We start from the raw sequence: 57671 nt of genomic DNA on the forward strand, positions 1-57671 counted from the left end.
TTGCCGCGGCCCTCGGCCATGAGGATTCGGCCGATGACCTCGTCCTTGTCCATGTTGTGGGCACGGTAGACGAGGTGCTCGATGTTGGCCTGCATGAGGCCTTCGTCGGGGTCGGTGGCACGAATGTGAATCGGGCGGTTCATGAAGCGGCGGGCCAGGGCCACGATCGGTCCGGGCATCGTCGCCGAGAACAGCATGGTGTGGCGGTTCGCCGGGGTCTGCGCGAACAGCTTCTCTATGTCGGAGAGAAAGCCGAGGTCGAGCATCTTGTCGGCTTCATCGAGCACCATTTCGCGCACGTTGGCGAGGGTGAGCAGGCGCTGGCTGGCCAGGTCGAGCAGGCGACCGGGGGTTCCGACCACGATCTGCGCGCCGGCCTTCAGCTGTTCGATCTGACCTTCGTACGCCTTGCCACCGTAGATGGAGACGATCTTGGTATTACGTCCGGCTGCGGCGAGCTCGAGGTCTTCCGAGACCTGCACGCACAGTTCACGGGTCGGAACGACGATAAGCGCCTGCACGCCGGGCTCGGGGTCGAGACCGAGGCGCTGAATGACCGGAAGGCCGAAGCCAAAGGTCTTGCCGGTGCCGGTCTTGGCTTGGCCGATGATGTCCTGGCCGGCGAGCGCGAGTGGAATGGTCTGGGTCTGGATGGGGAACGGTTCGAGGATGCCCTTGGCGGCAAGGGAGTCGACCATGTCCTGGTCAATATTAAGTTCGGAGAAAGTCACGAATGTATGCCTGTCATTAACTGGAAGCGAAGTGCGCCCGTTTTTGCGTCTCGGGCAGCGGTCGCCGATCCTTGCCGGCGACGTAATTCCACCTTACTGCCCCGTCTGTACCGCGGCCACAGGCGCGCTGTCCTAAGCTGAGCCCGTGGTCACGTGGTTCGGTCGGCGCCCGCAGCGCAATGAAGCCCCGCGGCTTTCCTCCCGCGGGGCTCCCCAGCCAACCGAAAAAGTGGACATCAGTTCGCTCGCCCCGGGCGTTCAGCATTTTCTCGGCCAAGCCGCCTACTGCGAACTCGGCGAGTTCGAAAGTCTGGCCCGCGCCGTAGCCACCGCGCCGAACCTTGCCGTGAAGGAAGGCCTCAGCGCCGCTGCCGGTCGAGCCTTGAGTAAGCATCACGGCCTGGTCACCGAGATTCGACGCCGCGGGCACGAGCCAGCCACCGAGATGGGCCCGTTTGTCGTGAGTCTCGACGAGTTTCGCCGCAAGACCAGCGGCGCCGACTGGCATGAGCTGCTCCTGAGCTGCTATCTCGCCGGCGGCCTCCTCGAGGACTTTTTCATCCGGCTCTCGGACGGCCTGCCGCGCGACATCGGACCGAGGGTGGCGCAGCTCCTCGGCGAAAATTCCGGCACCGACGTGCTCGTGCACGAACTGCAGACCGCCATCGAAAACGACGTTGAGCTCGGCTCCCGGCTGGCCATGTGGGGACGTCGCCTCGTCGGCGATACCCTGCTTGTGGCTCGCTCGGCGATGCCGGCCGCCGACCCTGCCGAGGGTGCCGAGGCGCGCATCGAACCGGTCTTCACCGAGCTCATCGCGGCGCACACCCGCCGCATGGACGGCCTCGGCCTCACCGCCTAGCCGTTTACCCAGCGAACCGGCCGAATACCTACGCGGTGTTGGCGAGGCGTTGAAGCATCCGGTGGTCGGCATGAATGCGTCGCCGGCTGATCACCAGATTGAGCACGACGGATGACGCGGCGGCGCCGACGAGAGACACCCACCAGATCCACCCACCGGCCCAGTTCCAGCCGAGCCAGGTCAGTGCGACCCAGAGAGCAGCTGCAACAACCGTTCCGATCGCCGGAACCAGCACCGAACCCTGCGTCGATCGACCGGGCAGGAAATACCGCGCGCCGAGACCGATGAGAGCGCCGAACAGTGCGACGAACAGGAGTTCCATGGCGTTTTAGGCGACGAAGCCGACGCGACGCGATTCTTCGCTGCCGAGTTCGACGTAGGCCAGGCCAACCGTCGGAACGATATAGACGCGACCCTTGCTGTCGCTGAGTTTCAGATAGCCGGTCGGATCGGAGAGAGCCGCCGCAACGGTCTGCTCAATCTCGGTCGCTGCCTGCGATGTCTCGAAACCGATCTCCCGGGGGGAGTTGAAAATACCAATGCGAATGTCCACAGAACTGCCTTTCGTAGCCTTGCGCCCAGAGTACGACAGAACGCGCCACCGCCCTGACAGAGTTCACTGTCGGCGCAACCCGTTACCGTTGAAATGTGACAAACCACACCCTTGATTCCGCCCAGACGGCCGTTCTCGACCTCCCCGACGGGGTCAGTGCCGCGGTGATCGGTGCGCCCGGCTCGGGCAAGACGACCACGCTCGTCGAACTTGTTGCAGACAGGGTGCTCAACCGGGGATATTCGCCGAGCGAGGTACTGGTACTGGTGCCGACCCGCGCCGGTGCCACGGAGCTGCGCGACCGGCTTGCGCTGCGCCTTGGCGTGCCGACGAACGGCCCGCTGGCTCGCAGCGCCAACTCGGTGGCATTCCAGATTGTGCGTTCGGCGGTCGCGCAGGCCGGCGGTCCGACTCCCACGCTGCTCACCGGTGGGGAGCAAGATCAGATCATTGCCGAGCTGTTGCAGGGCCACGTTGATGATGAGACCGGCCCGGCCTGGCCGGCGACCCTCGGTCCCGATGTGCGCCGCTTACGGGGCTTTCGCACCGAACTTCGCGATCTCATGATGCGCGCGGTCGAGTACGGTGTCTCGCCGGGCCAGCTCGAGCGTTTCGCCCTCGGTCGTCCGCAGTGGGTGGCTGCGGCCGAGTTCATTCGCGGTTACGAAGAGGCCAAAGACCAGGCCCGCCCTGGCCAATACGACTCGACCGAGCTGGCTCGCTATGCCGCGGCTATCGTGGCGGGCGCCCAGGCCGGACCGGCCGGCGTTGCAACACTCGGCTCCCTCGCCGACCTGCGCCTGATCGTTCTCGACGATGCCCAGGAAGTCACGCAGGCCACGATCACGCTGTTGGCCCAGTTTCAGACGCGGGGGGTGGCGATCGTCGCCGTCGGTGACCCCGACATCAGCACCGGTTCGTTTCACGGTGCGCATCCGGATGCCCTGGGTCGCCTCGGCTCGTATCTCAGCGAGGGCCGGGCCGTACCCGCCGGCCGCGTAGCCGTGCCGATCGTGCTGCAGACGGTGTATCGGCACGACGCGGACATCCGTCGAGTCGTTGCGCAGATCACCGGGCGGATCGGCGCCGCCGCCGCTGGAACCCAGCGTGCGGCGGCCGGTCGCGATTCGACAGGCGCGACTGGCCCTTCCGTGCAGACCGTGGTTGCGACCAGCCCGGCCGATCAGCTCGCCGTCATCGCCCGCCTGCTGCGCGAACGCCACGTAATCACTGGAATTCCCTGGTCGCGCATGGCCGTGATCGTGCGCACCGGAGCGCTCGTGCCGTCGATTTCCAAGGGGCTCGCCGCACTCGAAGTGCCGACGCAGATCTCTACCGCGAGTACAGCCCTGCGTGACGAATACGCGGTGAGAGCCTTCATTTTGGCACTCGAGGTAACCCTGGGCCGCAAACCGCTTGACCCCGAGGCGGCGATCGAGTTGCTGCGCGGCCCGCTCGGTGGGCTCGACCCGATCACCCTGCGCCGGCTACGTGCCGCGTTGCGCCAGCACGAGCTGGCCACTGACACCCCCACACCGCAAAGCGCCGATGAGTTGCTCGTCGTCGCACTGCAGAACCCCGATCTGCTTGCCACCATCGATAATCGCACCGCTCGGCGCGCAGCCAGCTGCGGGGCGAGCCTGCGCGAGGCGAAAATCGAATACGAAGCCGGTGCCACCATCGAGGAACTGCTCTGGGGCCTCTGGCAGCGCAGCGGCCTCGATCGCGAATGGAAAGAGCAGTCCACGGGAACCGGAATCGTCGCCGACGAAGCCAACCACAACCTTGACGCCGTCGTCGCCCTGTTCTCGGCGGCGCAGCGCTACGTCGAGCGCACCCCGTCGGCCCCGCCGGTATTGTTCCTGGAACACCTCGTCGACACGGATGTGCCCGAAGATACCCTCGCGCCGCGTGCCGTGGGCGCGGCCGTCATAGTGTCTACCCCAAGCGGTACCATCGGACGCGATTTCGACATTGTGGTGGTGGCCGGCGTGCAGGCCAATGTCTGGCCCGACCTGCGCATCCGTGGCTCCCTGCTTGGTGCTGGCGACCTTGCCTTGGTCGCCACGGGCCAGGACGGCACCGGGCACGACGTTACCGGCACCGACGCTCGCACCGCAGTACTCCACGACGAACTGCGCATGTTCGCCCAGGCAGTCAGCCGTGCCACGACTGAACTGCTTGTCACCGCAGTGAACAATGAAGAGAATGAGCCGTCGGTGTTCCTTCGTCTGCTGCCAGACCCCGAGCCTGAGCGGGGCGTTGACGACTTCGCCCGGTACCCTCTGTCGCTGCGCGGCCTGGCCGGGCGGATGCGCCGTGACCTGACCCGGGCTATCCGCTCACCGGCCCGCATCGACTCCGAGACGACCGCCCGGGCAGCGGATGCGGCGGCCACTCTGGCCCGCCTGGCCAGCGAAAACGTGCCCGGCGCAGCACCGGATCAGTGGTACGGCCTGACCGAACCGAGCACCGTGCGCCCGCTCAATGACTCCGCGGCCGGTGATGATCCGGTGCGTGTCTCGCCGTCGCGAATGGCCGCCTTCGAAACCTGTCCGCTGCACTGGCTGATCGGGCAGGTCGGCGGCGGCAACTCGAATACCGCCGCCAACCTCGGCACGATCATTCACAAGGTCATGGAAGACGCCACCGACCGTCGGCCAGAGGCGCTCTGGCAGGGCGTGGAGTCCCGCTGGAACGAACTCGACTTCGACGCCGACTGGCAGTCTCGCGTGCAGAAGGTCGCCGCCAGAGCGCTCACCGACCGGCTCGCCTCGTACCTGCTCGATTTCGAGAACGGAGGCGGTGAGTTGCTGAGTGCTGAGGGAACCTTCCAACTTGAAGTGAGCGGTGCCGTGCTGTCGGGCACCATCGACCGAGTGGAACGCCAAGCCGACGGGCGGGCCGTGATCGTCGACCTGAAAACCGGCAAGGGCGACGCGATAAGCGATGTCGGCGTTGCGGAGCATCCACAACTCGGTGCCTACCAGCTGGCGTTTCAGGAGGGCGTCATCGAGGGCGTCTCGGGTGACATGGCGCTGGCTGGTGCCCGCCTGGTCATCGTCTCCTCCGGCACGGTCAAACAGAACTACCGTAATCCCACCCAGCCCGCCTTCACTCCGGAGCAGCTCGACGCTTTTCGCACCCGCGTAAGCGACGACGCGGCAGGCATGGGCGGCAGTACCTTCATCGCCGAAATCACCGAGCACTGCCTCGACCCGCGAAGCCACGGGTCCTGCCGCATCCACGTCATTAAGCAGGTCAGCTCATGAGTCTCACGACAACAGCCACCACGGTCTCCGCCCTCGACATTGCCGCAGAACTCAGGCTTCCTCCGCCCACCGATGAGCAGCAGGAGGTCATAGAGGCGCCGCTTACGCCGACCCTGGTGGTCGCCGGCGCCGGAAGCGGCAAGACCGAGACGATGGCCAACCGGGTGCTCTGGCTACTCGCCAACGGCCACGCCCGCCCCGACCAGATTCTCGGACTCACCTTCACCCGCAAGGCCGCCGGCGAGCTGAGCGATCGCATCAATAGGCGCATCAGCGACCTCGATGCTGCCGGACTTATGCCAATCATCGCCGGTCAGGACGACGGCCCGACGGCTGAGTCTTCCGACCTCTTCAATACGCCGAGCGTCTCCACTTACAACTCTTTTGCCAGCCGGCTGTTCACCGACAATGCCCTGCTGCTCGGCCGGGAGCCGGAATCTGTACTGCTCAGTGAAACCAGCGCCTGGCTGCTCGCTCGGCGCGTGGTCATCGATCACGGCGACGGTCGCCTCGTGCCATACGGCAAGAGCGTCGACCAGGTCACCGACGCCGTGCTGCAGCTCAGTCGTGCCGTGGCTGAGAACCCGCCGGCCTGGCACGACGGCGCACCCGGAACCCCGCACGATCTCGCCGGCCTGGCCGAAAGCTTCGCTTACCTGAGTGATTTGCCCTACGGCAACCCGCGCAAGAAGAAGTCGTACGACTCGGTGGTAGATGCCCTGGCCGCAGTAGCGCCATTGCCGGTGCTCGCCGAACTCGCTGCACAGTACAGCAGTGAAAAGCGGCGCCTCGGCCTCATCGAATTCTCCGACCAGGTGGCCCTCGCGCTTCAGGTCTGCCAAAAAGTCGATGCGGTCGTGGACCGTTACCGCGACCAGTACCGTGTCGTGCTGCTCGACGAATACCAGGACACCTCCGTGCTGCAGACCGAACTGTTGCACACGCTCTTTCGGAACCACCCGGTGATGGCCGTCGGTGATCCGCACCAGTCGATCTATGGATGGCGCGGGGCCAGCTCGGCGAATTTGCTTGGCTTCGGGCGAGACTTCAACACCAGCCCCGCAGCCGTAGCACCGACCATGTCGCTGTCCTTCACCTGGCGGAACCCCGCCCTCGTGCTCGACGCCGCGAATGCCGTCGTCGATCCGCTGAGTCAGACGCTGCGCGCCCAGCCCGGCGGAATCCAGGTCGAAACCCTCAAGGTGCCGGCCGGCACCAGGGCCGGCAACGTTGACGCGCTCATGGCTGAGACCTTGGCCGATGAGGCCGACGCGGTGGCCGACTGGTTCGCCGCCCGGCTCGTCGGTGATCACACCGGGGCAATGCTCTTTCGGGCCCGCCGGGAGATGGACTACTTCGCCGAGGTGCTGCGCGCCCATGGCGTGCGCGCCCACGTGCTGGGCCTCGGCGGGTTACTTTCCACACCGGAGGTCGCCGACGTCGTGAGCGTTCTGCGGGTGGTGCACGATCCCGCTGCCGGCAGCGAGCTCGTGCGCCTCCTCAGCGGCGCCCGCTACCGCGTCGGCGCACGCGACCTGCAGGCTCTCGCCAACGTGGCACGCTGGCTGGCCCGGCACGACTGGGCCCAGAAGGCCATTTCGGCCGAACTGCGGGGCAAGCTGCGGGCATCCGTCGCCGGTGATGAGGGCAGCTCTCTGGTTGACGCGCTGGACTTTCTGGGCACAGCCCCTGAATCTCACAGCCAATTCGCCGAGTTCAGCGAGTTAGGGCGCGCCCGAGTGCAGTCGGCCGGCCGGCAACTGGCGTGGTTACGTTCCCGCGCCAGCCTGCCGCTGCTGGACTTCGTGCGGCTGATCGAACAGGAATTTCGGCTCGACATCGAACTGACCGCGAACGAGGCGAACGACCTCGGACTCGCCAACCTGTATTCCTTCCACGACACGGTGGCCGCATTTCTCGACAGCGACGAGCAGGGCACCCTGGCCAGTTTTCTGCGCTGGCTGAAGCGGGCGGAGCTGCAAGACGACCTCGGCCCGCGCGCTGAAATGTCGGAACAGGGCACCGTGCAGTTGCTGACGATTCATGGCGCCAAGGGCCTCGAATGGGATTTTGTCGCCATTCCGAACCTCACGGAGAAAAGCCTGCCCGCCTTAGCTCACGATTCGAGCGGGTGGCTGCGCTTTGGCGAGCTGCCCTACGGTTTTCGGGGCGATCGCTCCGAGCTGCCCGAACTCGAAGTCGACGGCCACGACACCCAGCTCGATTACGATCTGGCCTTCCAGACCTACAAGGCGCAATTGGCGACGCGGCACGACGATGAAGAACGCCGGCTCGTCTATGTCGCCATCACCCGTGCCAGGCAAGAACTCTTGCTGACCGGCTCCTTTTGGGGGCCAGGACTGACGGTTCGAAAGCCCAGCCGCTATCTCCTGGAACTTGCCGAAGCCGGGCTCATTCCGGCCATCCCAGACACGAGTGCCGAGGCCGACAAACCTGGCTCCGCCTCCAGCGGCACGGAACTGTGGCCGTTCGACCCGCTTGGCACTCGCCGCGCCCTCGTCGAAGCGGCCGCGACCCGCGTTTTGGGCAGTACTGCGGATGCTCCCACCCGCTGGTCCCACGCGGTCACCCTGCTGCTGGAAGAACGTGCCCTGCGGTTGGCCGGCGGCGCTGTCACCCCCGTACCCACCCGCATCCCCGCATCCCGGTTCAAAGATTACGTCGACGACCCGGCCGGAGTCGCCGCCGAACTGCGGCGCCCCATGCCGCAGCGCCCCTACCGGGCCACACGGCTCGGCACCCTGTTTCACTCCTGGGTGGAGCGCCGGGCCGGCGGCGCGACCGGCACCGATCGCGTCGATGCCGCGCTGAACGAACTGGACTTCGGCGATGACGATGCGGGCGACGACGGCGATACCGGCGCACTGAATGACCTCGCCGTACCCGAGCAGGAACAGTTTGCGGTTTTGCAGGCCACTTTTGAACGGTCCGAATGGGCCGATCGAGCGCCGGTCGACGTCGAGATCGAAATTCACCATGTGCTCGGCGGCCAGGTCTTCGTCTGCAAGCTCGACGCCGTCTATCGCACCGAAACGGGGTATCAGGTCGTCGACTGGAAAACCGGGCGGGCACCCAAGAACGCCGCTGACCTCGAACTAAAGCAAACCCAACTCGCGCTCTACCGGTTGGCCTACGCCCGATGGAAGGGAATCGATCCGAGCATTGTCGACGCCGTGTTCTATTTCGTCGCCGACGACACCGTCATCGCCCCCGAGCGCCTCTATTCGGAAGCGGACCTGCTTGCCGCCTGGTCGGGGGCGATGATGCCGGTGCGCGAGTCGTCGGATTCGGAGTCGTCATCGGACTCCTTAAGGGAGTCAGAGTCCGTGCTGAGCCCCGAAAAGTTGTAGCTGTCGGTGTGCATCGCCGCGTGCTGATCGTAGTCGCGGGCGGCGCGCGGCATATGGTCGAGCATGTTCTCCACGTCACCAACGGTCATGATCGGGCCGGTTTCGGGGGAGAGTGGCTGCTGGGTGTGGCTGTGCACCGTGTCGACGAGGCCGTCGAGCATGGCGACAGCGTCATCGACGATGGACTGGTCGTGACTGCTCACGCCGTGCAGCAACCAGCGGGCCAGCTCGAGCTCGGCATAGAGCATGGCACGCTGGGTGATGTGAGTGTCGCTGCCCTGACGAGCGGTCGAATACGCGGTGATGGCGAGTTCAGCGGCATCTCCGCGCGCGGCGAGCAACCAGTGAAGGTCGCGGGCCGGGTCTCCGACGGCCAGGCCAGACCAGCCGAGAATACCCGATACGGCGTCGTCGGTAATTAAAATGGAATCGGCCGACATCGACCCGTGCACCACCGCCGGCGCGAACTGCCAGAGGGCATCATCGTCGGTGGCCTGTTCCCAGCGGCGCAGCAGCGCTGCGGGCAGGTAGCCGGTATTGGCGGCCCGGTCGACCAGGTCGATGGCGTCTTTGCGGCACTGTTCGGCGCTCTGCTGGGAAAGCCCGGCCGTGCCGATAAAAGCGCTCGGTAGTGAGTGGATCGCGGCGATGGCGCGGCCGATCGACCCCGAGACGCCCTCGTGTCCGGTGAGGGCATCCGCATCGAAACTGTCGCCGGCCAGCAACTCGTAGACAACAGCGCGGGTTCCCTGAATCGGCGTTTGACCGACATATTCGGGCACATCGAACGGCAGCCGACTGCGATTGCCGGTGGTCAGCGCGCGCAACGCCACGAGGTCGGCGGACTGCTCGGTTTCAGCCGACTGGCTGGTCGGAACGCGAATGATCAGCGCCCGTCCGTCTGTGTCGATGACGAGCGCCGAGTCGAACAGTCCGTGCGCGCCGGCACTGTGCTTGCGGGCGTAGGCCACGTCGAGCCCCGGAACTGCGGAGGTGGCTAACGCGGCTAGAGTGAGTTGAGTTCTGGCCATGCCTACTAGGTTAGATCGACTTCCGGTTGCGTGGCTATTCGCCACGCCTCCACACCCACGTTCTCGCAGAGCTCGGAGATTACCATGTCGTTCACTTTCACGACGCGGTTGCCGCTGTCTCGCCACGCGGTCGACCGTGATCACCTGAGCCGCAGCATTCCCGGGCTGTTCGATCAGCTCTGGGCGGATTCCGCCACTCGTGTTCTGCCGGTCTGGCACGGCAAGATGCTGCTCGCGCCCAACGACTCGACCAGCGCCGTTCACCTGGCCCTGCTGCCTCCGGCGAGCGTGGCGATGAGTCGACAGAATCCCGGCTTGCGCGTCTACCTCGGCCGGTCCCTGCCAACCGACCTGCCGGAGCCGACCGGTACCCGCATTGTCGCCGCGCAACTCGATGACGACGCTGCGGCCCGGCTGGAGCCCGACGAGAGCCGTTGGGTGAACCTTCGAACGGTCGCGACTGTGCTCGGTGACCGGGACGCCGGCCTGTTCACCGAGGCCCTCGGGGTGCTCAACTGGCACGCCTCGCACGGGTATTGCCCGCGCTGCGGCGCCGCAACCGTGGTCGAGGACGGCGGTTGGGTGCGTCGCTGCCCGGTGGACAACAGCCAGGTCTTTCCCCGCACCGACCCCGCCGTGATCGTGCTCATCACCGACGCGGACGACCGCATCCTGCTCGGTTCCAATGCAATGTGGGAGAACAACCGCTACTCGCTGCTCGCCGGATTCGTCGAACCCGGCGAAGCCCTGGAAGCGGCCGTGATCCGCGAAATGTTTGAAGAATCCGGCCTGCGTGTGACCGATCCGGTCTACGTCGGCTCGCAGCCGTGGCCCTTCCCGGCTTCGATCATGTGCGGGTTCACCGCCCGCCTCGCCGACGACCAGCAGGCAAGTGGTCTGCTGCCCGACGGCGCCGAGATTTTGGCGCTGCGCTGGTTCAGCCGGCAAGAGCTGCTCGATGCGGGCGAGTGGATGCTGCTGCCCGGCCCCTCGTCAATTTCGCACGCCATGATCGAACGCTGGCTCGGAGCTGCGTTGCCGGCCGCGACGGAACTGATCCGCCCGTGACGGTGACCGCCGACTCGCTGCTGAACGGCCTCGATGAACAACAGCGCATTGCCGCCGAAGCGCTGATCGGCCCGGTCTGCATGCTCGCCGGCGCCGGTACCGGCAAGACCCGCGCCATCACGCACCGCATCGCGCTCGGCGTGCTAACCGGCGCGTACGCCCCGAATCGGGTCATGGCGCTCACCTTCACGAGCCGGTCGGCGGCCGAACTTCGCGGCCGCCTGCGCCAGCTCGGTGCCGGGGGAGTGGCCGCCCGCACCTTCCACGCCGCAGCGTTGTCTCAACTGAACTATTTCTGGCCACACGTCGTCGGTGGGCAGGCACCGCGCATCCTCGACGGTAAGGGCCGCATTCTCGGGCATGCCGCCGAGGCGCTGCACCTTAAAATCGACACGGCCACCCTGCGCGACCTCGCGGCCGAGGTGGAGTGGCGCAAGACCAGCGGCCTGAGTATCGAGCAGTATGCGGCTGGCATCGCCAGCCGCAGCCTGCCGGGACGGCTCGACATTGACCAGGTCGTTGCCCTGCAAAAGACCTACGAGAAGCTCAAAGACGAACGCAAGCAGATCGACTTTGAAGACGTGCTGCTCGCCATGGCCGGCATGATCGAGGCCGAACCGTCGGTGGCACTGCAGGTTCGTGAGCAGTACCGGTTCTTCGTCGTCGACGAATATCAGGACGTCTCCCCACTGCAGCACGACCTGCTCGCTCTGTGGCTCGGCGACCGCCGTGATCTCTGCGTCGTCGGCGACGCCAGCCAGACCATCTACTCCTTCGCCGGTGCCCGCAGCGACTACCTGCTCGACTTTCCCAAACACTACGAGGATGCCACCGTGGTGCGGCTCGAGCAGAACTACCGGTCGACCGCGCCCATCGTTGCCACCGCGAACCAGCTCATGCGCGGCCGTTCCGGCGCGCTGACCCTGCACGCCGCACAATCCGACACCGGCTCCGATCCGAGCGTGCGCGGCTACGCCTCGGATATGGCCGAGGCCCGCGGTGTCGCGGAGCAGATTTTGCAGCTCACTGGCACCGGTACCAAACCCGAAGACATAGCCGTATTGTTCCGGGTCAACGTGCAGGCGGCACTGCTTGAAACAGCGCTGACCGAGGTGGGAGTGAGCTACCAGATTCGCGGCGCCAAACGGTTCTTCGACCTGCCAGAGGTGAAGCAGGCGGTGATGAGCCTGCGCGCAGCATCCGTTTCCATCATCGGGGAACCGCTGTTCAAGTCCGTCAGCGATGTGCTGCGGTCCCTCGGCTGGAGCCAGACCGCCCCGGAGACGCGCGGCGCAGTGCAGGCTCGGTGGGAATCACTTAATGCCCTGATGGGCCTGGTTGACCAGGCCGCCGCCGGCACCACCTTTCGGCAGTTCACCGACGAGCTGATGGAACGCCAGGCCGGCCAGCACGAACCGACCGTCTCGGCGGTGACACTCGCCACCATGCACTCGGCTAAGGGCCTTGAGTGGGATGTCGTGTTTGTGGTCGGCCTAAGCGAAGGACTGGTGCCGATCAGTTACGCGAGTACCTTCGACCAGATCGACGAGGAGCGCCGACTGCTCTACGTCGGCATCACGCGGGCCCGCAGGCGGCTCGCGCTTAGCTGGTCGTCTTCCGGAGTGCAGGCTCGTGCGCCTCGGGAACGATCTCGCTTTCTGCAAGAGCTCGGCAGCCGCACCGCTCGTGGAGCCGGTGCACGCTCCGCGTAACGGCGCCCGAGACGGCGTCAAGGCGCAGTGACCGGGCGAACACCACTGACCGTCCCGTCTCCAGGCGATCCTGCACGAGCCCGGCTACCCGAACGGCGACTTCAAAGCTCAGCCTGGGCGTTTCGCTCGGAGCCTGCCGCGGGGCCAGCTGGCAGGCTATCGCCGGCCAGGCGGGATCGTCATCGACGTGCGCGAGTTCGAGACAGGTCAGGCACGGCCCAACGCCCGGTTCCACGAGCGGCCCGACCCGCACGGCGCTGTCGCTGAACACCACAGGCAGGTGGGGAATGTCCCGGCGTAGCCAGCGCCCGTGACGCTCCGGTGAGAAGACGTATTGTCCCACCAGCACTGCCAGTTCTGGTTCAGTGCCGGGTAGCGGCTCTTCGATTCCGAGGTTGGCCAACAGGGTGCGCACGCGAAAAGCGGTCGTTCCAACCCCATCAACGAGCACGGTGCGAGGCAGCGGCGTTGCCGGGGGTTCCGCATCGTCTGATACGTACAGCAGCGCCGGCTCCAGCAGTTCCAGCAGATGCGTCACCTCGGCAGCGGATGCTCCGGCCAGCGTTCCGAGCAGCATCGCACCTGATCGATGCACCCCAGCGGCGAGGGCTGACAGCACGGCCTCATGGGCGTGCGTGAGCCCTTCGATCGTCACAACGGCGTGGTCGATGCCAAGCTGTACGCAATCCGGTGTGCGCCACACCAGGGGGTATCGAGGATTCAGTCGAAGGGCCATGCCGACATGATGACGCACATGACCCCGGCTGAATGAGTTCTCCACAGGCAGTTGAGGCAGCCCGCAGCGTCGTTGGCACCGCGCCTGCGGGGTAGAGCGGAGTTCCTACTCCTCGTGGGGGCGCTCGGCGCCGTCATCGCGCAGCAGATCCTCGAGGGCCTGGTCGACGTCGTCGAGCACCTCGGGCTCACCGCGCGCGGCGCTGGTGAGGCGCATGATCAGCTGCTGAGGATCGTCGATGTCCTGCTCGGTGGGCAGCAGGTCGGGGTGCGACCAGAGGGCGTCGCGCGCTTCGCTGCCGACGGCATCCGTTACGGCCTGCCACATCGCTGCGGCCTCCCGCAATCGGCGCGGGCGAAGTTCGAGACCGACGAGGGTCGCGAAAGCGGATTCGGCGGGACCGCCGGAAGCCCGGCGGCGTTTGACCGTTTCGGCGATGGCATCGGCCTTGGGCAGCCTGATCGAGGCGCGGGCGGTGACGACGTCGACCCAGCCTTCGACCAGGGCGAGCATCGTTTCGAGGCGCGACAGCGCCGAGATCTGCGACTCGGACTTCTGTTGGATGAGCGAACCGTCCACCATGGCCTGACGCAGGTCTTCCGGGTTGGAGGGGTCGAAGTTTCCAGCGAGTTCTTCGAGCCGGCTGGAGTCGATGCTGATACCGCGCGCATACGCAGTTACCGCGCTGGTCAGGTGCAGGCGCAGCCAGCGGGCGTGCCGAAACAGGCGGGCGTGGGCAATCTCACGCACGGCCAGATAGATCTGCACCTGATCGGCGGGAACGTCGAGTCCGGCGCCGAAATCGGCGACGTTCTGGGGGAGGAGAGCGGCCTGCTGCTCGCCGAGCAGCGGAATGCCGACATCGCCGCCGCTGACGACCTCGCTGGCCAGCTGCCCGACGACCTGACCGAGCTGCATTGCAAAGAGGGTGCCGCCGATGCTGCGCACGAGCTGGCTCGCGTTGGCCACCATGCCCTGCATCTCTTCTGGCACTTGTTCCGCGAAGACCCTGGTGAGCGAATCGGAGATGCTCGTTGCTACCGGTTCGGCCAGCTGGGTCCACAGCGGCATGGTCGCGGTGACCCATTCCCGGCGGGTCATCAGCCGCGGTTCAACCGTCAGTTCGGCCACGGAGATCACGTCATCGAGCCAGAGGGCCGCGATGTGAAAAGCCTGGCGCAGTTGGGTCTGCTGCTCGTCGGTCGCCGTGAGCTGGCCGTTAGCCGCTCGCTGCTCACCCTGCGTGAGCGCAATCTGCCAGTCCACACCGGTGCCTTTGGAGTTCATAGCGCCTTGCAGCTGTTGCATGAGTGCGGCCACGCTAGCCGGGTCATTGGGCAGGCCAGCCGCATTAGCGAGCTGGCCAGGGTCGATGCCGCTCTTGCCGCTCAGAATGTCGCGCAGCATGTCACGGAACTCGTCACTAGGCTCGCCCGGGTTCTGGTCGTTCGGGGGTAGGGAGTCGTCGGCCACTTCAGGCCCCTCTCAGTCGCATGCTTCTACGCTAGTGCGAGTAGCCCGCTCGGGGCTGGGAAATATCCTAGGCTGAAGGGCTTGCTGTGCGCCCGCCGCGAACACGACCCGGAACCTGGCAAGACCCAACACGGAAGGAGCACGGTGGCTCTCTTCATCGATGACTCACCGGCGCCCCACGGTGCACGGCGTCGCCACCCCTCGATCGGCTGGACGGCGTTGCTGATCGCCCTCGTCGCCGGCGTGATTCTCGGCATCATGCCAGCCCCCTACGTCATCGAGAAGCCCGGACCGGTCTACAACACCCTCGGCTCGGCCACCGATGACAACGACGTCGAGACCGCTCTCATCACCATCCCGGATGAGACGGTCTACCCGACCAAGGGCACGCTCGACCTGCTCACGGTGTCGCTGCTCGGCAACCGGGAGAACCGCCCGAGCTGGCTCAGTGTCGCGGGAGCATGGCTCGATCCGAGTGAGGCCGTTCTCCCCATCGACCAGGTGTTTCCCGCCAATGTCAGCACCGAACAGCGGGATGCGCGTTCCAGCGCCGACATGATCAATTCCCAACAGGATGCCATCGCCGCGGCGCTGACTCATCTCGGCTACGACTACCCAACGACGGTCTCGGTGGTCAGCCTGCCCGATGGCTCCCCGGCTGAGGGCATGATCGAACCCGATGATCAGATCTCTGCGGTGAACGGGACGCCGGTTGTCAACGTGGCGGAACTGCGTGCCGCGTTGCAGATCAACGGCGCCGAGACGGCGGCCAGCGTCGACATCGTGCGAGGCGGCGTGGCTCAGACCGTCGAGGTCACCCCGATTGACAACGCCGGCACGGTCGTGGCAGGGGTCAACGTCTCAGTCGCTTACGACTTTCCATTTGAGGTGCAGATTCAACTCGATAAGGTCGGCGGACCGAGCGCGGGCATGATGTTCGCGCTCGGAATCATCGACAAACTCACGCCCGGCGAGCTGCAAGGCGGCGAGAACGTGGCCGGTACCGGCACGATCGACCAGTCCGGTGCGGTCGGCCCGATCGGCGGTATCCAGCAGAAGCTGTACGGCGCCGTCGAGAATGACGCGAGATGGTTTCTGGCTCCTGCCGAGAACTGCGACGAGGTGACCGGCAATATCCCCGACGGCCTGACCGTGTTCTCCGTTGCCACCCTTGACGAGGCACTCGCCGCCCTTGACGCGATCAAGACCGGCGACACGGGCGACGTCCCGACCTGTCCCACGAGCTAGCGTCGCACGAAAAACTTACGGCAGCCCGGTAATGATGACTCTCTCAGGGGTGCTTAAGTAGGATAGAGGTCGACCCTGATCATGCGGTTTATGATCACCCTGTTCCTAATGACTGAGCGCAAGAGGCCAATACGTGAGTTCATCAGCAGCCGACAACGCCCCCCGGCGCAGCCGAGCCCCGCTAGCAATTACCGCAGCAATTATCGCGGGGTTGGTGATCCTGTTCTTTATCTTCGCCGGACTGTATACCGATGTCTTGTGGTTCGACCAACTCGGGTTCCTCAATGTGCTGACCACCCAGTGGATCGCGGGCACAGTGCTGTTCCTGATCGGGTTCGTTGCCATGGCCGTGCCGGTCTGGGTCAGCATCCAGCTGGCCTATCGCCTGCGCCCGGTGTACGCGAAGCTCAACTCGCAGCTCGATCGCTACCAGCAGGTCATCGAGCCGCTGCGTCGCCTCGCGATGTACGGCATCCCCGCCCTTCTGGGCCTATTCGCCGGTGTGGCCGCCGCCACTCGCTGGCAGACGGTGCTCATGTGGCTCAACCGCACCGAGACCGGGCGCGTTGACCCGCAGTTCAACTTCGACATCTCCTTCTATCTGATGGACCTGCCGTTTTACCAGGCCGTGCTCGCCTTTGCATCCGCTGTTGTACTCATCTCCGCCCTCGTCACGGTCGCGACCAGCTACCTGTACGGGTCCATCCGGGTATCCGGCCGTGAGGTGCTCATCTCCAAGGCTGCCCGCGTACAGATCGCCGTCACGGCGGGTCTGTATCTGCTGTTGCAGGCCGTGAGCATCTGGTTCGACCAGTACTCCACCCTGACCAGCCAGGGTTCGCTCATCACCGGCGCCGGCTACACCGACGTGAACGCCACCATCCCCGGCCGAGCCATCCTGGCCGGTATCGCAGCAGTCGTTGCCCTGCTCTTCATTCTCACGGCCATCATCGGTCGCTGGCGCCTGCCGGTCATCGGCACCGCTCTGCTCATCGTGTCGAGCCTGCTGATCGGCTCGCTCTACCCGTGGGTTGTCGAGCGCTTCCAGGTGGAGCCGAACGCGAAGGCGCTCGAAGCCGAATATATCGAGCGCAATATCGATCTCACCCGGGACGCCTATGACGTAGCCGACATCGAAGAGATTCCGTACAACGCGAAGACCACGGCCGAGCCGGGCGCCCTGCGTGCCGACGCCGCGACGACCGCGAACATTCGTATCCTCGACCCGGCCCTGGTCAGCGACTCGTTCCGTCAGCTCGAGCAGTTCCGCCAGTATTACCAGTTCCCCGACAACCTGAATGTCGACCGCTACATGGTCGACGGAGTGTCTCAGGACACCGTTGTTGCAGTGCGCGACCTCAACATCGATGGTCTGAACACCGGTAACACGTGGGTCAACTCGAAGACCGTCTACACCCACGGCTATGGAGTTGTTGCCGCCTACGGCAACCAGCGCTCGGTCGACGGCCAGCCGGTGTTCCTCGAATCCGGCATCCCAACCAGCGGCGCGCTCGGTGACTTCGAACCGCGCATCTACTTCGGCGAGACCTCGCCCGAGTACTCCATCGTCGGTGATGAAGACGGCGCCAACCCGATCGAACTGGACTATCCGTCGGGCGCAGAGGGCGCTGGCCAGACCTACACGACGTTCTCCGGCGACGGCGGACCGAAACTCGACAGCGCGTTCAAGAAGCTCATCTACGCGCTGAAGTTCCAGTCCGAGCAGATCTTCCTGGCCTCATCTGTCAACGACCAGTCGGAGATTCTCTACGATCGAGACCCGGTCACCCGTGTGCAGAAAGTTGCGCCGTACCTGACGCTCGATTCCGACGCCTACCCCTCGGTCGTTGATGGCCGAGTCAAGTGGATCATCGACGGCTACACGACCTCGGCGAACTACCCCTACTCGACCCCGGTGAGCCTGAGCGAGGCCATCGCCGATACGCAGACGCCGGCTCAGCCGTACGCCCTCGACAGCGTCAATTACATGCGCAACTCGGTCAAAGCCACCGTCGACGCCTACAGCGGCGAGGTCATCCTCTATGCCTGGGACGACAAAGAGCCGCTGCTGCAAACCTGGCAGAAGATCTTCCCCTCGACGCTCAAGCCCATGAGCGAGATGAGCGGCGACCTGATGAGTCACGTGCGCTACCCGGCCGACCTGTTCAAGGTGCAGCGCGCCATTCTCGGTCAGTACCACGTGACCGACCCTGGATCGTTCTACTCCAAGGACGACGCCTGGATCTCACCGAATGACCCGGACTCTCCTCCGACAAACCCCACCCTGCAGCCGCCGTACTACCTCACCATGCAGGTGCCCGGATCGGACAAGCCGTCATTCTCGCTGTATTCAACTTTCCAGCCGGAAGCGACCGGTGAGTCCAGTCGTAACGTGCTCTACGGTTACCTCGCCGTAGACGCTGATGCGGGTGCTGAAGATGGCGTGCGCGCCGACGGTTACGGTCAGCTGCGACTGCTCAACCTGCCCAAGGACGGCACAGTTCCCGGCCCCGGCCAGGTGCAGAACGTCTTCAACGCCGACCCGACCGTGTCGACAGAGCTCAACCTGCTGCGGCAGGGATCGTCGACCGTTCTCAACGGTAACCTGCTGACCCTCCCGGTCGGTGGCGGGCTGCTCTACGTTCAGCCGGTGTACGTGAAGTCCACCGGTGAGACCAGCTATCCGCTGCTGCAGAAGGTGCTCGTGGCCTTCGGTGACCAGATCGCGTTTGAGGACACCCTCGACGGTGCCCTCGACGTTCTGTTCGGCGGCGACTCGGGTGCGACGGCCGGTGATACGGCCGTTCCGGACGATGCCACGGCGAACAACGGCGGAACAACGGGTGGCGCGACAGATGGCGCGACCGGCGGTACGGATGTGCCGACCGGATCAACCGGCGATGCAGCAACGGATGCCCAACTCAAGTCGCTGCTCGCCGTCGCCAAGACGGCGCTCGCCGACAAGGCAACCGCCCTCGCCGCCGGCAACTTCGCCGACTACGGTACCGCGGACGCCAAACTCGCCGAAACGATCGCGAGCATGCTCACCCTGCTCGGCGAGTAGCTTTACCCGCACGATCTGTTGCAAGCCCTCACCCGCCTCGGGTGGGGGCTTGCGGTTGTTCGGCCCGGTGGTGTTTGATGCCTGTAGAGAAACGTTTTTTCGGCGCTATTTTGGGTGCGAGTTTGCGATACCGACCCAAAGTGGTCCGCCGCGCTTTCAGGGTGTGCTAAATTTGTACTTGTAGCGCGGGGTGGAGCAGTTCGGTAGCTCGCTGGGCTCATAACCCAGAGGTCGTAGGTTCAAATCCTGCCCCCGCAACAGAAAAGTTCAGTTCAGATCTAGTTTCTATCCCTCAAGGGGGAGTAGAAAATGGTTGAATCAGCGCAATTCCGGCGTAGCCCATGGCTACGCCGGTTTTTTGTATATCCACAGGAGATGCGCCTCGAATCTCCTCGTCAAAGCTGGCCCCGGGGCCGGTCGACAGACGCATCCATGGGGGGACTGGGCCTTGAGGCGCACTTCAATGTGCAATCGCCGCCTTGCCGGTACGGCTCTCCAAGTCTCTCCGACTAATAACCATTTTCAATGGCGAGCATGGCCCGGTCGGGATTGTCGTCGTAGTTCAGGCGGGGTTTAATCGTTCGAGCGTTGCATCGGCGGCGAGGTCTATCCCTGGCCGGATGCCGGGTGCACAATGGCCTCGTGGAAGCCAAGTCCCCGGCCGAAGATGAGCTTGCCGCGTTGCGGCGGCGGGCCTATGGCCGCGACGCCGACATCGGTGAGGATCCGCGCGCGCAGGCACGGCTCGCGGACCTGGAGCGCCAACATTCGACCCGAGAACACGACACATCCGCGGTTACTCGTGCCGCGCCCCCGATCGGACGCGCGACCGAGTTCGACGCCTCGCCGACCGTCGACACTGCCCATGGCGCGTTCGCGGCCTCCGACGTCGCACACGGGGCGGAAGACGGGATCGCGGCGACACCGAACGACCCCGTACCGAGCGCGAGTACCCGTGGGCGGATCAGGCGGGCGCTGCCATGGGCGATCGCGGCGGGTGCCGGGGTGGTAGCGATTGCCTTCGGGGCAATGTACGTCGCTGCGATGACCGAACCGCTGGTGGAAGCACAGCTCACCGCGCTCGATGGGCCCCGTTCCGGCAGCATTCCTCCCGTTTTGGAGCAGGAAGATCTCGACTTCTTGGCTACCGCCGACCCCGTCTTCGTCTCGCACGGCCGCTACGGTCCCCTGGACGTGTGGAGCACGACCGCTCCTCACAACTGGCAGTGCCTCGCGGTCGTGTTCAATTCGAGCGTGTGGCGCTTCAACTGCACCGTGTCCAACCTGGACACAGTCGCAGACGTGACGGTCGATGAGAGATTGTTACCCACGGATGCCCCGGGTGGCCCCATTCCGGATTGGTCGAGCATCCGGTTCGTCCTGCACGATGACGTCGTCGACGTGTATATCGCCCGCAACGCTAACCCGGACGCTTGACCCGCCTGCAACGGACGCGCAGTTCGAGCCGCTTCTTGGGCCAGAGCCATGATGCGACCAAGGTTTTTCCTCGTCCGCTGGCAGCGCGGCGTCAGGCCTTGGAAAGAGTCCTTCGGCTTGTGTCGGTCTCCGGGGTCGCGTTTCGAAGTGTTTGGTCGGATCGTGCGTGGACCCAGATACGTTCACTCGTGAAAACTCGGCGCGATAGCGTCCCATAGTCGAGCTGGGTCGAGTGATCACGAAGAGTGAGCTAAACTAAGTACACCAACGCAAACAGCTGGATCGAGAAAATCCGATCTGATGAGGCTTTTTTCGAAGGACGACCGCCACAAAGCGGTCAGCGTCGCGGGGTGGAGCAGTTCGGTAGCTCGCTGGGCTCATAACCCAGAGGTCGTAGGTTCAAATCCTGCCCCCGCAACAGATGCCCCCGGAACCCATGGTTCCGGGGGCTTTTTCGTACCCTTGCAAAAAGGCGCTACCCGCGCAGGCTGGCAACCGCAGCGACAGCTGCGTGAACGGATGCCGCCGCCTCGGCCGCCTCGGCCGCAGTCGTACCAGCACCCAGCGTGAACCGAACCGCGGTCAACGCCACGTCGGCCGACAAGCCCATGGCCATGAGCACGTGCGAGGGCTCGCTGCTGCCGGCCGCGCAGGCGGACCCACTCGAACACACGATGCCGCGCGCTTCGAGCTCGAGTAACACCGCCTCGCCGCTCGTTCCTGGGAAGACGAAGGACGCGGTGCCCGGCAGGCGTTCGGTCGGGTGCCCGGTGAGCCGGGCCGACGGCGTCTCGCGCAGCACCGTGCCGATGAACTCGTCGCGGAGGGCGCTGGTTCGCTCGGCGACGAGAGCGCGTTCCTCACCGGCGAGGCGTAGCGCCACGGCGAGGGCGACCGCTCCCGCGACGTTCTCTGTGCCGCTGCGTTTGCCACGCTCCTGGCCGCCGCCGTGCAGCAGCGGCTCGATCGTGAGGCGGCCCCGCAGATAGACCGCTCCGATGCCGGGGGGAGCGCCGAGCTTGTGGCCGGAGAGACTCAGCGCGTCCACGCCGAGTGTCGACACGTTGAGGTCGAGCCAGCCGCCGGCCTGTACGGCGTCGGTGTGGAACGGCACGCCGACGGCGCGGGCTGTTAGAGCGAGTTCCGCAATGGGCTGTACGGTGCCGACCTCGTTGTTGGCGTAGTGCACAGAGACCAGCGTGGTGTCTGGACGGAGCGCGCGGGCGAGAGAAGCGGGATCGACGCGGCCGGCAGCATCCACTTCAAGCAGGGTGATTTGAAAACCGTGCAGGCGGCGCAGGTAGTCGCAGGATTCGAGCACGGCCTCATGCTCGATCGGGGTGGTCACGATGTGGCGGCCGCGCGGGGCACCGAGGGCGATCCCCTTAATCGCAAGGTTGTCGCTCTCGGTACCCCCACTGGTGAACGTCACCTCGCCGGGCCGGCAGCCGAGCGACTGGGCGACGCTGCTGCGCGCCTCCAGCAGTGCGGCGGCGGCGGCCTCACCTACCTGGTGGTGGCTCGACGGGTTGCCGAAGCCGTTGAGCTGCGTCCACATGGCTTCGAGTGCCTCGCGGCGCACCGGGGTCGTCGCGGCATTGTCCAGATAAATCATGGGTTCGAAAGGGCAAATCCTGCCGGAGTGTTCACCCGGATGGCGATGTCCAGGCCGAGGTCGAGTGAGTGCACACTGTGGGTGAGCGCACCGACCGAGATGACATCGACACCGGATGCGGCAATGTCGCGCACCGTCGCCAGTGACACGCCGCCGCTGGCTTCGACGATCGCGCGCCCGGCGACCTGCTGCACGCCTATAAGCAGATCCTCCGGGCTGAAATTGTCGAGCATGATCGTGTCGATACCGGCCGCGAGCACGTCGTCAATCTGGTCCAGCCGGTCGACCTCCACCTCGAAGTGAGTGGTGTGCGACAGGCGGGCGCGCACGGCGCGCAGCGCTTCGGTGAGGCTGAGCGGCCCGGCTGCGAGAACGGCGAGGTGGTTGTCCTTGGCCATCACGGTGTCGGAGAGGCTGAAGCGGTGGTTGTGGCCGCCGCCATCGCGCACGGCCTGCCGTTCGAGGGCGCGCAGCCCCGGTGTGGTCTTGCGGGTGTCGACGATGCGGGCGTTTGTGCCGGCCGTCTCGGCGACGTACTGGGCGGTGAGCGTGGCGATTCCGCCCATCCGCTGCACGAAATTCAGACCAATGCGCTCCGCCTGCAGGATGCCGCGGGCAGGGCCGGTTACCTCGGCCAGCGTGGCGCCGATCTCGAACCGGTCGCCGTCCGCGACGAACTGATGCACCTCGATGCGGGGGTCGGTCAGACGGAAAGCGGCCGCGAAGACGGCACCGCCGCTGAACACGCCGGGTTCGCGCGCTTCAAGCTTGGCTGTCGCGACGGCGTCCTGGGGAATGAGCACGGCCGAGGTGAGGTCTCCCCAGGGGGCGTCTTCGTCGAGGGCGGCCTGCACGACGACATCGATGGAGTGTTGGGTCAGCATGCGATGGCCTCCTTGGCCGGAACGAGTTCGAGCGATTGCGAGTGGGACCAGGCCAGTTCGGCCCGGGGTTCGGCGAAGTCCGCGCGAAAGTGTGCGCCCCGGGACTCTTCGCGGGCCAGGGCGGCGGCCACGAGCAGCCGAGCGAGGCCCAGCAGGTTGCGGTCTTCGAGGGCGGCGACCGACGTACTGGTGGCGGGCGGTGAGGACCAGCCGTCGAGGATGGCGGCGGCCCCGGTCAAGCCGGTACCGGATCGGTGTACGCCGGCACAATCCCAGAGGAGTCGCTGCAGCTGCGTGCGATCGACCAGCGTGTTAAGATCGGCCGGCAGCGGCCGGGAAGGATCCGCGGGTTGGGCCGCGTCGAAGATCGGGGTGCTGTGTGCGCGCATCGGCCACGGTCGCCCCAGCGCGCGCACGGCTCGGTCGGCGAACACGGCGGCCTCGAGCAATGAGTTGGAGGCGAGCCGGTTGGCGCCGTGCGCTCCTGTGCGAGCCACCTCGCCGACGGCGAAGAGCCCGGGCAGACTGGTGCGAGCCCAGGTATCCGTTTCAACCCCGCCCATCCAGTAATGCGCGGCCGGCGCCACGGGAATTGGATCGACCGCCCAGTCTAGGCCTGCCGCCCGGCAGGCGGCCGTGATCGTTGGGAATCGGGTTTCCAGCAGGTCGCGGCCGAGTCCGGTCGCATCGAGCAGCACTGGGGCACCGTTTTGCCGCTCCATCTGGCGGGCAATGGCGCGGGCGACGACGTCGCGCGGCGCGAGTTCCGCGTCGGGGTGCTCGGCGAGCATGAAGCGCTGGCCGAGCTGATCGCGCAACACAGCGCCCTCGCCGCGCACCGCCTCCGACACCAGCGGGGTGCCCGGCACCGCGAGGGCGGTGGGGTGAAACTGATAAAACTCCACATCGGCGACGGATGCCCCGGCTCTATACGCCGCAGCCACCCCGTCGCCGGTCGCGACTACGGGATTGGTGGTGTGCGTGTACAGCGCGCCGGCGCCGCCGGTGGCCAGAATCACCGCGTCGGCGGTCAGCGAGAACTGCACGCCGTTGGGGCCGAGCACCCGGGCTCCAACCACTTCACCACGGTCAAGAATCAGATCGACGAGCATCGTGTGCTCGTGCACCTCGATCGCAGCTCGGCGTCGAACGGTGGTTACGAGCGCGGCTTCGACCGCTGCGCCGGTTGCGTCGCCGCCGGCGTGCACGACCCGCGAGCGGGAGTGAGCCGCTTCAAGGCCGCGGGCCACGCCGGATTCGTCCCGGTCGAAGTCCACCCCGAAACGAATGAGGTCGCGCACCCGCGCCGGACCTTCTTCGCAGAGCACGCGCACGGCGGCCGGGTCGCAGAGTCCCGCGCCGGCGCGCAGCGTGTCGAGCACGTGCGCGTCGACCGAGTCGTCGCGAAACAGGGCAGCGGCGATGCCGCCCTGCGCGTACCGGGTATTGCTCTCCGGCAGCACCGACTTGGTGACGAGCACGACCCGGTGGCCGGCATCCGCTGCCCGCACGGCGGCGAGCAGACCGCCGAGGCCGCTGCCGATGACGAGAATCGATGCCATGTCAGGCGCCGACGGTGCTCAAGACCGGCGCAGCGACCGGCTGCGCAGTCACGGGCGCAGTGGATGCCGGTGGCCGGGCTGCGAGCATCCGCTCAAGGGCAAGTCGGGCGTGACCGGCGACATCGGCCGAGACCGTGATCTGGTTGAGCACCGTACCTGGCGCTTCACCACCGCCGACGAGTGCTTCGAGCACCCAGGCCAGGTAGCCGGCGTGGATACGGTACATGGTCGAGCAGGGGCAGATCACCGGGTCGAGGCAGAAGATCTCATGCTCGGGATGCTGGGCAGCGAGCCGGTTGACGAGATTGATCTCGGTGCCGATGGCAAAGGTGGCGCCGGCCGGAGCGGCGGCGATGGCCTTGGCGATGAAATCGGTTGAGCCGGCCGAGTCGGCGGCGTCGACGACCTCCATCGGGCATTCCGGGTGCACCAAGACCCGCACGCCGGGGTGCTCGGCGCGGGCGGCCTGGATCTGCGGCACGGTGAAGCGACGGTGCACGCTGCAGAAGCCGTGCCAGAGCACGACCCGGGCGTCATCGAGCCGGGCAGCAGTATTGCCACCGAGGGGCTTGGTCGGGTTCCACATCGGCATCTGCTCGAGCGGAACGCCCATGGCCTTGGCGGTGTTGCGGCCGAGGTGCTGGTCAGGAAAGAACAGAACCCGCTGGCCTCGTTCGAACGCCCACTCGAGCACGGCCTGGGCGTTCGACGAGGTGCAGACGATGCCGCCGTGCTCGCCGCAAAAGCCTTTGAGCGCCGCGGAGGAATTCATGTAGGTGACCGGAATCACCGGAACTCGGCCGGAAGCATCCGGAGCCGTGCCGTAGAGCTCTGCGAGCTGTTCCCAGCACTCGGTGACCGAATCAATGTCGGCCATGTCGGCCATCGAGCAGCCGGCGGCAAGGTTGGGCAAAATCACGGCCTGGTCGCCTCCGGAGAGCAGATCAGCGGTTTCGGCCATGAAGTGCACGCCGCAAAACACAATCGCGGCGGCGTCCGGGCGGCTCTGGGTGGCCTGGGCGAGCTGAAAGCTGTCGCCAACGAAATCCGCGTGGCGCAGCACCTCGTCGCGCTGGTAGAAATGACCGAGAATGACCACCGAATCGCCGAGCGCCTGTTTGGCTTCGACGATGCGAGCGCTGAGTTCCTCCGGTGAGGCGGTGCGGTAGCGCTCCGGCAGTGCGCCCTGGCGGGGCGACCCGGCCGGAATCACGTCGCCCATCGAGGAACCGGGCCCGTAGCCGGGCGCGGCCGCGTCGAACTCCCACGGAGGCGTCGCCAGGTCGGTGCTGCAGGTGCTGCCGGCGGCTTTGCCGGTGCTGATGAGACGAATGGTGGTCTCGACCGAGGGAATTGTCATGGCCGTGCTCCTTGAACAGTGAAGGGGGTGGAAAGTGCGAAACAGTGGGTTAGACGGTCGGTTCGGGTGGGTCATGCTCGGCGGCCCGGTCGTCGTAGCGGTAGAGCCGTGCCGGGCGATGCCGCGCCCCAGCCACGTGTTGGTCGGTGCTGATCAGGCTGCCGCTCGCCTCGATCGACCGACGAAAGTTGGCCGGATCGAGTGCCTTCTGCAGCACGGCCTCGTGTACCTCGCGCAGTTGGGCGAGGGTGAACGTGTCGCCGAGAAAGGCGTGGGCGATGCGGGCGTATTCCACTTTGGTGCGCAGGCGCCAGAGCGCGTATTCGACGATGCGGTTATGGTCGAAGGCGAGTGGAGGAAGGCGGTCAGCGGCAAACCAGCGCACGTTCTCTCCGACGGATGCCCGCTCCGCGACTTCGGAACGCACGAGCGCCCAATAGACGACGGAGACCACGCGCAGCCCGGGGGAGCGGTCGATATCGCCGAAGGTGTACAACTGTTCGAGATACCGCGGCGAGAGATCGGTCGTCTCACGCAGGGTGCGGGCGGCGGCCGCCGCGAGTTCCTCGTCGGCGGGCAGCCAGCCGCCGGGCAGCGCCCAGAGGTCGAGGTGCGGCTCGCGAGTACGGCGCACGAGGGGCAGCCACAAGGTCTTGCGTCCCGACGTATCGTCGTGGCGCAGGGTGAAGATCACCGTTGAGACGGCCAGGGTTGCGTGAGCGGTTCCGCGCGCGAACGGGCTCTGCTCGGTCAGATGGTGCTCCAGCACGGGAATCCAGTCGTAAAGGTCGGAGTGACTTTAACTGCTGGAGCCATCATATAGTCAATTTGACTCAAACACCGAAATATGTCAAATTCAGATTTGACGTGCGGCCTCGGCGGCCTCGCGTGCGCCGGTTCGGCTGATGCCCATCCCCATTACGCCCCACAGTGTTACGCGGGCCATCGCCTCCACGGCGATCCTTGGACTCATCTTGGACGCTCCGCGTACCCGCTCGACGAACGTGATCGGCACCTCGACCACGCGCAGGTCGGCCCGCACGGCGTGCAGGAGCATCTCGATCTGAAAGCAATAGCCGAGGCTGTCCACGCTGGACAGATCCATCCGCTCGAGGGCCAGGGCCGAGTACACCCGGTAGCCGCCGGTAGCGTCTCGTTGGGGCAGCCGCAATATCAGCCGGGAATAGAATGACCCTCCGCGCGAGAGAGCGCGCCGGTGCCAGGGCCAATTCTCGATGGCTCCGCCGGGCACCCAGCGTGACCCCATCACGACGTCGGCGGTGTCGGCCGCCGCCAGCAAACTCGTGAGCTGCTCCGGCAAGTGGGAGCCGTCGGCATCTATTTGCACCAGTTGGGTATATCCGCGGGCCAGGCCCCAGCCGAAGCCGTCGAGGTACGCCGCCCCGAGGCCGGTCTTCTCGGTGCGATGCAGCACGTGAACGCTCGGATCCCGGGCCGCCAGGCTGTCGGCGAGTGCGCCGGTGCCGTCGGGGGAGGAATCATCGACGACCAGGATGTGCACGTCGGGCACACTGGAACGCAATCGATCTACGATCGAGGCAATGTTTTCGGCCTCGTTATAGGTCGGTACGAGTACCAGGGTTGTGGGCACAGAGTTGGTGGGCACGACGTTACCTCGTCATTTCGATGATGCGGGTGCGGTTGACAAGTGTCGACTGGGCGACGTGGAATCCTTGAAGGGTGAGCGTGCGGACATCCGTTTCTCTTTTCGAATCTCCACTTCCCGAGTATTGCAGCAGCCAGATGCGGTCGAGGTCCGCTACGGCTGGCAGTGCGTCGGTCAGTGGAGCGACTTCGTCCCACAGCCAGGTCGTGTCGGAGTAGGGGCGGGTCAGGGCCACGTCGCGCAGGCCGGTAAAGGCCTCGGGGTAGAGGCGCATGGCCAGCCGCGGCAGGCGTGACGGGCGCACGCTTTGGTCGAAGACAACGCCATCACCGGGCGTCGCACGAGTGGCGATGATGTCGGCGGCCTGGCGCCAGTCGCTTCCCTCGTTCTTACCGAAGTCACCGCGCTGCACGGCGTAAGCCGGCACGATCACGGCCACAAGTGCCAGCACAGTCGCTGCCCGTAACCAATTGTTGGCGAGCGCCGCAACGCCCACTGCAATCACGATACCCACCGCGGGAGCGCAGAGCGACAGGTAGCGTAACGAATACATCGGGGTGACCAACTGGGTGCCGATGAGCAGAATGGCGCTGGGTATCACCATCCAGGCCAGAAAAATCGCCAGTCCCGCCCGATCAGGCAGCCCGGCTGACTGATTCGGGCCGCGGCGCCGCAGGAACACCGCGAGCACCGCCACGATGATGAGCGCCCATGCCACGATCGCCACCGGAATAGTGTCGAACCATTGCATCACCGCCGCCTCGGAAACCGTCACCTGTGGCCGTCGGCCGATGAACGCGATCTGTTCCCGTTGCGCGGAACCTGCCAGAAACATCGGGGCGGCCAGCAGCAGGCCGAGCGCGCTCGCGGCTACCCAGACGACAACAATGCGCCACAGCGGATGCCGGCGCGCCAACACCAGAACCACCACCGCGTGCACCGGCAGCAACAGCGCCAGGAATAGGAAGACGTAGATACCGAGCGCGAGCAGCAGGGCATACCCGCCCCAGAGCAGGAGCTGGCGTCGCCGATGGGCGCCTGCGCTGCGCACCGCGTGCACGAGCAGCACGGTGAGCCAGACCCCGATGGCAGTCGCAATGGCGGTGGATCGTGCTTCGGAGCCCATATAAGTGACCCGGGGAATCAGAGCGAAGATCAGGCCGCCGCCGATGGCCACTCGTGACGCCATGAAGAACCGGGCCAGAACGACAGTCCCCGACGCGGCAACACCGATCGCGATCGCACTCGGCAGTCGGGTGGAGAGCTCTGAAGTGCCGAACAGATCGATCCAGCCGTGCAGAAACAGGTAGTACACGCCGTGCACGGCATCGACGTTGTCGAGCATGCCGAACAGCGAGGGCAGCGATCGTTCAGCCGACATGATGCTCGCAGCCTCATCGCCCCAATACGATGGCTGCCAGGACCAAGCGAACGACACCAGAAAGGCCACGAGGCCGACGAAACCTGCCGACCAGCCGGGAGAGCGCCGCATCCACGGGTGTCGTCCGGGTACCAGGGATACCGTGAGGTGCGAAGCGAGAACGGAGGTCACCCCATGAACCTACCCAGCAATGGTTAACGGGAGCCTTCGAAACCCCCCGAGTTGTCTGCGAAGACCAATCCTTTCACTCGTCGGCCTCGGCAGGGGTTTGCGGTATGGAGCCAACAGCTAGGCTTTCGCCATGACTCCAGGCGCCGCAATTGACCAAGCCAGCATCGCCGCAGCGAGCATGGTCGGCGTTGCTGTCGCCCAGTTCGCGCCGGGGCCTGATCGGGCGCACAATCGCGCCGTGCTGCGACAGCTCGCCACCACGGCCGCCGCGCGCGGCGCCCACCTCGTGGTCTTTCCCGAGTACTCCGCCTTCTTCGAGCCGAAACTTGGGCCGTCGTTTGTGGCGGCAGCCGAACCGCTCGATGGAGAATTCGTTACGGCGCTGGCCGCGCTCGCCGCAGAACTGAGCGTTCACATTGTCGCTGGCATGCTCGAAACGACCGCGGACCCGGCCCGGTTTTCCAACACTCTCGTCGCCGTCGATCCATCCGGACGCCTCGTGGCGACCTACCGCAAACTGCACCTCTACGATGCGTTCGGTGATCGCGAATCCCAGTGGGTGCTGCCGGGCACAGTGACCGACCCGGAGATTTTTGACGTCGGCGGACTGCGGGTGGCGCTGCAAACCTGCTACGACGTGCGCTTTCCCGAGGTCACGCGTCGGCTCGTCGATGCTGGGGCCACCCTGGTGCTCGTGCCGTCCGAGTGGGTGCGGGGTCCTCTCAAAGAACACCACTGGCGTACCTTGCTCACGGCCCGGGCACTGGAGAACACTGTTTTTCTGGCCGCGGCCGATCACACACCGCCGATCGGCGTGGGTACCAGCCTCATCATCGACCCGATGGGAGTTGCTTTGGTCAGTCTCGGTGAAAGCGCGGATGTCGCCGTCGCGTTCCTGGCGCCAGAGCGGGTCGCCGCCGTGCGGGCGATCAATCCGGCCCTCGAGCTTCGGCGATTCGCGGTCGTTCCGCGCTGAATGCTCAGCGCTCGGTGACACTGGCCTTGGTTGCGCGGGTCTGTGCGGCTGCGCGGATGCCGATGGCCGGTTCGATCTTGGCAGCCGCGTTGGCGTCGACTGCGGCGCTCTCTTCGGCGGTGACGACTAGTCCTTGCGCGCTGTTGGCCGAACGGGTGAGCTGGGCGACCCAGTTCGGGTTGATGGTCGGCGCGTGGCCACCGGCAAACTTGAAGTACAGCGGAATCGCTGGATGCAGCCAGGCTGAGCTGCGGCCGTCGCCGACCACAGCGGCGTCACGCCAGGACAGCAGAAAGCTCTCGCCGCGGCGCAGTTTTTGAATGATCACGAGCTGCAGGTGTGCCAACATTCGGTCTTCGAATTCCACGACGACACGGTCATACGTGAGAGTACCCATGATCGCCACATCCACTTCGTTGATCGGTTGCGCGTTGATCGGTTGCGTTGGCTGGGATCCGGAAGCCAGATGCAGGAAGCGGGAACGAATGAAGGCGAAGCCTGCAGTGTGGCGTGGAACCGGATACCACACCCTACTGTCCTCTGTTCGGGGGGTAAATTCAAGGTTTTTAGAAAGTGCCTGGCTCACTCGCCGTCGCCACGATCGGCAGGGGAACGGCGAATTCGAGCCGGAGCAGGATCTCGAGTGGGCGTTCGATCTGACCGAAATGCCCGGCTCCTGGAATGGTGCTGATCACGCAGTTCGGCACGGCAGCGCGCAGTCGTTCGTCATCGTCGGCCGTCATGAACACATCGTGGTCACCGTGCACTGAACGCACCGGGCAAGAGATTTGCGCCCACCAGGCGGCGGCGTCGTAGGCGCCGGCCCGCACGGCCGCGCGAACGAAACAGTCTGGCCTAACCTCGTTGCCGAGTGCTGCGACGACCGTCGGGGCGACAGCCCCCGGCCGGCTGAACAGCGGTGCTACGAGGGCGCGTAGCAGACCGAGGCGTGCGACCGCCCGCACCAAACCGCGGCCGAGGGGGCCCGCGAGCCGCAGTATCCGCATGGTCAGGAGCAGCGCCGTGAATCCTGGCAACACCGAGAACTGGCGAATCGGGTGACGGACGCTGTCCTGGATCGAAAACGAGGTGGCCGAGATCAGGCCGACGGATGCCGTGGCGCGCTTTTCGCTCGCCGCCAGCTGCAGCGCGATGAACCCGCCCATGGAGTGACCGACAACGTTCCAGCGTTCGTAGCCGAGGGAGCGCGCAGTGTCGGCGACCAACTCGGCCATCGACTCGACGCCAAATGCCGACTCATTGGAGGTCAGGGGGGAGTCGCCCCACCCCGGCAGGTCGGGAATGATGAGATCGGTCAGGTCGCGGCTGGTCGCATCGGAGGCCTGCAGTAAGGGGGTCCACGTCGTCCACGACCCGGCGGCGCCGTGCAGCAGAATGGTTGCGGTGTCGCTCGCGGTACGGCGCCCGTGCCGAACCACGACCGTTCCGCCCCGAAGGCGCATGGTGCTCGTGGTCAGGCCGAAGTGACGAGCATCGGCGTCGAGGGGAAAAGGACTGTACCCCAACGCTGTGGCGGGTGGTGCTGGCTGTGGTCGGGCGGGCACCAGCGGGCCGGGCGTGGGAGCATCCACGGGACCGAGCGGTGCCACGGTGTGGTTTCGGTTCGCTGGTGGGGACATCAGGATGCTCATGGTGGTAGTTCGTTGCCGCGGTCAAACCGGATTGCCTAATCGAATGACCCGAGCAGCCGAACATACAGTCAATTGGCAGGTAGGAATATCGTGCGGCTGCGATCCGTTTTCGCCTACGGATGCACAGGACTTCCCTGGATCCTCCCAGTAGAACGTGTCCGGTCTGACCGACCGGATGATTTAGAAAGAAGTGCCCGTGAAACTCTTTTCTCCGCTTAACCTTGGCGACCTTGAACTCCCCAACCGTCTCGTCATGGCGCCGCTGACCCGCATCCGCTCCGGCCAGTCCGGTGTTCCCGGTGAACTCGTTGCCCGGTACTACACGCAGCGCGCTTCGCTCGGCCTGATCGTGAGCGAAGGTACTTACCCGAGCCACGCTGGCCAGGGTTTCACTGGCCAGCCCGGGCTCGTCGAACCAGAACAGCTTGCTGGCTGGAAAGTCGTTACCGACTCGGTACACGCTGCTGGCGGCCGCATCGTCGCCCAGATCATGCACGCCGGCCGGGTCACGCACGAAGCGACCACCGGCGGCTACCCGGTCGTCGCGCCGAGCGCCATCGCCGTCAAAGGCACCACGCGCACCTATGACGGCAAGAAGGACTACCCGGTGCCGCACGCTCTTACCAGCGACGAGCTGGGCGGCATTCTGGACGAATTCGTGCAGGCCTCGAAGAACGCCATCGCGGCCGGATTCGACGGCGTCGAGCTGCACGGTGCCAACGGCTACCTGCTCCATGAGTTCTTGTCGCCGGCCTCCAACGTGCGGGACGATTCCTTTGGCGGCTCGCCCGAAAAGCGCGCGGGGTTTGTCATCGATGTGGTGACCGCAGTCGCCCTCGCGATCGGCGCCGACCGGGTGGGCCTTCGAATCTCACCCGAGCACAACATTCAAGATGCGCTCGAAACGGATGCCGACGACCTCGCGGCCACCTATGGCGTTCTTATTGACGGGCTTGCCCAGCTCGACTTGGCGTACCTGAGCGTGCTCCATGCCGACCCACGAAGCGAATTCGTGCAGAACCTGCGGGCCCGCTTTGACGGTGTCTTCCTGATCAACAGCGGCTTCAGCGCCATCACCGCGCGTGATGAAGCCCTCGCCCTCGTGCGTGACGACATCGCCGACGCCGTCGTGGTCGGTCGTGCGGCCATTGCCAATCCCGACCTGGTGCGCCGCTGGCGCGACGACCTGCCCGTGAACGAGCCCAACCCGCTCACCTATTATGCCGACGGCGCAGAGGGCTACACCGACTACCCGGCCCTGGCTTCCTAACCCCTCGTTCAACCCGCTTCACCCGGGTCGGGTGCATAACTCCTGCAATTCGGGGGTCGTCGGCGAAAATTCCGCGTCAGGTGCGGGGTTCAGCACGCGCTGCCACAGAAATTGCAGGAGTTGTGCACGCGGGGGTATGCGTTTAGCTTCGCGACAGGGCCGCGAGCTGCTCCGACGCCTGCTCCAGGAGTTCTACCTTCTTGCAGTAGGCGAACCGCACCAGGGGTGCGTATTCCGAGCGGTGGGCGGGGGAGCAGAACGCGGTGATCGGCACCGCGACCACACCAGCCAGCTCCGGCAGGCTTCGGCACAGCTCTGCGCCATCCGTGAACCCGAGCGGCGTCGCATCCGCCACGATGAAGTATGAGCCCTGCGGCAGCGTGATGTCGAAGCCGGCCGCGCGCAGCCCGGTAGCAAGCACATCGCGTTTGTGCTTCAGTTCGGCGGCAATGCGTGTGAAGTACGAATCGGGAAGGTCGAGCCCCGCTGCGATCGCGGGTTGGAACGGCGCCGCATTCACATAGGTGAGAAACTGTTTGACCGCGAGGATTGCCGTGATGATCTCGGACGGGCCAGACACCCAGCCCACCTTCCAGCCGGTAAGGCTGAACGTCTTGCCGCCCGAGGAAATGGTGACCGTTCGATTCCACGCTCCCGGCAGGGTAGCGATCGGAATGTGCGGCGTTCCGAACGTGAGGTGCTCGTACACCTCGTCGGTGACGATGATCGCGTCGTGCCGTTGCGCGAGCTCGACGATCAGCTCCAAAGCCTGCCGGGAAAAAATCGCGCCGGTGGGATTGTGTGGATCGTTCACGATGATCAGCCGGGTGCGGTCGGTGACGGTTGCCCGCAGCACGTCGAGGTCCGGTTGAAAGTCGGGTGCCCGTAGCGGCACTGGTCGATGGATGCCGCCGCCGAGGCCGATCAGACCGCCGTAGGCATCGTAGAACGGCTCAAAGGTGACGACTTCGTCACCCGGCTCGATCAGCGCCAGAATGGTGGCTGCGAGAGCTTCCGTAGCCCCCGCAGTGACGAGAATTTCGCTGCCCGGGTCGAGGGTCAGCGCATAGAACCGGTGCTGGTGCCGGGAGATCGCCTCCAGCAGCACCGGCTGGCCCCGGCCGGGCGGATACTGGTTGACCCCGTCGCTGATGGCTTGGCGGGCCGCCTCAAGCACTACGGCTGGCCCGTCTTCATCGGGAAAACCCTGCCCGAGGTTGATCGCACCGGTGCGCACCGCGAGCGCGCTCATCTCGGCGAAGATGCTGGCTGAGACGGTGCCATCAGCGGCGAGAAGTCCAGCCCCGCGCGCCGTGCGTCGCCACGCGCCGGAAATGGTCATCGCTGGCTTGCCTGTGTCGAGTGCTGCATGGTTTCCAAACTATCGCTTAGGCAACGTCTCGGCATGATCATTGAATGCTCACAGTGTGTACATATCGAACGTTCAGGTTTTGGCGCAAAGCTGGCAACGCTTGGAAGGAGCACCCGATGACCGACAACACCAAAGATTCCGGCAGCACCCCTGATCCGGCTGATGATACCGCCGCTTTTGCTGTGAATGATTCCGGCGAGGCTACCCCTCCCACTGCCCCACCCTCGGTACCGCCTACCGACGCCCCGGCCGCGCCCTCGGCCCCGACCGGGCCGCCGGCGAATGTCGTGCCCGCTGTGCCGGTCGTGAACGCACCGACCCTGCCGGCTCACGACGTCCCCGACGCCGCTCAAACCGTTGCTTACCCGACGGATGCCTTCGGTCGCCCGGTCGAGTCCGCGACCGCGTCGAGCTCCGCCTACGCTCCGAGCGTCTCGCCACAGGCGTATGCGACCGCTGATGCCTATCCCGGCCAGCCCTTCGCCTCCTCTAAGGCGAAGGAACCCGGTCGCCGCAAGGGCAGCGTTGCGTTGATCGCCGCGCTCGCCATCGGTGCCCTGGTCGGCGGATCGTCCGGCGCCGGGATTACCGCCCTCATGATGAGCGGCCAAAACAACGGCGTACCGGTCAGCCAGGCTTCTGGCCCGAGCAATGTCGTCGTCAATAACACCAAGAGCGTCAACCAGATCACCGCTGTTGCGGCCAAGGCGTCACCGAGTGTCGTGACCATCGACGTCTCCAGCAGCTCCTCCGGAGGAACCGGATCCGGCGTGATTCTCAGCGATGACGGCTATGTGCTCACCAACACCCACGTGGTCACCCTCGATGGGGCCGCTTCCGACGTGAAAATCGAGGTAAAGAGCAATGACGGCAAGCTCTACGCCGCCACCCTGGTTGGCACCGACCCGGTCTCCGACCTCGCCGTGATCAAACTGACCGACGCCAGCGGACTCACCCCGATTGCCTGGGGCGATTCGTCCGAGCTCAACGTCGGTGACAGCGCCATCGCCATCGGTGCCCCGCTCGGCCTCTCCGGCACGGTCACCGACGGTATCGTCAGTGCCCTCAATCGCAGCATTACCGTCGCGAGCTCGGCAGCGCCGAGCTCGCCCGACGCCCCAACGCCCGAGGAAGGGCAGGGCCAGAACCCCTTCTTCTTCGACTTTCCAAACCAGGACGGCACACCGTCGCAGGGCACCCAAGGCGCCACCGCGAGCATCGCGCTCCCGGTGATTCAGACGGATGCCGCCATCAACCCTGGCAACTCCGGAGGCGCCCTGCTCAACGGCAGCGGTGAACTGATCGGCATCAACGTGGCCATCGCCAGCGCCGGGAGCACCACCTCGTCGTCCGCCGCTGGCAGCATCGGCGTCGGATTCTCCATTCCATCGAACTTCGCCAAGCGCATCTCTGAAGAGATCATCGCCAACGGAACGGCCACCCACGGCCTGCTCGGTGCGGGCGTCAAGGATGCGTCCAGTTCGACCAGCAGCACCGTCGGCGCCCTCATCAGCACGGTAACCTCTGGCGGTGCCGCCGCCAAGGCCGGTCTGGCCGCGGGCGACGTGGTCACCAACTTTAACGGTGTGCCGATCACAGACTCGATCGACCTCACCGCGCAGGTGCGGGTGCTCCCCGCTGGTGGAACCGCCGACCTCACGTATGTGCGGGACGGCGAGTCGATCACCATCTCGGTCACGGTCGGCGAGTACTCCAGCTAACCGCACTCCGCTCCTTCCTGCTCCTTCACGCTCCTCTAATCGCGTCGCCGGTACGCCGGCGGCGCGATTAGCGTGGGTGGGGCTGTTCGACATCTTCCACGGCGATTGGCATTTCGTTGGCTGGTAGGCTCGATCGTCCTACCCATCAACCGGAAAGCTGGCCAGCCAGGTGCACCAACGTGGTATGGGATTTCTTCCCGGGGTGTCGTATGTGATGCCAGTGCTCAACGAGGCGACGCACGTACGAGCCGCCGTCGAGAGCCTGCTGGCCCAAGACTTCGAAGGCCCGTTCGAGGTCACTCTGGCGCTTGGACCCAGCATCGACGGCACGACCGAACTGGTCGAAGAAATGGCGGCCGTTGACTCGCGAATTCGGGTCGTGCCCAACGACATCGGCTCGACTCCGGCTGGCCTGAACATCGCCATTCGCGCCTCGCAATATGCGGTGGTAATTCGCGTCGACGCGCACTCAGTGCTCCCGCCCGAATACGCCCGCATCGCCGTGGAGACGCTCGAGCGCACCGGCGCCGACAACGTTGGCGGCATCATGGATGCGCGCGGCATCAGCGCATTCGAGCGCGCAGTGGCCCGCGCGTACGGCACTCGCATCGGTCTCGGTGGTACCCCGCTCCATGTTGGCGGGGCTGCGGGCGCCGCCGAAACCGTCTACCTCGGCTGTTTTCGCACCGAAAGCATCCTGGCTGTCGGATTGTTTGACGAGGACGTCAAACGCGGTCAGGACTGGGATCTCAACCGGCGCCTCCGAGAAGCCGGCGGCCTGGTCTGGTTCACCCCCGAACTGCGCGTGCTGTATCGTCCGCGGCCGACCCTGCCCCAACTCGCACGGCAGATGCTCTCGACCGGGCTCTGGCGCGGCGAATTGGCCCGTCGGTATCCCGCGGCCAACGGCATCCGCTATTTTGTGCCCCCGGCCATGGTTCTGGCGGTAGCTCTCGGGCTGCTCCTCGGAGCGGGCGGAATCGTGCAGGTTGCCCTCGGAGCGGCACCGTGGTTGTTGCTCGGTCTCATAGTTCCCATCGGCTATCTGGTCATCGTGCTGGCCGCGACGCTCGCGGTGGCCAGACCGGACGGAATTCGTACCTCCCTGAATTTTCTCGTAGTCTTGCCCTGCATTCACTTCTGCTGGGGGGTCGGGTTTGTGCTCGGGTATCTCAAACTCACCAGCAACATCACGGCACACACGGGAAGGTGAGCAGATGACCAGTTCGCCCAAAACCTCACATCGGCGCCCGGCCCGGCCGGAATCGATCGCTCAGCTGCGCGCGGTGGCTCAGCCGCCCGAAGTGCGCCTGCGTGCCAACGCCGAGCACTGGACGGCGAGCCTATACCTGCGCGACCTGTCTCCTTACCTCACCTGGGTGCTGCTGAAGACCCGCATCTCCGCCAACGGCGTGACCGCACTGATGATCCTGGCCGGCTGGTCGACTGCCGCCGCCCTGCTGATCCCTGGAATCTGGGGGGCACTGCTCGCCCTCGCGCTCAGCCAGGTGCAGATGCTCATCGACTGCTGCGATGGCGAAGTGGCGCGGTGGCGCGGCACGTCCTCGCCGGCCGGCGTGTTCCTCGACAAGGTCGGACATTATTCCACCGAGTCGCTCATTCCCATCGCCCTCGGAATTCGGGCGGCCGCGTACCCATTTCAATCGCCCGAAGACTTTTTATGGACCAGCCTGGCGCTGTTGCTCGCCCTGATCATCGTGCTGAACAAGGCGCTCAACGACATGGTGCACGTCGCGCGGGCCAATGCCGGATTGACCAAGCTCGCCGACACCCACGGCGAGAAGACTCCGACCTCGAGCGTGATCGCGCGGGTACGCAGACTCGCCCGTTTCGTGCCCTTCCATCGCCTTTACCACTCCGTCGAACTGACCATGGTCATTTTCGCCGCTGCCTTCGTTGGACTTTTTCTCGGGCAGCCGCTCGTTGACCGGGCCGTGCTGATCGTGCTGGTGCCGCTCGCGTTCCTATCGCTCATCGGCCATTTCGTGGCCATCATGGCGTCCAAGCGTGTCCGTTCCTGACGCAATCGCCGGCGCTGTTCCGGCCGGCGGTGTGACGGTTGGTGTGGTGGTGCTGACCCAGGGCACCCGTCCGGATGATCTTGAGCGGGGCATCCGCTCGGTGCTGGCTCAGCAGGGAGTAATCCTCGACGTGGTCTGCGTCGGCAACGGTTGGCAACCGACCGGCCTGCCGGTCGGCGTGCGGTCCCTCGGACTGCCGACCAACCTGGGTATTCCAGCCGGTCGTAACCGCGGGGTGTCGCTCGTCACTGGGGAATACCTGTTCTTCCTCGACGACGATGCGAGCATTCCCGATCCGCATTTTTTGATCGAGGCGATCGGCAAGATGCGGGCCAACCCGAAAATCGGGCTGCTCCAGCCTCGGGTCGAAGATCCGGCGGGAATCGAATCGCCGCGTCGGTGGATTCCCCGTATCCGCAAGGGCGAGGCCACCACGCCCGGACGGGTGTTCTCAGTCTGGGAGGGCGCCGTTCTGCTGCCGCGCAGCGTCTTCGATGCGACCGGAGGCTGGGCCGAACCATTTTTCTACGCGCACGAAGGCATCGAACTGGCGTGGCGGGTCTGGGATCTGGGCTTGGTGGCGTGGTACGCCGGCGACCTCGTCGCCAACCATCCGGTGATCCTGCCGACCCGCCACGCCGACTACTATCGGCTGAACGCCCGTAACAGGGTCTGGCTGGCTCGCCGCAACCTTCCGGTTCCGTTGGTGCCGCTGTACGTGGCCTCGTGGACGGCTATTCAGGTGCTGCGCTGGGCGCCGAACAACAGGCTAGCGCTATGGGCCTGGTTTGCCGGCTGGCGCGAAGGGTGGAGCCGCGACCCGGGGCCGCGGCGCCGACTGCGTGCACGCACGGTCTGGCGGATGACCCGGTCCGGGCGTCCGCCGATCATCTAACGAAAGGTAGGCTTGGCCGGTGGAAATTCGCAAAGATGTCAGGCGTGCAGTCAAACTGGTCAGGGATGTTGTGGCCTCCCGCAAAGCCCAACACAAACTCCGTGGTCCGCTGAAATCGCGGGAACTGCGCGACGACAACCACTTCAAGATTGCCGTGTATTTTGCTGACGGACCCGTCAACATGTACCAAATGCGGCAGTGGTACCAGCCGCTCGCAACCCTTGCCAAGACCTGGCCGGTACTCGTGATCAGCCGCACCGGCGGCGGCACCCTCAAACTTATGGACGAGGCGCCTATTCCCGTCGCCTATGCGCGCACGGTACCGCAGCTCGAGCAGATCGTCGCCGAGCAGGATATTCGCATCGTGTTTTACGTCAACCAGAACCCGCGTAACTTTCAGATGATGCGCTACGGGCGCTGTTGGCACGTTTTCATCAACCACGGTGAGAGCGACAAGATGTACATGATCACCAACCAGTTCAAGGCCTACGACTATTCGTTCGTCGCGGGGGACGCGGCACTCGCCCGGCTCGACCGGGTGCTCTGGGACTACGACTTCAACAAGCGCGCCATTAAGATTGGACGTCCTCAGGCCGACTACTTTAGCGGTGAACTGCCCTACCAGCCTGATGAACGCCAGGTCGTGCTCTATGCGCCCACCTGGGAGGGGGATAGGGCCGCCGCGGCCTACGGCTCTGTCGCCACCCACGGTGTCGCGCTCGTCAGCGCGCTGCTGGCCACCGGCACCCACCGCGTTATCTACCGACCCCACCCGCGCAGCGGTGTCGTCGACCACAGCTACGGGGCCGCCAACAAAGCCATCATCGCGGCCATCGCCGCGGCCAACGCACGAGACCCGCGCGCGCACCACGTCTACGACTCTGGCCCGGACCTCGGCTGGCAGCTGGCAGCAGCGGATATCGCCATCGTCGACATCTCCGCCATGGTCTACGATCGGCTCGCCACCGGCAAACCGCTCATCATCACCCGCCCCGTGAGCCCAACGGCCGTGATCGACACGAGCGGATACCTCTCCGACTGCGAGTGGCTGCCTGCCGATCACGCCGCCGACATTGTGGCTGCCGTCGACCGACTCACCCACGATGAGGCAACGGTTGACCGCCTGCAGGGGTGGGTACACCGCTATTTCGGTGACACCACCCCTGGCGTCGCGACGGAACGCCTCCACGCAGCCGTGCAGCATCTGATGAACGAGTGGAAGCGGTTCGCCGCCGGGCACGATGCCGATAGTGCGATTGTGCCCGATTCTGTAGAGAATCCCGGCAAGGCGTAAGTAAGCCCGACGCTACATTGGTTCGGGCTTGGCCGGGCTCGAAGCGGATGCCGCCGGCTCGGCCGATACGGCCGTCACCGACTTGCCGCGTCGCTTTTCGCGGACCGTGATGGCGCGCACTGGCGGGTCCAGATCCGGCCGAAAATCGACTGGGGCCGGACCGAATGCGAGGCGTGACGCGTGCATCACCTTTGTGCCCAGAATATGGTTTCCCGCACCGCCAATCACCGCGCCGATACCGAACGGCAGTGCCTTGCCAAGCAGGCTCGCGCCACCGCGGGTGGCGAACTGGCGCAAAAATGTACTCTTGAGTCGGTCGGTCAGCGGGCCGAGAACGGCGCGGGGAAGACTGCTGGTGATGAGCTCACCCCAATAGGTGTTTCTGGCCGTTCCCGAGCCGGTCACCTGGCCGGCGAGCTGCCGCACCAGGTCGCTGCCCTCTCGGCCGAGCATCATCGTCATAACGAGGGCGCGGGCGCGATCCGGGTCCTCCACCGCGATTCCATGTACCTCGCTCACCGATTGGGTGAACAACGCCGTTGCCTCAAGAAATCCGGCGGTTTCCACGCCCGATAGAGCGAGGGTGATTCCGGTGCCGACGCCGGGAATAACCGCCGTGGCGCCCACCGCAGCACCCCCGGTCGTGACCGCCGCGAGGTAGCGTTTCTCCAGAATGCGCACGATTTTTTCGGGGGCGGCATGGGGATTGCGCCGTCGGATACTGCGAATATGTGCGAGCACTATGGGGCGGTGAATGGCCAACACCCGATCAAAGCCCTTGATGAACCCGGTGGGGAGCGCGCCAGCCTGCGGAGTGCCGCCGGTCGATGACAGCATCGGTGTGCTCTTCCTCGCCATTGTTCGCCTTTCTCGGTGCGTCTGGTCGAGTGTACGTGCTGCACAGGGACGCACGCTGGGTTGCAGGGGCGTGCCCGGATACAAATACTATTTTTCGCCAAAAGTCCACCCGCTAGTCAAGACTCAACTGTGCCACTACAAATGAGGAATGCTTGAGCCCAAATCAGAAGCCTCTCGACTGCTCGGCCTACGCCTGCGAGAGCGCCGCCTGGCGCTCGGGTTCAATCAGGAGACTGTTGCGCTGCTTGCCGGACTTAATGTCTCGAACTACGCCCGCATCGACCGGGGGCACGGAAACCCGACAATGTACACGCTCGTTCGGTTGGCGGCCGTACTGCAACTCGAGTTGAGTGAGCTCGTGACCGGTCTCGCGCTCGAGCACCTGCCACCGACACGTGACTCGTACATCGCGATCGACTTTCGACGTTCCCAGGACGCCACGGCGAGTCGGCGGCTGGGCTAGGTGTACAGCAGGTCAGGTTGCTGGTTTGACGCCGTAGTCGGTGTTGTACCGTGCGAGCACGTCCGTGATCGGCCCGTCGAGAACCAGGTCGCCCTTGTCGAGGTACAGACCGCGGGTGCAGAAGCGCCGCAGATCGCGCTCGTTGTGCGAGACGATGAACAGGGTCCGCCCGCCCGCGAGGAGTTCCTCGATGCGGCGGTAGCATTTTTCCCGGAAAGCCTTGTCGCCCACGGCTAAGACCTCATCGACCAGCAGAATCGGCTCCTCCAGCCGGGATATTACCGCAAAGGCGATTCGTACTTTCATACCGCTCGACAGGTGCTTGTATGGCGTGTCAATGAAGTCGGCGATCTCGGCGAATTCGATGATCTCGTCGAACCGTTCCGTGATCTGCTTGCGTGTCATGCCGTGCAGGCCAGCCGTCAGATAGACGTTGTCGCGCACGCTGAGGTCGTCCACGAACCCGCCGGTGATCTCGATCAGTGGTGCCACGCCCTCCGTGACGTGCACTGATCCCTCGTCGGGCAGCACGACTCCGGTAACGAGTTTGAGCAGGGTCGACTTGCCTTGCCCGTTGCGCCCGACGACACCGATGGCTTCGCCCGGTTGCACGGTGAAGGAAACGTGTTGCAGGGCCCAGAACTCGCCGGGTCGACTGCGCCGTTTGCTCGCAGCAAAGAGATCCTTGAAATTTCGACGCCCACGCCGATTCCGACGAAAGCGGATGCCGACGTCCTGCAGGGAGATCACGGGGGCTTTCGTGGGTGTCACCGTCAGCGTGGCCACTAGATCTCCTTCAGAACGGCACGTTCGCTGCGGCGAAAGACCAACAGTCCGAGCCCAAGAAACGCGAGCGACATGACCGCGCTGATCGTGACCGCGAACCAGTCGAGTTGCTCGGGAAAGAACGCTGCCCGGTAGAGACTGAAGATGCCGTTTAACGGGTTGAAAGCAGCCCAGAAATGCAGTTCGGGCGGCAGGTCCGTGGTGCTGTAGATGATCGGGGAGGCGTAGAACAGAAAACGCAGGATGAGCTTGACGGCCCGCTCCAGGTCTCGAAAGAACACCACGAGCGGGGCGACGAGCAGCCCGACGCCAGCCGTCAGCATCGCCTGAATCACGATGGCGAGGGGAAAGAAGAACGCCTCGACGCCCAATTCGGCGCCGAACAGAATAGCGAACAAGACAAGCACCGGGATCGAAGCGAGAAACTCGATGCCCTTGGACAGCACCAATCGGTTTACCCAAATGGTGCGGGGAATGCGGGTGGAACGGATGAGCTTCGCCTCGCGCAGAAAAGCGCGGGTGCAGTCCGAGACGGCGCCGTTGAACCACATCCAGGGCAGCAGGGCGGCCAGCAGGAACACGATATAGGGGTCGGTGCCGACGTTTTTGTCAAATACCTGGGTGAAGACAAACCAGTAAATACCGGCCATCACGAGCGGATCAAGGATGGACCAGAAGTAGCCGAGCACCGAGGTGGAGTACCGCACCCGCAGATCGCGCTGCGTCAGCAACCACAGGGAATGCCGATAGCGGGCGATCGGCGTGCGCTGTTCGGGGCGCACCTGGGCGTAACTACTCACGCAATCTATCGTATGGGAGCGCGGGGAGCGTTCCGTGCCAGTCAGTGCTGGTTCTCGATGCGTGGAGCTGATTCCTGATGTTGTGCCGACGAAACCCCCGCGGCGAGGCGCGGGGGTTTCGGATAATGCGGGTGCGTCGGCTAGACGAACAGGTTGGCGCGCTCCAGGTCTTCGGCGAAGTCCACTTCAACGGCATAAAAGTCAGAGATGTTCACCGGCTCCACCAGCATGCGATTCTGTTCGATGGCCAACTCGATGCCGCGTTCAAAGTAGTCCTGGTCGGCGACCTTGGCCAGCTGGCGGATGAGGGTCGCCTTGTCGGCGCTCGACACGTAGTTGATGCCGACGGCTTCACCGAGGCCGCCCTTGACGGTCTTGGACAGTTCCTTGATGTAGCCTTCGGCGCTCGTGGTGTACTTCACTTCTTCATCGGACACCTTGTCAGTGTTCACGGTGACGAAGGACTGGTCGCGGGCCATCATGGCGGCAGCACGGTCGAGTATGGCCGGGTCAAAGACCACATCGCCGTTCATCCAGAGCACGCCGCCGGACTTCGAGGCCTGCAGGGCACGCAGCAGACTCTTCGACGTGTTGGTCTGGTCGTACTCCTCGTTGTAGACGAAGGACGCCTGCGGGAACGCCTCGATGATGTGCTCGAGCTTGTATCCGACGACGATCGTGACCTTGGCAGCGTTGCCGAAGGCGTGGTCGATGTTGTCGAACTGCTGCTGCATGATCGTGCGGCCGTCATTCAGCTCGGTGAGCGGCTTCGGCAATGAGCGCCCGAGACGGCTGCCCATACCGGCCGCCAGAATGACTACTTGCGTCTTCACTGCGTGCGTCTTAGCCGCTTGCGTCGTCACGATTATCTCCTCAAGAATGGTTGGGGCTACGCCGCAAAACCCGCTCTTGTTGCGAAGAGTTTGCTTAGGATTCACCCACATGTTCACGTAAAGACACACCGTTATGTCATTCTCACCATAACCTGTTGTCTCAATATGAGGGAAGAATCGGCTCAGCACGTGTCCATTTCGTGACCGGGCATGGAGCGTACTCACAGCTTGAAATGGCTGGTGCGTTGCGGACGCGCCCTCCAGTCAGCGGTCCTTGGTAGGTTAGCGGAGTGACTTTTGTGCCGCCCCACCCTGAACGCGACGACGAGCCTGTCGTGGACCGTTCCGCCGAATCGATGGCACCGCTCGCCACCGAGTCGGCAGCCAGCAAGCCGGCAGTGCGCAAGCCGGCAGCCAGCAAGCCGGTGCGCAAGCCGGCAGTGCGCAAACCGGCGGCGGTCAATTCGGCCGATACTCAGGCGGTTCCGGACGAAGGCGTACGTAAGCCAGCGGTGCGTAAGCCAGCGGTGCGTAAGCCAGCGGTGCGTAAGCCAGCGGTGCGTAAGCCAGCGGTGAATGAACCAGCGGTGCGTAAGCCAGCGGTGCGCAAGCCTGCGGCGGGTAAGCCAGCGATGAGCGAACCAGCGGTTCGTAAACCAGCAGTGCGCGCGTCGACGACACCCAGGAAGCTGACAACGCCGAAATCACCGGACGTTGCCCCGTTGACCAGACTGGCTGAACAGACACTCGCCGAGAACGCAAACGACGAAACGACGCGCCCCTACGCGACCCGCGATGCGCTCGTCGCGGTCGATTCGGAACAGCCGCCTGCAACGCCGGTCACACCGCTGCCTGAACCGACCATCGAACCAGTCCCACAGGAAACGCCCAAGGCGACCGCACCCCGCACCATTTCGCTTCCAGCCGTGACGGCCGTCAACTCGAAGGCGGCGAAGTCGGCGAAGGAGCCCGCCGTCGTTGAAGCTCCGACAGTCCTTGTAGCCCGGGGTCTCGTGAAGAGATTCGGCCACAACGTTGCGGTCTCCGATCTCGACCTGACCGTGCGAGCGGGTTCGTTCTACGGCATTGTCGGGCCGAACGGTGCCGGAAAGACCACGACTCTGTCGATGATCACCGGGCTGTTGCGGCCGACCGCCGGAAACGTCACGGTGCACGGTATCGACGTCTGGGCTCGGCCGAACGAGGCCAAGCGGGTGATGGGAGTTCTGCCAGACCGGCTTCGACTCTTTGACCGCCTCACCGGCGCACAGCTCCTTTATTATGCAGGCACCCTGCGCGGCCTCGACAACGACACCGTGCGCAGCAGGTCGGCGGACCTCGCGGTGGCTTTTGGCCTCGAGGATGCCCTCAACCGTCTCGTCGCGGACTACTCCGCCGGCATGACGAAGAAAATCGCCTTGGCCTGTGCGATGATTCATTCCCCGCGGGTGCTCGTGCTGGATGAGCCGTTCGAGTCGGTCGACCCGGTTTCTGCGGTCAACGTCACCGAGATTTTGCAGAAGTACGTGGCCGCCGGTGGCACGGTCGTGCTGTCCAGCCACGGGATGGATCTGATCCAGCGCGTCTGCGACCATGTTGCCATCATCGTGCAGGGCCGAGTCCTGGCAGCGGGGACCATCGACGAGGTCCGTGGCCCGAAATCGCTGGAAGATCGGTTCGTCGAGCTCGCCGGTGGGCGCAAGGTCGCGGAGGGCATGGAGTGGTTGCACAATTTTTCGGACTGAAACTCCGGTTGCTCGCCAACCTGTTTCGCCGTAGCCCCTGGCAAGTTGTCGGATTGGTCGTCGGACTGCTCTATGGTCTCGGCGTCTCCATCGCAATTCTCGTTGCACTGATCACCCTGCGGTTCGTCGGTGACCCTGCACTGATTCGCGATTCGCTTACTGTGGCCGGATCGGTCGTGGCGCTGGGCTTTCTGATCATCCCGATCGTGGTCGGCATCGACGACAGCATGGACCCTCGTAAGTTTGCATTCCTCGGAATTCCGAACCGTTCGTTGTCGCTTGGCCTTGCCGGTTCGGCGCTCATCGGCGTTCCGGCGCTCGCCCTGACGATCGTGCTTCTCGGCACCGTGGTCACGTGGTCGCGCGGCATCGGGCAGACCCTGCTCGCTCTAATCTCCGCCGCACTGATCCTCTCGACCTGTATTCTGCTCTCGCGAGTGAGCGCATCCCTTGCAGCCTTTCTCCTGTCAACCAGACGGTCGCGCGAGTTCACCGGGCTGATCGGTGTCGTTGTGCTGGTCTTGATTTCGCCGCTCGTTGTAGTGCTGTTCAACACGGACTGGGACCGTCAGGGCCGCACCCTGCTGGCCACTCTCGCCACAATTCTGGGCTGGACTCCGCTTGGAGCAGCGTGGGCTGTTCCCGGTGACGCCTCCACCGGCGCCTGGGGTGCTGCCATTCTTAAACTGCTTGTCGCCGTGGGATTCACCTACGCGCTCTGGCTGATCTGGCAGTTTGTCGTGGCCCGCATGCTGGTATCGCCCGGCCGTGAAGCAGCGGCGAAACAATATTCCGGGCTGGGTTGGTTCGACCGGCTGCCGCACAGTTCTGTTGGTGCGATCGCCGCCCGTACCTTCACGTATTGGGCGCGCGACTCACGGTACTGGGTGTCGTTTATCATGATTCCGATTGTGCCGATCATCGCGATTCTGCCGCTGAGCTTCGTGGGCGTGCCGCTGCACTACCTCGCTCTGGTGCCGGTTCCACTGATGTGTATTTTTCTCGGCTGGACCATGCACAACGACGTCGCCTACGACAGCACCGCGATCTGGCTGCACGTGGCGTCGGGAACCGGTGGCGTGGCCGACCGTATCGGTCGCCTCATTCCCTCTCTTTTCGTCGGCATTCCGCTTATTGGAATTGGCTCCGCCGTCAGCATTTCTGCCTACGGAGATTGGTCGGTGCTTCCCTCGATGCTGGGCGTGAGTACGTGCATCCTCTTGGGGGGTCTGGGCTTCTCGAGCTTTACCTCAACCCGCTTTCCTTACCCGGTGACCAAACCCGGTGACAGCCCGTTCGCCCAGCCGCAGGCCTCTGATACCGCCTCGGCCGTCGTGCAGTCGCTCACCTTTACGGGCTCAATCGTCCTGGCGCTACCCGCGCTCATCTTCGCCTATCTCGGAATCGTTGAGGATCCGGCCTGGCATCTGCGCGCGCTCGGCGTCGGCGTCGGCGTCGGCCTCGTGGCCGTGGTCGTGGGAATCTGGGTCGGCTCGCGGTCCTTCGACCGGCGCGGTCCGGAGATGCTGGCTTCTGCCCAACGGGCCTGACCCGTCGCGGGCGGAGTGTTTAGACTGGTGCCATGACTGAATTTCGTGCGAGCATTGCAGAACCCGGCCAGCCCGGCGGCGGAACGTCCACGCTTGATCGTGAGGTCGAAGAACTTCTGAACCAGGAGCAGATCGAACCCGGCGATCACGAACGATTTTCGCACTACGTTCCCAAGGACAAGATTCTCGAATCGGCTATTTCGGGCAAACCGGTCAAGGCACTGTGCGGTAAGAAATGGCTGCCGGGACGCGACCCGGAGAAGTTTCCGGTGTGCCCGACGTGCAAGGCCATCTACGAGAAAATGAAGGCCAAATAGCGGGTATTCCGCCCGGGCCTAACGATACGAGGTCGGAATAACGGCCTCGCCGCGCCCCAACCGAAAAGCCTCGATTGGCAATTCCTGCATAACGGATGCGTTGTGCGCGCGTGCGCGCAGCGTTCCGGCCGGTCCCACGTAACGTTCGTCGACGGCGCCGTCGGTGATCAGCGGAACCAGGAGTGCGCGTTCGAGGCCGCGGGAATCGAACTTGGTGCCGGGGCCGTCGCCGAGCAGAATGATCTCCTCTTGGGCGGTACCGACGGCATCCACTCGACGAAGGGCGCTCTTGCGGCCACCCATGGACACCTTCGCGGTCGATGTTTTGGCGACGGAGATCCACTCGTCGCCTTGGCCCTTGTGCGCGACGAGCTTGTAGACCAGGCCGGCGGCCGGTTCTCCCGAACCGGTGACCACCGAGGTGCCGATGCCGAAAGCGTCGACTGGGCTGGCCGACAGAGCCGCGATGGCGAACTCATCGAGGTCGCTCGTGACGGTGATTTTCGTGTTGACGGCGCCGAGAGAATCTAGTTGGGCTCGTGCCGCTGCGACGACGGTGGGAAGATCGCCGGAGTCGATGCGAATTGAGCCGAGCTCGGGCCCAGCGACTTTGACCGCGAGCGCGATGCCGGCCGGCACATCGTAGGTGTCCACGAGGAGTGTTGTGGCGGCACCGAAGGCATCCACTTGCGCCTGAAACGCTTCTTCCTCGCTATCGTGTAGCAGTACGAACGAGTGCGCTGCGGTTCCCATTGTTGGAAGGCCCCATTGGCGGCCGGCTTCGAGGTTGCTCGTTGACGCGAAGCCGGCGATGAATGCGGCGCGGGCGGCGGCGACCGCCGAGTGCTCGTTGGTGCGGCGTGATCCCATCTCGGCGATCGGGCGGCCGAGGCTGACTGAGACCATGCGGGCGGCGGCGCTGGCGACCGAGATGTCGTAGTTGAGAACGCTGAGAATGAGGGTTTCCAGAATGACACCCTCGGCGAAGGTGCTCTCCACCAGCAGCAGCGGCGATCCGGGAAAGTATGCTTCGCCCTCCTGGTAGCCCCAGACGTTGCCGGTGAAGGAATAGTCGGCCAGGTAATCGAGGGTGGGAGTGCGTACGACGGCGTTGTCGGCGAGCCAGGTCAGTTCCTCAGTGGTGAAGCGGAATTGGCGAATGAGCTCGAGCAGGCGGCCGGTGCCGGCGACGATTCCGTAGCGCCGGCCGGTGGGCAGGCGTCGGGCGAACGCTTCGAACATGCACTCACGGTTGGCGGTCCCGCTCTGGATAGCGGCGTCCACCATTGTGAGCTCGTACCGGTCGGTGCGTAAAGCCGGGGTGCGGGCGGCGGTGCCGCCAGGCGCTGGCACGGGGTACGTGGGGGACGGGGTCACCCGGCACAGCTTATCCGCTTGTCGGGCTAGGCTTGATTTCCGTGACGGATACACCGATTGGTATTTTTGATTCCGGAGTCGGCGGCCTGACCGTCGCCCGGGCGATCAAGGACCAGTTACCCAACGAGTCCATCCTCTACATCGGCGATACGGCCCACTCGCCGTACGGGCCCAAGAAAATAGCCGACGTGCGTGGGTTCGCCCTGGACGTACTCGACGATCTCGTGGCGCAAGACGTGAAACTGCTTGTGATCGCGTGTAACACGGCTTCAGCAGCGATGCTGCGCGACGCCCGCGAGCGCTACAGCGTGCCCGTGATCGAGGTGATCCAGCCTGCCGTGCGCCGCGCTGTCTCAACGACCCGCAACCAGCGGGTGGGGGTCATTGGCACCCTGGGGACGGTCAATTCGCGTGCCTACAACGACGCGTTCGCCGCCGCGCCCCAGATTACGCTGTTCAGCCAGGCCTGCCCGCGTTTCGTTGAGTTCGTCGAAGCCGGCGTCACGACCGGCGCCGAGGTGCTCGCCGTCGCCGAGGAGTACCTCGCGCCGCTGCGCGCCGCAGGGGTCGACACCCTCGTGCTTGGTTGCACGCACTATCCCTTTCTGCGGGGTGCCATCTCGTATGTGATGGGAGAGGGCGTCACCCTGGTCTCGAGTGATACCGAAACCGCCAATGACGTCTACCGCGTGCTGGTGAGTCAGGGGCTGGAACGTGCAAGCACGAGCCCGCCCAGCTACCGTTATGAGGCGACCGGCGACAGCGCCGAGGACTTTCTGGCCCTCGCCCATCGCCTGATCGGGCCAGAGGTCAGCCGTGTCGATTTGATCGAGACCGGCACACTCAACCTTGCCGAACTGGCAGCATCCGCTCAAAGTGGACCCCCCTATTTCCCCTTACACCCGAATCACTAGGAGCACACCGTGACCGAGACCCTGCGCGCCGATGGGCGCACCAACGACGAACTTCGCCCGATCACGATCGAGCGCGGCTGGAGCGACCAGGCCGAAGGCTCGGCCCTGATCTCCTACGGCCGCACCAGAGTACTCTGTACGGCGTCGTTCACCAACGGCGTTCCGCGTTGGATGAGCGGTAAGGGCAAGGGCTGGGTCACCGCCGAATATTCGATGCTGCCGCGCTCGACCAATAGCCGCATGGACCGCGAATCGGTCAAGGGCAAGATCGGCGGTCGCACCCACGAGATCAGCCGTCTGATCGGACGCAGCCTGCGCGCAGTCGTCGATATGAAGGCGCTCGGCGAGAACACGCTCGTGCTCGACTGCGATGTACTGCAGGCCGACGGAGGAACTCGCACCGCGGCCATCACCGGTGCATACGTCGCCCTCGCCGACGCACTCGAGTGGGGGCGCACCAAGAAGTTCATCTCGCAGAAGGCGCAGCCGCTCATCGACAGCGTCTCGGCAGTGTCTGTCGGCATCATCGGTGGCGTGCCCATGCTCGACCTCGCCTACACCGAAGACGTGCGCGCTGACACCGACATGAACGTCGTCGTAACCGGGCGCGGCAAGTTCGTCGAGGTGCAGGGTACCGCCGAGGCTGCACCGTTCGACCGCAGTGAGCTCGACGTTCTGCTCGACCTCGCCCTCAAGGGCGCCGTCACCCTGACCGAGTTTCAGACCAGCGCACTGGAGCGTTGAGCGGTGCAGATCGTTCTCGCCACGCACAACGCCCACAAGGTCGAGGAGCTGCGGCGCATCCTGGACGCCCAGTTGCCCGGCATCGAGGTGCTCGCCTATGACGGCCCCGAACCGGTCGAGGATGGCATCAGCTTCACCGAGAATGCCCTGATCAAGGCGCGTGCCGCTGCCGCCCATACCGGGCTGCCGGCGATCGCCGACGACTCGGGCATCTGCGTCGATATTCTCGGCGGGGCACCGGGAATTTTTTCGGCGCGCTGGTCGGGACCGGCCAAGGATGGCGGTGAGAACCTGCGTCTGCTGCTCTGGCAGCTCAGCGACGTTTCCGAGGAGCACCGCGACGCCCACTTCACGTGTGTGGCCGCTCTCGCCCTGCCCGACGGCACCGAGCGGGCCGTGACCGGCGAATGGCCGGGACAGCTTCTGTTCCAACCGGCCGGCGCCAACGGTTTCGGATACGACCCGATCTTTCTGCCCGATGGGTACGCCATTTCGGCGGCCGAGCTGTCGGCCCACGTGAAGAACCAGGTCAGCCATCGGGCTATCGCATTCGAGGGTCTCATTCCAGTGCTGCGCGAGGTGCTCGGCGCGTCATAGCGCCGCGTCAGATCGAGCAGCACTCGGATACTGAGAACGGCATTCATTCCCATCTAGCCCGTCGGCTGGCGGGCGGGTGCGCGCGGCTCTAACGTTGAGCCATGGGCCACGATCACGATCACGCGCACGGCACCGACTCGAACCGGAGGCGACTGACCCTCGCCATTGGCATCGTGTCCGTCGTGCTGCTGCTCGAGGTGATCGGTGCCTGGCTAACCGGATCGCTCGCCCTGCTGGCAGATGCGGGGCACATGCTGTCCGACCTGTTCGGGCTCATTGTTGCCCTGACGGCCACCGTCGTGGCGTCACGCCCGGCGACGGACCGAGCCACCTTCGGTTTTCAGCGGACCGAGGTGTTCGGTGCGCTGATCAACGGGTTGATCCTGCTCGGAGTGGCCGGCGTCGTTTCGGTCGCTGCGATCGCGCGCCTGGTCGCCCCAAGCGAGAGTGCTGTGCTGCCAGCCCCCATGCTCATCGTTGCCATCATTGGGCTGGCCGCGAACATCGCGGCAGTGCTGCTGCTTCGTCCGGCGGCGGCCGGGTCGATCAACATGCGCGGCGCCTACCTCGAGGTACTCGGCGACGCCCTGGGGTCTGTTGCCGTCATCGTGGCCGCCATCAGTATTCTGATAACCGGTTTTGCCGAAGCGGATGCCGTCGCCTCGCTCGTTATTGCCGCCATGATCGTTCCGCGCGCTTTCGTGCTGTTACGTGACGTCGTGCGCGTGTTCAGTCAGTCCACGCCGGCCGACACCGATATTTCCGAGATTCGGCGGCATCTACTCGGCACGAATGGTGTGGTCGCCGTGCATGATGTGCACGTCTGGGCCATTACCAGCGGTGCGCACGTGTTCACCGCGCATATCGTCGTGGAGGCGGCCGTGCTGGCGCACGGCACCGACGCTTTGCTCGATGAACTGTCGGGATGCCTCAGCAAGCACTTCGACGTCGCGCACTCAACCTTCCAGCTGGAACCGGCCGAGCACGCGGAGCATGAGGACCACCAGCACCGCTGAACAAATCAGACGCTGACGTCCTCAGCCCTCATGGCGGCCGGTGTGGTTGGTCTTGAACGTCTCGGGGTCGAGCAGATGACTGCCTGTGGCTGTCGTGGGTTGGCCGCGCAGTCGGCGGGCTTTCACGGCTGACTGCACGTAGTGGTACACCGTGGGAATAAGGGTGATGACCACCGCGCTGAGCAAGATCAGGTCGATGTACGACGTAACGAATTCGGCCACTGGCGGAATGTAGCCGAGAAAGTACCCGCCGAAGGTCAGGCCGGTACCCCAGAGCAGAGCGCCGATGAGGTTGTAGAGGGTGTACTTGCGGTAGTCCATGTGGCCGACGCCGGCGGCGACCGGTGCGAAGGTGCGCACAATCGGCACGAACCTGGCGACGATGACAGCGACGCCACCGAATCGCACGAAGAAGGCATTGGTGCGGTCGACGTTCTTGATGCTGAATAAGCCGGATTCTTTGCGCTCGAAGACGCGGGGACCAAATTTATGCCCGATCAGGTAGCCGACTTCACCGCCCAGAAAAGCGGCAAACCCGATGGCGAGTGCCACCCACCAGATGTCGATCTGGATGACGCCGGCAGCGGGGAACGCGAGCAAGCCGGTGATGATGAGCAGGGTATCGCCCGGCAACAGAAAACCGACCAACAGGCCGGTTTCGGCAAACACGATCGCACAGACGACGAGCAACGCCCACGGGCCGGCCGATTCAATGATCTGGGTTGGGTCGAGCCAGGGAATCAGTGCGGTGTGAATCACGCGGGGAACTCCAGTCGGCGGAGGGCAGACGTTCGGGTAGCGACGGCGGGTGCCGAGACACAGGGTAGCGCCTAATAGTGAGAGAATGCCGGGCTGCCGACCCCTGAAACAGGGGGTTCGTCAGACGGTTGAGAGCTCGTCTCGAGGTCGCGGACCGCGGCATCCGCAGCGAGTCGCCTGTAGTGAACGGAACGAACGCCCCTGGAAAACCGTTCCGGCGAAGGCCAAGCCTAGATGAGCAGAGAGCAGAGAACGGCGCCCGTGTGAGAGAGCATCCTTCAATGTGCTGACCAGTGCTAAAAATGTGGACCATGTGCGGGAGAGGGGACTTGAACCCCCACGCTCGAAAGCACAGGAACCTAAATCCTGCGTGTCTGCCAATTCCACCACTCCCGCTGGTACTTTCCTAGTCTAGTTGGCCAGGTGCGCGGCAGGGTCTAGTTGGCTGGGTCTGTCCCTGTTGTGGCGTTACGGCCGAGCAGTGCTGGCGCATAGGACTCCATTTGCGCGCGGAGTGCCGCGACGAGCGCCGCGACCGCCGGCAGCCGCAATGACTCGGTGCGTAAAACCATCCAGTACGGCAGGCGTTCCTGAAAATCGTCCGGAAGGAGGCGCACCAGGTCTGCATGCTGATCGGCCATGAAGCAGGGCAGAAATCCGATCCCGGCGCCGGCCCGGGTTCCCTCGACGTGCACGAATACGTTGGTGGAGCTGAGCGACTCCCGCATCTGTGGCACGAGCCGTCGGGGGGCATCGAGGTCGTCGACCTGAAGCATGGAATCCACGAAATAGACGAGCGGATGCTCGGTCAGCTCGGCAATGGTGGCCGGTGTGCCGTGGGCCTTGAGGTAGCGACGTGAGGCGTACATTCCGAGGCTGTAGTCGCCGAGCAGAATTGACTCGGCCCGATGCACCTGCGGCTCACCCACGACGACTTCAATATCCAGCCCTGAACGGTGCTGCAGGGCGCGGCGGGTGACGGTGACGATTTCGACTCGCAAGAGCGGATGTCGGCGCTGGAGTACGGCCACGGCCGGAGCAGCGATATAGGCGCTGAAGCCGTCCGTCGCCGACATACGCACCACACCGGAGATCTGTTGGGCTTCGGCGTCGGAACCACGCAGTAGGCTGACGGCAGATTCCACCCCCTCGGCCGCGGTGCGAGCGCGTTCTCCGAGCTCGGTCAGTTCCCACCCGCCCATGGCGCGTGCCAGTAGACGGCCGTCGAGGACCTTTTCGAGGGCGGCGATGCGCCGAGACACGGTGGTGTGGTTTAGGCCCAGGCTGTCAGCCGCGGTCGTGAATCGGCCGGTGCGGGCGACCGCGAGAAAGATGAGGAGATCATCGGGATTGGGAACGGAACCGATGGCGGAAAAGGTCATATCTGCAATTATGCACACGCGCTCTGGTGTTTTGGCTCTTGTTGCCCGCCCGTCGTGCGTGAATACTCAGTTAGGTCGTGATTTTGTTAAGACGACCGCAATCTTTCCGCATCCTCTCACCGTAACTACGTGTCATTGCCGACACAAAGGAGACAGACAATGAGTGTCAATCACCGCGTTGGGGCTGCCGGTTCCGGCAAAGCTACGCGCAACGCCGGCGGCGAAACCGAGAAATCCGGCCTGAAGAAAATCGTTGCCGCTTCCATGGTCGGCACGGTCGTGGAGTGGTACGAGTTCTTCCTCTACGCGACCGCCGCGAGCCTGGTCTTCGGTACGGTCTTCTTTCCGAACGCTGGCAGCGAGCTCGACGGCATCATTGCCGCCTTCCTCACCTATGCGGTCGGCTTCATCGCCCGCCCGCTTGGCGGCATCGTTTTCGGTCAGATCGGTGACAAACTCGGCCGCAAGCACACCCTGCAGGTGACCATCATCATGGTTGGTGCCGCCACCTTCCTGATGGGATGCCTGCCCGGCTTCGACACCATCGGCTACTGGGCGCCGGCCCTGCTCGTGGCCCTGCGCTTCATCCAGGGATTCGCCGTCGGTGGCGAATGGGGCGGCGCCGTCCTGCTCGTCGCCGAGCACAGCCCGAACCAGTCCCGAGGCTTCTGGTCGAGCTGGCCTCAGGCCGCCGTTCCGGTGGGCAACCTGCTCGCCACCCTGGTGCTGCTCACCATGACGTGGATCCTTCCGCCCGAACAGTTCCTCAGCTGGGGCTGGCGCGTGGCCTTCTGGCTCTCCGCGATCATCGTCGTCATCGGCTACTACATTCGCACCCACGTCAGTGAAGCCCCGATCTTCCTCGAGGCCCGCGCGCAGGTCGAAGCCGAGAAGGCCGTCAACTACGGCGTGCTCGAGGTCGTACGCAAGTACCCCAAGGGCATCCTCGGAGCCATGGGCCTGCGGTTCGCCGAAAACATTTTGTACTACATCATCGTGAGCTTCACGATCGTCTACCTCAAGACAGTGCACGAATACGACACCGGCCAGTTGCTGATCGCCCTGCTCATCGCGCACGTTGTGCACTTCATCGTCATTCCCCAGGTCGGTCGTCTCTCCGACCGCGTCGGCCGCAAGCCCGTCTATCTGGCCGGCGCCGTGCTCGGTGCCACCTGGGCGTTCTTCGCCTTCCCCATGTTCGATACCCTCAACCCGGTGCTGATCATTCTGGCCGTCACGGTCGGGCTGTGCTTCCACGCCCTGATGTACGCGGGCCAGCCCGCCATTATGAGCGAAATGTTCCCGACTCGCATGCGCTACTCCGGTGTGTCCCTCGGCTACCAGGTCACCTCGATTCTGGCCGGCTCGATGGCGCCGATCATCGCCTCCGCTCTGCTGCAGCAATACAACAGCTGGGTTCCGGTCGCGATCTACATCATGATCGCCTGCGCCATCACGGTGGTCGCCGTGGTCACGCTCAAGGAGACCAGGGGAGCGTCGCTGCGCGAGGTCGACGCTGTCGACGCCCGCAAGCACGGGCTCGAGCCCGTCGGTACCGGCGACTGACCCTCGAGCAACTGGGTCAGGGAGGTGAGGCGCCGGTGGTGCCTCGTCTCCCACAAACCTGCCCGTGCAGTGATCGTGCAACCAAAGGAACATCATGACTGATCTCACCCACGCCGGCAGCGTCAACGCCGCCCCCGTTCGTACCGGCGCGCAGCCCCTCTCCGGGCGTCGCGCCGTCGTTACCGGCGGTGCGAGCGGAATCGGCGCCGCCGTCGTTCGGGCGCTTGCCGCCCGCGGCGCGCACGTCGTCGTCGCCGACATCGACACGGCGGGTGCTGCCGCGCTCGCCGAGGAGGTCGGCGGGTCGGTCTGGACCGTCAACCTCATGGATACCGCCGCCCTCACCGATGATGCGCTCGCGTCCGCGCTCACGGGGGTCGACATCCTGGTCAACAATGCTGGAATCCAGCGCATCAACCCGATCCAGGACTTTAAGCCGGCCGACTTCCACAACATCCTCACGCTCATGCTGGAGGCGCCGTTCCTGCTGATTCGAGCCGTGCTGCCGCAGATGTATGCGGCGAACTTCGGGCGCATCATCAATGTGTCGTCGGTACACGGCATTCGGGCCTCGCCGTTCAAAAGCGCGTATGTGTCGGCCAAGCACGGACTCGAAGGGTTGTCCAAGGTGACCGCCCTGGAGGGTGGCGCGCACGGGGTCACCAGCAATTGTGTGGCTCCCGGCTATGTGCGCACGCCGCTGGTCGAGAAGCAGATCACCGACCAGGCGCTCGTGCACGGAATTCCGGAATCCGACGTGCTCAGCAAGATCATGCTCACCGAGAGCGCGATCAAACGGCTGGTTGAACCGGCCGAGGTCGGCTCGCTCGTGGCGTGGCTCGCCTCGGACGACGCCGCCATGGTCACCGGGGCGAGCTACACGATGGATGGCGGCTGGTCGGCCCGATAAGGGTGGGTCGGCCCGATAAGGCTGGTCGGCTGCCCTGGGCGGTCTCAGCGGGTCGAGACGAATGATCGCAACGGATGCCCCGGCATCCGGTGCGATCATTTTTGCTGTTCAGCGCAGTAAAAAACAAGCCCTGTGGACAACTTAGGCGAAGAATCATAAATCGGGCCATCATTCGGGGATGACCGAAGCCGTTCGTATCATTACAGAGCAGGTTCGACTGCGGGTGCGCCGCGAGGGCGTTGACCTCGCGGCCGACAACGCGTTGGTGGAACAGTACGTGCGCGACGAACTGCGCCGCTACAGTGAGCGGGCGCTCGGCGGGCTCGCGCCGATGATCGCCGATGAGCACCAGGCCGCCCGCGAGGTCGTGGCAGCGCTCACCGGATTCGGAGTGCTGCAGCCATTTCTCGACGATCCGGAGATCGAAGAAATCTGGATCAATGGTCCGGCCCGAGTGTTCGTAGCACGAGACGGGGTGCCCGAGCTGACCACGCTGCTGCTCGGCGAGCAAGATGTGCGTGACCTGGTCGAGCGGATGCTGCAGGCCTCCGGTCGCCGCGTCGACCTCTCCTCGCCGTTCGTTGACGCCTCGCTACCCGACGGTTCACGGCTGCACGTGGTGATTCCGGACATAACGCGTAAGTATTGGGCGGTGAACATTCGCAAGTTCACCC

General features: G+C 64.8%; 48 protein-coding genes, 3 tRNA genes and 1 pseudogene (2 of these 52 only partly in view). 28 read left to right on the forward strand and 24 right to left on the reverse strand.

Annotation, left to right across the window (positions count from 1 at the left end; translation table 11 throughout):
- Positions 1–731, reverse strand: the 5' portion of a protein-coding gene (locus tag E3T39_RS15140; protein ID WP_134516677.1) for a DEAD/DEAH box helicase. 865 nt of this gene lie to the left of the window's left edge; only the first 731 of its 1596 coding nucleotides appear in the window; it begins with the start codon at positions 729–731; the stop codon falls past the left edge of the window.
- Between the two features lie 145 nt (positions 732–876).
- On the opposite strand from E3T39_RS15140, the gene E3T39_RS15145 reads away from it, so the two are divergent.
- Positions 877–1593: a ferritin-like fold-containing protein gene (locus E3T39_RS15145; protein ID WP_134516678.1), complete on the forward strand. Its 717-nt coding sequence runs from the start codon at positions 877–879 to the stop codon at positions 1591–1593.
- 28 nt (positions 1594–1621) lie between these two features.
- Here the strand turns inward: E3T39_RS15145 and E3T39_RS15150 are convergent, their stop codons facing one another.
- The gene (locus E3T39_RS15150) at positions 1622–1915 is read right to left on the reverse strand and encodes a hypothetical protein (protein ID WP_134516679.1); all 294 of its coding nucleotides are present in this window, start codon (positions 1913–1915) and stop codon (positions 1622–1624) included.
- Between the two features lie 6 nt (positions 1916–1921).
- Complete coding sequence (locus E3T39_RS15155; protein WP_134516680.1) at positions 1922–2146, reverse strand: DUF3107 domain-containing protein; 225 nt, start codon at positions 2144–2146, stop codon at positions 1922–1924.
- 95 nt (positions 2147–2241) lie between these two features.
- Here E3T39_RS15155 and E3T39_RS15160 point away from each other — a divergent pair, with 95 nt between their 5' ends.
- Positions 2242–5418: an ATP-dependent helicase gene (locus E3T39_RS15160; RefSeq protein WP_134516681.1), complete on the forward strand. Its 3177-nt coding sequence runs from the start codon at positions 2242–2244 to the stop codon at positions 5416–5418.
- Positions 5415–8609 (forward strand): annotated as a pseudogene (locus E3T39_RS15165) (UvrD-helicase domain-containing protein); the annotation flags it as partial. The gene E3T39_RS15160 and the pseudogene E3T39_RS15165, both read left to right, overlap by 4 nt.
- A gap of 50 nt (positions 8610–8659) precedes the next feature.
- Here the strand turns inward: E3T39_RS15165 and E3T39_RS16730 are convergent.
- Positions 8660–9820, reverse strand: a complete 1161-nt coding sequence (locus tag E3T39_RS16730) for a phosphotransferase (RefSeq protein ID WP_134516683.1) — start codon at positions 9818–9820, stop codon at positions 8660–8662.
- Positions 9821–9904: 84 nt separating this feature from the next.
- On the opposite strand from E3T39_RS16730, the gene nudC reads away from it, so the two are divergent.
- Both nudC and E3T39_RS15180 read left to right on the forward strand, forming a co-directional pair.
- The gene (gene nudC / locus E3T39_RS15175) at positions 9905–10888 is read left to right on the forward strand and encodes an NAD(+) diphosphatase (protein WP_134516684.1); all 984 of its coding nucleotides are present in this window, start codon (positions 9905–9907) and stop codon (positions 10886–10888) included.
- Between the two features lie 2 nt (positions 10889–10890).
- Positions 10891–12600, forward strand: a complete 1710-nt coding sequence (locus tag E3T39_RS15180; RefSeq protein ID WP_134516783.1) for an ATP-dependent helicase — start codon at positions 10891–10893, stop codon at positions 12598–12600.
- Here E3T39_RS15180 and E3T39_RS15185 read toward each other — a convergent pair.
- Together E3T39_RS15185 and E3T39_RS15190 are read right to left on the reverse strand one after the other, a co-directional pair.
- Entirely contained in the window at positions 12491–13336 is an 846-nt protein-coding gene (locus tag E3T39_RS15185; protein WP_134516685.1) for a hypothetical protein, read from the reverse strand. The genes E3T39_RS15180 and E3T39_RS15185 overlap by 110 nt on opposite strands.
- 105 nt (positions 13337–13441) lie before the next feature.
- A complete protein-coding gene (locus E3T39_RS15190) occupies positions 13442–14743 on the reverse strand; it encodes a zinc-dependent metalloprotease (protein ID WP_134516785.1) in 1302 nt (433 codons plus the stop codon).
- A gap of 210 nt (positions 14744–14953) precedes the next feature.
- Between E3T39_RS15190 and E3T39_RS15195 the strand changes: the two genes are divergently transcribed.
- From E3T39_RS15195 to E3T39_RS15215, 5 genes are all read left to right on the forward strand, one after another.
- On the forward strand, positions 14954–16057 hold the full coding sequence (locus E3T39_RS15195; RefSeq protein WP_134516686.1) for a YlbL family protein: 1104 nt from the start codon (positions 14954–14956) through the stop codon (positions 16055–16057).
- Between the two features lie 133 nt (positions 16058–16190).
- Positions 16191–19121, forward strand: a complete 2931-nt coding sequence (locus tag E3T39_RS15200; protein ID WP_241979741.1) for a UPF0182 family membrane protein — start codon at positions 16191–16193, stop codon at positions 19119–19121.
- Positions 19122–19305: 184 nt separating this feature from the next.
- Positions 19306–19379: transfer RNA gene (locus E3T39_RS15205), tRNA-Met, on the forward strand.
- Positions 19380–19763: 384 nt separating this feature from the next.
- Positions 19764–20558, forward strand: coding sequence for a hypothetical protein (locus tag E3T39_RS15210; RefSeq protein WP_134516687.1), 795 nt, complete (start codon positions 19764–19766; stop codon positions 20556–20558).
- Between the two features lie 344 nt (positions 20559–20902).
- Positions 20903–20976, forward strand: a tRNA-Met gene (locus tag E3T39_RS15215).
- Between the two features lie 57 nt (positions 20977–21033).
- Here the strand turns inward: E3T39_RS15215 and E3T39_RS15220 are convergent.
- From E3T39_RS15220 to E3T39_RS15250, 7 genes are all read right to left on the reverse strand, one after another.
- Positions 21034–22173, reverse strand: coding sequence for a cysteine desulfurase family protein (locus E3T39_RS15220; protein ID WP_134516688.1), 1140 nt, complete (start codon positions 22171–22173; stop codon positions 21034–21036).
- On the reverse strand, positions 22170–23057 hold the full coding sequence (gene nadC, locus E3T39_RS15225) for a carboxylating nicotinate-nucleotide diphosphorylase (protein ID WP_134516689.1): 888 nt from the start codon (positions 23055–23057) through the stop codon (positions 22170–22172). The genes E3T39_RS15220 and nadC overlap by 4 nt, the downstream gene beginning before the upstream one ends.
- The gene (gene nadB, locus E3T39_RS15230; RefSeq protein WP_134516690.1) at positions 23051–24619 is read right to left on the reverse strand and encodes an L-aspartate oxidase; all 1569 of its coding nucleotides are present in this window, start codon (positions 24617–24619) and stop codon (positions 23051–23053) included. Before nadB ends, nadC begins: the two co-directional genes overlap by 7 nt.
- 1 nt (position 24620) lies before the next feature.
- Positions 24621–25979 (reverse strand): quinolinate synthase NadA, encoded by a 1359-nt coding sequence (gene nadA, locus E3T39_RS15235; protein WP_134516691.1) that lies wholly within the window; start codon positions 25977–25979, stop codon positions 24621–24623.
- 49 nt (positions 25980–26028) lie between these two features.
- On the reverse strand, positions 26029–26748 hold the full coding sequence (locus tag E3T39_RS15240) for an NUDIX hydrolase (protein ID WP_241979742.1): 720 nt from the start codon (positions 26746–26748) through the stop codon (positions 26029–26031).
- A gap of 87 nt (positions 26749–26835) precedes the next feature.
- On the reverse strand, positions 26836–27606 hold the full coding sequence (locus E3T39_RS15245) for a polyprenol monophosphomannose synthase (RefSeq protein WP_241979743.1): 771 nt from the start codon (positions 27604–27606) through the stop codon (positions 26836–26838).
- 4 nt (positions 27607–27610) lie between these two features.
- Positions 27611–29158: a glycosyltransferase family 39 protein gene (locus E3T39_RS15250; RefSeq protein ID WP_134516692.1), complete on the reverse strand. Its 1548-nt coding sequence runs from the start codon at positions 29156–29158 to the stop codon at positions 27611–27613.
- Between the two features lie 130 nt (positions 29159–29288).
- Here E3T39_RS15250 and E3T39_RS15255 point away from each other — a divergent pair, with 130 nt between their 5' ends.
- Positions 29289–30134, forward strand: coding sequence for a carbon-nitrogen hydrolase family protein (locus E3T39_RS15255; RefSeq protein WP_198416145.1), 846 nt, complete (start codon positions 29289–29291; stop codon positions 30132–30134).
- Positions 30135–30138: 4 nt separating this feature from the next.
- On the opposite strand, the gene E3T39_RS15260 is transcribed toward E3T39_RS15255, so the two are convergent.
- Positions 30139–30531 carry a DUF7882 family protein gene (locus tag E3T39_RS15260; protein WP_241979744.1) on the reverse strand — a complete coding sequence of 131 codons (393 nt, stop codon included), beginning with the start codon at positions 30529–30531 and terminating at the stop codon, positions 30139–30141.
- 169 nt (positions 30532–30700) lie between these two features.
- On the reverse strand, positions 30701–31786 hold the full coding sequence (locus tag E3T39_RS15265; RefSeq protein ID WP_134516693.1) for an alpha/beta fold hydrolase: 1086 nt from the start codon (positions 31784–31786) through the stop codon (positions 30701–30703).
- A gap of 196 nt (positions 31787–31982) precedes the next feature.
- Between E3T39_RS15265 and E3T39_RS15270 the strand changes: the two genes are divergently transcribed.
- A complete protein-coding gene (locus E3T39_RS15270; protein WP_134516694.1) occupies positions 31983–33056 on the forward strand; it encodes an alkene reductase in 1074 nt (357 codons plus the stop codon).
- A gap of 142 nt (positions 33057–33198) precedes the next feature.
- On the opposite strand, the gene E3T39_RS15275 is transcribed toward E3T39_RS15270, so the two are convergent.
- Complete coding sequence (locus E3T39_RS15275) at positions 33199–34398, reverse strand: aminotransferase class I/II-fold pyridoxal phosphate-dependent enzyme (protein WP_134516695.1); 1200 nt, start codon at positions 34396–34398, stop codon at positions 33199–33201.
- 146 nt (positions 34399–34544) lie between these two features.
- Between E3T39_RS15275 and E3T39_RS15280 the strand changes: the two genes are divergently transcribed.
- The 5 genes from E3T39_RS15280 to E3T39_RS15300 all read left to right on the forward strand — a co-directional run bounded on the left by E3T39_RS15280 (position 34545) and on the right by E3T39_RS15300 (position 40380).
- Entirely contained in the window at positions 34545–36149 is a 1605-nt protein-coding gene (locus E3T39_RS15280) for a S1C family serine protease (protein ID WP_134516696.1), read from the forward strand.
- A gap of 184 nt (positions 36150–36333) precedes the next feature.
- Positions 36334–37362, forward strand: a complete 1029-nt coding sequence (locus E3T39_RS15285) for a glycosyltransferase family 2 protein (RefSeq protein ID WP_134516697.1) — start codon at positions 36334–36336, stop codon at positions 37360–37362.
- A gap of 4 nt (positions 37363–37366) precedes the next feature.
- A complete protein-coding gene (locus E3T39_RS15290; protein WP_134516698.1) occupies positions 37367–38191 on the forward strand; it encodes a CDP-alcohol phosphatidyltransferase family protein in 825 nt (274 codons plus the stop codon).
- Positions 38178–39086 (forward strand): glycosyltransferase family 2 protein, encoded by a 909-nt coding sequence (locus E3T39_RS15295; protein ID WP_241979745.1) that lies wholly within the window; start codon positions 38178–38180, stop codon positions 39084–39086. Before E3T39_RS15290 ends, E3T39_RS15295 begins: the two co-directional genes overlap by 14 nt.
- A gap of 19 nt (positions 39087–39105) precedes the next feature.
- Positions 39106–40380 (forward strand): CDP-glycerol glycerophosphotransferase family protein, encoded by a 1275-nt coding sequence (locus tag E3T39_RS15300; protein WP_134516699.1) that lies wholly within the window; start codon positions 39106–39108, stop codon positions 40378–40380.
- Between the two features lie 12 nt (positions 40381–40392).
- Here the strand turns inward: E3T39_RS15300 and E3T39_RS15305 are convergent, their stop codons facing one another.
- Entirely contained in the window at positions 40393–41217 is an 825-nt protein-coding gene (locus E3T39_RS15305; protein ID WP_241979746.1) for a hypothetical protein, read from the reverse strand.
- Between the two features lie 169 nt (positions 41218–41386).
- Between E3T39_RS15305 and E3T39_RS15310 the strand changes: the two genes are divergently transcribed.
- Positions 41387–41701, forward strand: a complete 315-nt coding sequence (locus E3T39_RS15310; protein ID WP_134516700.1) for a helix-turn-helix domain-containing protein — start codon at positions 41387–41389, stop codon at positions 41699–41701.
- 12 nt (positions 41702–41713) lie between these two features.
- Here the strand turns inward: E3T39_RS15310 and E3T39_RS15315 are convergent, their stop codons facing one another.
- From E3T39_RS15315 to E3T39_RS15325, 3 genes are all read right to left on the reverse strand, one after another.
- Complete coding sequence (locus tag E3T39_RS15315) at positions 41714–42487, reverse strand: ABC transporter ATP-binding protein (RefSeq protein ID WP_241979747.1); 774 nt, start codon at positions 42485–42487, stop codon at positions 41714–41716.
- Positions 42487–43287, reverse strand: a complete 801-nt coding sequence (locus tag E3T39_RS15320) for an ABC transporter permease (RefSeq protein ID WP_241979748.1) — start codon at positions 43285–43287, stop codon at positions 42487–42489. Before E3T39_RS15320 ends, E3T39_RS15315 begins: the two co-directional genes overlap by 1 nt.
- A 140-nt stretch (positions 43288–43427) precedes the next feature.
- Complete coding sequence (locus tag E3T39_RS15325) at positions 43428–44120, reverse strand: phosphocholine cytidylyltransferase family protein (RefSeq protein ID WP_134516701.1); 693 nt, start codon at positions 44118–44120, stop codon at positions 43428–43430.
- Positions 44121–44410: 290 nt separating this feature from the next.
- On the opposite strand from E3T39_RS15325, the gene E3T39_RS16735 reads away from it, so the two are divergent.
- From E3T39_RS16735 to E3T39_RS15340, 3 genes are read left to right on the forward strand one after another with little or no spacing between them, the layout of a single operon-like run.
- Positions 44411–45865, forward strand: a complete 1455-nt coding sequence (locus E3T39_RS16735) for an ATP-binding cassette domain-containing protein (protein WP_420898165.1) — start codon at positions 44411–44413, stop codon at positions 45863–45865.
- The gene (locus tag E3T39_RS15335) at positions 45841–47415 is read left to right on the forward strand and encodes a hypothetical protein (protein WP_241979749.1); all 1575 of its coding nucleotides are present in this window, start codon (positions 45841–45843) and stop codon (positions 47413–47415) included. Before E3T39_RS16735 ends, E3T39_RS15335 begins: the two co-directional genes overlap by 25 nt.
- Before the next feature lie 32 nt (positions 47416–47447).
- A complete protein-coding gene (locus E3T39_RS15340) occupies positions 47448–47732 on the forward strand; it encodes a DUF3039 domain-containing protein (protein WP_134516702.1) in 285 nt (94 codons plus the stop codon).
- An 18-nt stretch (positions 47733–47750) separates the two neighbouring features.
- On the opposite strand, the gene E3T39_RS15345 is transcribed toward E3T39_RS15340, so the two are convergent.
- The gene (locus E3T39_RS15345; RefSeq protein ID WP_255455941.1) at positions 47751–49109 is read right to left on the reverse strand and encodes a nicotinate phosphoribosyltransferase; all 1359 of its coding nucleotides are present in this window, start codon (positions 49107–49109) and stop codon (positions 47751–47753) included.
- Between the two features lie 41 nt (positions 49110–49150).
- Between E3T39_RS15345 and murI the strand changes: the two genes are divergently transcribed.
- The 4 genes from murI (at position 49151) to E3T39_RS15365 (ending at position 52380) form a co-directional block, all read left to right on the forward strand.
- Complete coding sequence (gene murI / locus E3T39_RS15350; protein ID WP_134516703.1) at positions 49151–50023, forward strand: glutamate racemase; 873 nt, start codon at positions 49151–49153, stop codon at positions 50021–50023.
- A gap of 9 nt (positions 50024–50032) precedes the next feature.
- The gene (rph, locus tag E3T39_RS15355; RefSeq protein ID WP_134516704.1) at positions 50033–50767 is read left to right on the forward strand and encodes a ribonuclease PH; all 735 of its coding nucleotides are present in this window, start codon (positions 50033–50035) and stop codon (positions 50765–50767) included.
- A gap of 3 nt (positions 50768–50770) precedes the next feature.
- Complete coding sequence (rdgB, locus tag E3T39_RS15360) at positions 50771–51364, forward strand: RdgB/HAM1 family non-canonical purine NTP pyrophosphatase (RefSeq protein ID WP_134516705.1); 594 nt, start codon at positions 50771–50773, stop codon at positions 51362–51364.
- 101 nt (positions 51365–51465) lie between these two features.
- Complete coding sequence (locus E3T39_RS15365; protein ID WP_134516706.1) at positions 51466–52380, forward strand: cation diffusion facilitator family transporter; 915 nt, start codon at positions 51466–51468, stop codon at positions 52378–52380.
- Positions 52381–52401: 21 nt separating this feature from the next.
- Here the strand turns inward: E3T39_RS15365 and E3T39_RS15370 are convergent, their stop codons facing one another.
- The 3 genes from E3T39_RS15370 to E3T39_RS15380 all read right to left on the reverse strand — a co-directional run bounded on the left by E3T39_RS15370 (position 52402) and on the right by E3T39_RS15380 (position 54521).
- Entirely contained in the window at positions 52402–53136 is a 735-nt protein-coding gene (locus E3T39_RS15370; protein ID WP_174845148.1) for a DedA family protein, read from the reverse strand.
- 317 nt (positions 53137–53453) lie between these two features.
- Positions 53454–53535, reverse strand: a tRNA-Leu gene (locus tag E3T39_RS15375).
- 41 nt (positions 53536–53576) lie between these two features.
- The gene (locus tag E3T39_RS15380) at positions 53577–54521 is read right to left on the reverse strand and encodes a LysR family transcriptional regulator (protein ID WP_134516708.1); all 945 of its coding nucleotides are present in this window, start codon (positions 54519–54521) and stop codon (positions 53577–53579) included.
- A 159-nt stretch (positions 54522–54680) separates the two neighbouring features.
- Here E3T39_RS15380 and E3T39_RS15385 point away from each other — a divergent pair, with 159 nt between their 5' ends.
- The 3 genes from E3T39_RS15385 to E3T39_RS15395 form a co-directional block, all read left to right on the forward strand.
- Positions 54681–56087 (forward strand): MFS transporter, encoded by a 1407-nt coding sequence (locus E3T39_RS15385; RefSeq protein ID WP_134516709.1) that lies wholly within the window; start codon positions 54681–54683, stop codon positions 56085–56087.
- A 94-nt stretch (positions 56088–56181) separates the two neighbouring features.
- On the forward strand, positions 56182–56997 hold the full coding sequence (locus E3T39_RS15390) for a 3-hydroxybutyrate dehydrogenase (RefSeq protein WP_134516710.1): 816 nt from the start codon (positions 56182–56184) through the stop codon (positions 56995–56997).
- A gap of 178 nt (positions 56998–57175) precedes the next feature.
- Positions 57176–57671, forward strand: the start of a protein-coding gene (locus E3T39_RS15395; RefSeq protein ID WP_134516711.1) for a TadA family conjugal transfer-associated ATPase. Its footprint extends 737 nt past the window's final position; 496 of the gene's 1233 nt are visible here — the first part of the coding sequence; the start codon lies at positions 57176–57178; the stop codon falls past the right edge of the window.

The sequence above is a fragment of the Cryobacterium suzukii genome, assembly GCF_004403185.1.
In the GTDB taxonomy this organism is placed as follows: Bacteria; Actinomycetota; Actinomycetes; order Actinomycetales; family Microbacteriaceae; genus Cryobacterium; species Cryobacterium suzukii.

Bases quoted from the DNA above. Each gene is read 5' to 3' on its own strand.
- E3T39_RS15150 (WP_134516679.1), bottom strand. From the start codon at position 1,915: ATGGAACTCCTGTTCGTCGCACTGTTCGGCGCTCTCATCGGTCTCGGC.
- E3T39_RS16730 (WP_134516683.1), bottom strand. From the start codon at position 9,820: ATGGCCAGAACTCAACTCACTCTAGCCGCGTTAGCCACCTCCGCAGTT.
- nudC (WP_134516684.1), top strand. From the start codon at position 9,905: ATGTCGTTCACTTTCACGACGCGGTTGCCGCTGTCTCGCCACGCGGTC.
- E3T39_RS15185 (WP_134516685.1), bottom strand. From the start codon at position 13,336: ATGGCCCTTCGACTGAATCCTCGATACCCCCTGGTGTGGCGCACACCG.
- E3T39_RS15190 (WP_134516785.1), bottom strand. From the start codon at position 14,743: ATGCTGCGCGACATTCTGAGCGGCAAGAGCGGCATCGACCCTGGCCAG.
- E3T39_RS15220 (WP_134516688.1), bottom strand. From the start codon at position 22,173: ATGATTTATCTGGACAATGCCGCGACGACCCCGGTGCGCCGCGAGGCA.
- nadC (WP_134516689.1), bottom strand. From the start codon at position 23,057: ATGCTGACCCAACACTCCATCGATGTCGTCGTGCAGGCCGCCCTCGAC.
- nadB (WP_134516690.1), bottom strand. From the start codon at position 24,619: ATGGCATCGATTCTCGTCATCGGCAGCGGCCTCGGCGGTCTGCTCGCC.
- nadA (WP_134516691.1), bottom strand. From the start codon at position 25,979: ATGACAATTCCCTCGGTCGAGACCACCATTCGTCTCATCAGCACCGGC.
- E3T39_RS15255 (WP_198416145.1), top strand. From the start codon at position 29,289: ATGACTCCAGGCGCCGCAATTGACCAAGCCAGCATCGCCGCAGCGAGC.
- E3T39_RS15260 (WP_241979744.1), bottom strand. From the start codon at position 30,531: ATGGGTACTCTCACGTATGACCGTGTCGTCGTGGAATTCGAAGACCGA.
- E3T39_RS15265 (WP_134516693.1), bottom strand. From the start codon at position 31,786: ATGAGCATCCTGATGTCCCCACCAGCGAACCGAAACCACACCGTGGCA.
- E3T39_RS15275 (WP_134516695.1), bottom strand. From the start codon at position 34,398: ATGACCATTTCCGGCGCGTGGCGACGCACGGCGCGCGGGGCTGGACTT.
- E3T39_RS15280 (WP_134516696.1), top strand. From the start codon at position 34,545: ATGACCGACAACACCAAAGATTCCGGCAGCACCCCTGATCCGGCTGAT.
- E3T39_RS15285 (WP_134516697.1), top strand. From the start codon at position 36,334: ATGGGATTTCTTCCCGGGGTGTCGTATGTGATGCCAGTGCTCAACGAG.
- E3T39_RS15290 (WP_134516698.1), top strand. From the start codon at position 37,367: ATGACCAGTTCGCCCAAAACCTCACATCGGCGCCCGGCCCGGCCGGAA.
- E3T39_RS15305 (WP_241979746.1), bottom strand. From the start codon at position 41,217: ATGCTGTCATCGACCGGCGGCACTCCGCAGGCTGGCGCGCTCCCCACC.
- E3T39_RS15310 (WP_134516700.1), top strand. From the start codon at position 41,387: ATGCTTGAGCCCAAATCAGAAGCCTCTCGACTGCTCGGCCTACGCCTG.
- E3T39_RS15340 (WP_134516702.1), top strand. From the start codon at position 47,448: ATGACTGAATTTCGTGCGAGCATTGCAGAACCCGGCCAGCCCGGCGGC.
- E3T39_RS15365 (WP_134516706.1), top strand. From the start codon at position 51,466: ATGGGCCACGATCACGATCACGCGCACGGCACCGACTCGAACCGGAGG.
- E3T39_RS15380 (WP_134516708.1), bottom strand. From the start codon at position 54,521: ATGACCTTTTCCGCCATCGGTTCCGTTCCCAATCCCGATGATCTCCTC.
- E3T39_RS15385 (WP_134516709.1), top strand. From the start codon at position 54,681: ATGAGTGTCAATCACCGCGTTGGGGCTGCCGGTTCCGGCAAAGCTACG.
- E3T39_RS15390 (WP_134516710.1), top strand. From the start codon at position 56,182: ATGACTGATCTCACCCACGCCGGCAGCGTCAACGCCGCCCCCGTTCGT.